We start from the raw sequence: 57,671 nt of genomic DNA, 5'->3' as shown, positions 1-57,671 counted from the left end.
TGGGTCCTTGGGACCGGCGTATCTCGACGATGTCTATGCTCAGACCAAAGCTGCAAATGTTGCGATGCAGGAGCGAACGCGGGAAAGCTTCGCTATCGTCGCACTGGTCGCCGTTCCTGCAGTCTTGGTTGTCTTCTCAACGTGTCTTTATGTCACCTTCGACGAGAGGAAGATGGCGGACGGTCTGCTAAAGAAGCTCACTCAGCGCGTAATCGATACGCAGGAGACCGAGCGATCCCGTCTCGCCCGCGAATTGCATGACGGGATCTCGCAGGAACTGCTCGGCGTACGATTTGCGATGGAACCGGCTGGACGTCGAACAACGGACGCCACAGCAGATCTCAAGTCGGCAATTGACGAAAGTGTGAAGGCCCTGAGCAACACGATCCGCGAGATCCGCAGCATATCACACGATCTGAGGCCCAGAGCTCTGGACGACATGGGGCTGACGGCCGCGATCAACAATCTGGCGGAGAAATTCGCTGCACGCACGGGCGTTGAACTGTCGCTGGACATGCAGCAATTCATCGATGATCTCGTACCTCCCGCGCGTACCGCGATCTTCCGGGTCGCCCAGGAGGCGTTAAACAATGTGGAGCGCCACGCGAAGGCCACTCGGTTGCAAATCAAGTTGTGGACCGAGAAGGGACGAGCACGCATGCAGATATCGGACAACGGTCGGGGGCTCGGCCTAAAGCCGGCGGGACAGGCCGAGGGCCTCGGTCTCCAAAACATGCGCGAACGTGTTGCCCATTTCGGCGGATTAATGATTATCGACAGCGGAGACGATGGAACGAATTTACTTGTGATGCTTCCAAAATCTGCCGGCGGCGATCCCTCATTGATTGGGAAGGCGGCATGACGAGCGCTTCGCCGATCAAAGTGATCTTGATCGACAACCATCCGGTAGTCGTGGTGGGGCTCAAAGGTGTTCTGGATACCTATCAAAACATTGAGGTGGTCGGTTTCGCACACGACGTGACGACAGCGCTTCCCCTGGTTCGCGAACGTCGGCCACAGGTGGCTCTCGTTGACATCAACATGCCGAAGATCAACGGGATCGACGCGATTGCGCTGATCCGGAATGAAAGCCCTGAGACCAAAGTCATCATGCTGTCGATGCATGACAGCCGAGAATACATCTCCTCCTCGATTATGCGTGGCGCTGCCGGCTACATCCTCAAGGAAGTTGCCACCGATGAGATCGTTACGGCGATCACGAAAGTTGCGGGTGGCGACACCTATTTCTCCAGCGGAGTCCGTGATCTGCTTCTGGATGCCGGCGGCCAATCCGTAAGAGAGCGCCTGACAGGCCGAGAGCAGGAAATTGTTGTCCTGATCGCCGCCGGGAAAAGCAATCGAGAGATCGCAACTGAACTCGCCATCAGCGAGAATACGGTGGAAACCCATCGCAAGCATATCAAGCGGAAACTGGGTTTGTCATCAACCGCCGAGCTCGTGCGTTTCGTGCTCGAACATCCAGACCTCCTGGTTGACCTACCCACTGGTGGGTAGCACGAAACAAGACAGCCTCCTGCCTCTCTTGCTGTCGCCAAGCCGCCAAGCTAGCCAGTCTTGGCGCACAGGGGAGGATCTGTGCCCAGGGGAGGAAAGCCAGCGGTCGGAGCCAACTTGTGACTGACTCTAGCGGGCTTGCACATCTCCGTTTGGTCAAGTCTCGCGACTTGGGCGTTTCAAGACGAGAGGAAACAATTGTGAATACAAACTCCACCAGGAGAGCGGCGCTCTGGCTGCTCATCATTCCCTATATCGGGCTCCTCTGGGTACCTTTCTATAACTTTCACGACCCGGTCGTTTTCGGCTTCCCCTTCTTCTACTGGTACCAGCTGGCCTGGGTGCCGATCACAGCCTTCCTGACCTGGATCGCCTACCGGAGCACGCGCCATGACGACTGAGATCAACGGCACGGCGCTTGCCGTCTTCATCTTCTTCTTCGTGCTCGTCACGGTCATGGGTTTCGTCGCCGCCCGCTGGCGTAAGCCTAAGACGCTTGCCCATATCGATGAGTGGGGTCTTGGCGGCCGCAGCTTCGGCACGTGGATCACATGGTTCTTGGTCGGCGGCGACTTCTACACCGCCTATACGGTCATCGCCGTCCCGGCGCTGGTCTATACCGTCGGCGCTTACGGCTTCTTTGCGCTGCCCTACACTATCGTCGTCTACCCCTTCGTCTTCATGGTCATGCCAGTGCTGTGGAAACGGGCGAGGGATTTCGGCTACGTGACCGCAGGTGATGTGGTGCACGGCCAATATGGTTCGCGCGGGCTGGAGCTGGCCGTCGCTGCAACCGGTGTCATCGCCACGATGCCCTATATTGCCTTGCAGCTGGTCGGCATGACCGCAGCGCTGAAGGCGCTTGGTCTCCACGGCGAGGTGCCGCTGGCGATCGCCTTCATCGTGCTGGCACTCTATACCTATTCGGCAGGCCTGCGAGCGCCGGCACTGATCGCCTTCGTCAAGGACATCATGATCTACATCGTGGTGATCGCCGCCGTGGCGCTCATTCCCTCGAAGCTCGGCGGGTATGCGAATGTCTTTGCCGCCGCCGACGCGGCGTTCCAGGCGAAGGGCTCCGGCAGCTTGCTCCTGGCACCCAACCAGTATGTCGCCTACGCGACGCTGGCGCTCGGTTCAGCGCTTGCAGCCTTCATGTATCCGCACACACTGACCGGCATCTTCGCTTCGAACAGCGGCAACACGATCCGCAAGAACGCGGTGCTGCTGCCGGCCTATACTTTGCTGCTCGGCCTTCTGGCTCTGCTCGGCTATATGGGACACGCCGCGGGCCTGAAGCTCGAAAGCGCCAACGACGTCGTTCCAGCACTCTTCCAGACGCTGTTCCCGAGCTGGTTTGCGGGCTTTGCCTTCTCGGCGATTGCCATCGGCGCGCTGGTGCCGGCGGCAGTGATGAGCATTGGTGCGGCCAACCTCTTCACCCGTAACTTCTGGAAGGCTTACGTCAATCCGCAGGTGTCCGATGCCGGTGAAGCCAAGGTCGCGAAGGTGACGTCGCTCGTGGTCAAGATCGGCGCGCTTCTCGTCATCATCTTCCTGCCGACGCAGTTTGCGCTCGACCTTCAGCTTCTCGGCGGGATCTGGATCCTCCAGACGCTTCCGGCGCTGGTCTTCGGTCTTTACACCAACTGGTTCCGAGCGCCGGGCCTGCTCGCAGGCTGGTTCGTCGGTTTCTTCGGCGGCACGTTCCTGGTCTGGGATGCCGGTTGGAAGCCGCTCCATATGGTCTCCATCGGCGACACGAGTTTCACGATGTACACCGGGCTTCTCGCTCTCGCTGCAAACATCGTGGTAGCCGTTGCTGTGAACAGCCTAGTGGCGAAACGTGCGAGCCCGCTGGCTCAACAATAAGCAAAGATCGGCGGCCGGGTTTGTTTCCGGCCGCCATCTCAGCTTGCTTTACGATCCACCGTTCCACGGGTTGCCTGACGCCCCAATAAGCTCTCGACCTTTCCGAGCAGTCCCTTGAGTTCCGGTTCCCGAACGTGCGTCGCCGCCTCATGAGGCGGGAACCAGGCGATCGACCTCTGCCCTTTCTCCTTGAACTCCGTCTGCAGTGAGACGATTTCGACCAGATGGACCTGCACGATCGAGGGGACCTTGCCACCGGTGTCCAGCGTCTTCAGGTACGTGTAATAACCAAATGGCTTCTTCTTTGCCTTGCCCTTAACACCAGCCTCTTCCCAAGCCTCCCGCTCAGCAACCTGATGCGGCAGCCGCTTGTCCATGGCCCAGCCCTTCGGAATGACCCAGCGACCGGTCTCACGCGACGTGATCAACAGAACCTCGATCGCCTGGCTATCCGGCCGCCGTCTGTAGCAAATGGCGGCGTACTGATCGATCGCCTGGCCCTGAAACAGCTTGTCGGCCGCTGCCGCCAGTTGCCCGAGATAGGTTTTATTCTTCTTCTTAGGCATTCGTTTCCACCACGGGTCTCCCATCCGGCTTAATGGACCGGCTCTGGAGAAGCTCGTCCCGTTCAATCCTCAAGATGACAATCCGACATCGTCACCGCATATCTGGCGCGAGTAACAAACCGTCAATGTTCATTAGCTGACTATGCTTCTGCAGGACGACGGTGTTTGCAAGACGCATTGTCACAAAACTGTCATAAAAACTATTTTATTCCATATAAACAATCATATATAACGCCACGATCATCTGTCGTCTGTCGGGGAATCGCTCACGATGAAAGCGATTTCTTGGTCGATTAGGGATAAAAGGCTCGTGTTCACCCTCCCCGCACTGAGTCGCGCCAGATCAAATCCGCATGTAATTTCACCGAACGCCCATTGCGTTCTGTGCCTCCCGAGCAATCGCAGTGACCGGCTGTGCGAGCGTTGTCAACTGGCAGGACGACCATGACGATTGCTCGATATCATCGAAACCGACGACGCAGAGCTGATCCGGGGGCAGGCGGTTCGAATCCCGTTGCTAACCTGTTGGAGGACGTCGTTTCGAAGGCATGTCACCTTTTCATGTCGTGCTCGGTCTTTTATGACGGATTTATGACAGCTGAAATTGGGAGCACCAATAGTGAAATGGTTTCGTAAACTGATGCCGCGAGAAGATCGGTTTTTTGATCTCTTTGAGAGGCATTCGCGCACAACGGTCGGGGCGGCAGAAGCGCTGAACGCCTTGCTTGCCGGCAAGGATACGGAACAGCATTGTCAACGCATCATCGCGCTCGAAGACGAGGCGGATGACATTACGCGCGAGGTACTGCTCGCAGTCCGGAGAAGTTTCATAACGCCATTCGACCGGGGAGATATCAAGGATCTCATCATGTCGATGGACGACGCCATCGACATGATGCACAAGACGGTCAAGACGATCCGATTGTTCGAACAGAACAGTTTCGATCCCGGCATGCAGGAGATGGGCGGCATCATCGTCCAGGCCGCCAAGCTCGTGGCCGAAGCAATTCCCCTTCTGGATCGCATGGCCGCCAACGCGCAGCGCCTCGGCGTCCTGACCGAAGAGGTGGTAAAGGTTGAAGGTCGTTCCGATGAACTGCACGACCTAGGCCTGAAGGATCTGTTTCGCCGCCACGGCGCGACAAACCCGATGGCCTACATTATCGGCAGCGAGATCTATGGCGAGCTGGAGAAGGTCGTCGACCGCTTCGAAGACGTCGCCAATGAAATCAACGGCATCGTGATCGAGAACGTCTGATGGAGGCCACCCTCGCATTCCCGCTTCTTGCGGGCCTTATCGCGGTCGCGTTGTTTTTCGATTTTTTGAACGGACTGCACGATGCCGCCAACTCGATTGCCACCATCGTCTCGACCCGGGTCTTGCGGCCGCAATATGCGGTATTGTGGGCGGCCTTCTTCAATTTCATCGCCTTCCTGTTCTTCGGGCTGCATGTGGCGGAAACACTGGGCACCGGTATCATCGATCCAGGTATCGTCACACCGCAGGTCATCTTCGCCGCGCTGATGGGCGCCATCGTCTGGAATATCGTCACCTGGATGTTCGGCATACCATCGAGTTCCTCGCATGCGCTGGTCGGCGGCCTGGTCGGTGCAGGGTTGGCCAAGACCGGTACGAGCGCCATTGTATGGTCGGGGTTGTTGAAAACGGCCGGCGCTATCGTGCTATCTCCGCTTCTGGGCTTCGTTCTGGCGCTTTTCCTTGTCCTGTGCGTGACATGGATCTTCGTCCGGCAGACGCCCTTTGTCGTCGACAGCACATTTCGCGTCCTGCAGTTTGTCTCCGCTTCCCTTTATTCACTGGGCCATGGTGGTAACGACGCCCAGAAGACAATGGGGATCATTGCCGTGCTTCTCTACTCCCAGGGCTATGGCGGAGGGGAATTCCACGTGCCTTTCTGGGTCGTCCTGTCCTGCCAGTCCGCAATGGCGCTTGGAACATTGTTCGGCGGCTGGCGGATCGTCCATACGATGGGTTCCAAGATCACACGGCTCAATCCGATGCAGGGCTTCTGCGCGGAAACGGGTGGCGCGCTGACGTTGTTTGCCGCGACATGGCTCGGTATCCCCGTCTCGACGACCCATACGATCACAGGTGCAATCATCGGCGTCGGCGCCGCACGGCGCCTTTCCGCTGTGCGGTGGGGATTGGCGGGCAACATCGTCGTCGCGTGGGTGATAACTCTCCCCGCCGCTGCAGCCATTGCGGCACTGACCTATCAGATCGTGAACAGGATTGGGTGACGAACGTCTCTGATCATGCAAAACGAGTTTCGACACTCGGGCTCCGACGGCGCCAAGGGACCATCGCAGGTCCGAGCCAGATTGAAAGGAGATTTGGCACCAAACACTCTGCTTTACACGGCTGGAATAAGCGATCGTGAAGTTTGGTCCGATGATGGATCTGAAAGACCGCAATCATAGATCTCGCGTGATGCCACGTCCGCCGATGCGACCCGGTGCCACCTCCGAAAAACTATTCTCCGCGATCCGGAACATTTGTGCCACGTGACGGTTACTTGAAGTGCAGCGCTTCAGATCCACGCTGTCGGACCAGCATCGCCCTTTGCAGGTCCGGTCAAAAGCCCGGCGTCGAACCCCTTCGCGCCGGGCTTTGCTGCTCAGATGGATCCCGGCCGGCTTGCGGAAGCATTAGGTGTGTGCTGCCAACCATTCTTCTGCCTGGGTGATTTCTGAATCCATAGTGAAGACTAGATTCCCGACGGCCACCGCTGGTGAGCGTGCATGGTGATAATCTCGATGTCCCGACTGACGCGGTACGGGATGATGTAGGGAATATCGGCGAGCACCACTTCACGGGTACCCTTGATGCGGCCCGGCCGCCCACTTGCGGGTAATTCGGCGAGCACATCGACAGCCGTCACGATCCTGGCGATCCCGCGCGCTGCCGCATCGGGATTGTCCTGCTCAATATGAGCGCCGATTTCATCAAGCCGCCGCAACGCCCGAAGCGTCCAGCAAATACGTTTCCCGCTCATGATTGACGGGCAGACTTGACGTACTTCCCAACGACCTTCGCCACATCGTCGGCACTGGCAAATTCGCCGCGATCGGCCTCAGCCAACCCGGCCTCGATCTCGGCAAGCTGCCACTCCTGCTGCTCAACAAAAGCCTCAATGGCCTCGGCGGCCATGTAGGCACGGGAGCGATCCAGCTTTTCTGCGATCTGACTAAGCTTGCTCGCGGTTTCATCCGAAACACGCACGGTAAATGCAGCAGTCATGGTACCTAACTTTCCATGGTTCACTTTGATTATTAGTGAACCAAAATGGTTCGTCAAGGTTCTGCTCACGAGAGACGACTTTCGTTTTGGTGAACAGGGCCGGGCCGCGCCGGGGTCAGAGTGGCCGGATAAAAGGGACACGCCATGGAGCAGTTAATCGGCGCTGCTCGCAGCGAGATCACTGATGCGTGGCGCAAATCACGCACCCAGTAGTCCACGTGGCGACGTGGAAAAGTGGTTCGGGATGCTCCCTCGCCTCGAATGGATATGAACCCCTAAATCCTCCTTCAGTGACGTTGCCCGCCAGCGTGCCGCCAGGACTATGGACGACATCCGCCGACGCCACCGCCTCCGATAAATCATTTACCGCGGTCTGGAACATTTGCGCCACGTGCTAGTTTTTTGGAGTGCAGCGCTTCAAATACACGCTGTGGGACCAGCATCGCTCGTTTGCAGGTCCGTTCAAAGGCCCGGCGCCGATTCCCTCCCGCCGGGCTTTTGCTGGGTGGATCGCGGGTGGTTTGTGCAAATCATTCGCCAACGTTTCAGCGCCGCCGCCGGTGCGAGCTCCCGCGACGCCGCTCCTTGAGCTTTCGGTGGGCGCTTCTCAAAGAAAAAGATCCGCCTCCGAAGAGACGGATCGAATTCACATATAGTCGATGTTGCCTGTCGCGACCGATTACATCTGCGAAATGAGTAGACTGCGCCGCTAAAGTTAAGACTCTCCTAATATAGAGTTGCCTTACGACAAAACCCGCCGGCGGATGAGGTCGACGGGCGCGCCGTCGGCTTTCGGCCATGCCGCAAGATCCGACACACCAAAGTCTAGGGTGTGGAAGACCTCAGTATGATTTCTCCCGATTTCGCGGAAACATATGTTTTCAGTGTCGCCTCCGATGAGGTTGCCGACCGGGGTAGACACCCTCGATTTGAAAACAACCGCTGCTCGATGAAGTAGCGAACAGCCCGTGAGGAAAAGATAATGAACCGCGTTACGAACCTTGCCATGGCCGCCATCATCTCTTCGTTCGCTTTCGCCAGCGCAAGCTACGCCGAAGACAGCGTCACCATGAACGATGGTCCACAAATCGAAAAGACCCTGACGACCTTTAACAACGTCTTCGACGTCAAGTATCTGAACGATTACCAGAATCAGAAGGATCAGCCGTATGCACAAGATACGGCTATTCCGCGCTCCGAAGACGGCGTGAAGAACATCCAGGCTTCCATCAGGGAAAACAAGCCGCTTGTCAAAAAGCTCGCGGCCAAAGACATCAAGGTCGATGACGTTGTGAACGCCCAGCAGGCCGCCGACGGCAGCATCACGTTCTTCATTCGCTGAAGATGTCGAATGGCCCGGAGCGCTAAGCTTTGGGCCATCCCTGCCGACTGACGGCAGCTACTCGGTCATTTTTCTTGCGCCAACTGACGTGGATATCGCCGACAATCTCTCATCGCCTCACGTTGTTTTAGGCTCAAGGGAATCTGCCACAAGAATTCGCATATAATCGAATAAATACAGAACCTTGACCAGTATCCCGGATACGCCCATATTGCCCGTACACAGGAGCAACGGTCCATGTCCGTCAAAGAGCGCATCAAAAGATACAGGGAGACCGGAGGAGCTGCCGATCTCGTGAGGGTTGAAGTCCTGGTGCCAAGAGCACGTCGAGATGAGATCGTGAGTGTTGCCGCAGAATTTCGCTCCAAGCATCGGGTCGAAAGGGATCGCCTCGCGGAATTCGTCAGGATGGCGACTGAGCGATATGGGCTGTGGGTGTTCGACAACATAGATATCGACAAGTTGGACGATCTGCCGCAGAAGGCGCGCGTTGTCGCCAACGCTCTCATGGAACGCGGTGATGCGCGAGCTTATGCGATGGGACGCAAAATGGTCTCCGAACCCAGCGATGCACGATGATGGCACTGACGCAGATCCAAAAGGATATCATAGTGTCCATCGCCGGGAACAGGTCCGACACCAGCTACATTGCTGGCGGCTTGGTCTTGAATATGGATTAGCCACCGGCTGGAGCGAACATCAGGATAGCAGCGGATTCGCATGTTGCGGAATCCGGGCTTATGGTTTCGCGACGTAGTTTAATCCAGAATTTTGCCGCGATGAATCCCGATCCCCGCGCCAGTGGCACGCACTCACCGAAATTTGCCCGCCGCCCGCGCCCTTGTTGTATGCCTCGACGTCCCTGCCATCCGGGCGGGCGACTGCGCCTACCGCATGCGGTCAAGCAGCGCCCTGGCATCGACAAGGTCTCCCGTCTCGAAGCCTTCGGTGAACCAGGCGTAGATGGGGGTGAGAAGCTGGCGACCCTCTTTGCCCCGGCCTTGGTCGACGTAGAAGCGGGCGAGGCTTGTTGCTGCTCTCAACTCCGTGGATTTCGTACCATCAGCGCGAGCCATTCCTAGCGACTTTTGAAACCATTGCTCAGCAACACCGTCGTGTGGGTCCAGGCGCGACAGGAGTTCGCCCTTGGTGCGCAGCAACTCAGACACCATGTGCTTCGTGCCGGATTCAGCCGCGAGGTCGAACGCCTTCACGAGTATGGTCAATCCCTCGTTTGGATCGCCGAGCTCGCCGTACGTCTGCGCGAGGATACAAAGGTCATAGTGCATACCCGCTTCTGCGCCGGTCGCGGCTGTGGCTTCGAGCGCATCGCGCATTTCCCGGACACTGCCCGCCAGTTCCCCTAGCTGGGCGAGCGCCCAGCCAATCTTGAACCGGGCCTTCCCCGCCATGAGCCGCAAGTCGAACTTGGTGGATGTCTCAAGCTGCTGCTGCGCCAGCTCGAGAGCTGCTTCGGGTTCGCGGCGTGCGAGATAGACATTCGCTAGGTCATTCAGCGCGGTGGCCATACTGACGGAATGGGATACCCGCTTGGACAGCGCCAGCGCCTCTCGTCCGCGCTCCAGAGCCTGGTCGGGGGAACCCCGAATCCAGAGCATCTGCGCAGAGTAGTTCCTGCAACAGACACCAGGGTCGTGACCCGTATAGATATAGGTCAGGCGATGATCCCGGTCCGGGTCGTAGGTCGCCATTCCCCAGCTTGCGTGCTTCTCGGCCGCCGGATAATCCCCGAGGAAGAATTTGCTCGCCCACAACTGATGATGCGCCTCGAGGAGGAGGTCCAAATCGTTCGCGGACTGGGCGATCTGCAAACATTGGCGACCGAGATCATCTGCCTCGCGCAGATGACCGGATATCAGTTGGTATGAGGCTTCGCCCCGAACCGCCACAAAGAGCTCATTGCTGTCGTCCAGCCTCTCGCAAAGCTTGCGTGCCGATGAGAAGGCGTGCAGAACATCCGGAGCGCCCCAGCCTTTGACAGCCATTGCGGCCACGCCCATGGCATTCTGTAAATGGACTTCACGCTTCAAGCGGGTCTCCGTGCTGGGCAATGACGCGACCACCTCCAACCCCTTGCCGAGGTGGCCCAAGGCTTCGATGTTCGCCGATCGTGTCAGCGCCTGCTGTCCTGCCTTCAGCCAGTACTCTCCAGCCTGATCGGGAAGGTCGGCGGCCGTGTAGTGGTGCGCGAGCGTCTCGGGCTCCGTCTCGGCGACTTCTGGAAACTGCCGCTGCAGCGTCGACGCGATCTTCGCGTGGATTTGATGCCGTCGGCTCTTGAGCAGGCACTGATAGGCGGCATCCTGCACCAGTGCGTGCTTGAAGGCGTAGGTGGCCTCGGGGGCGACGCCATTCCGCAGGACCAGCTCGGATTTTTCGAGATTGTGAAGATCATCCCTGAGCCTGGCGGCATCGCATCCGGCGACTGCCGCCAGCAGCCGATGGTGAAAGACGCGACCGATGCAGGCGCCAATCTGCGCCATGTTCTTAACCGAAGAAAGTCGGTCGAGACGAGCCATCAGTGAATCCTGCAGGGTCGACGGAATCGCCAGCGATGACAATGCACCTTTCAATTGATAGTGATCGCCGGCGTCCACAAGGAGGCCGGACTCAAGGACTGTTTTGGTCAGCTCCTCGACGAACAATGGCACGCCCTCCGTCCTGGCCAAAATCTGGTTCTTGACGTCCAAAGGCAGGGTCCTGCCGCCGGCAACCCGGTCTACGATTGCTGCTCCCTGATCGTGTTCGAGGGGGCTAAGCGCGAGGGCCGTCACATGAGACAATCCCAGCCAGGGCGGTCGGTATTCGGGGCGAAAGGTGGCGATCAGAAGCATCCGTAGGTCGTGCAAGCGTGCGATGAGCATGTCGAGCCATTCGGCGGTGGTCGGGTCGATCCAGTGCGCATCCTCGACGACCATCACCACGGGGCGGCGCGCCGTGATCCCTTCGAGCTGTTGGATGAGAACGTTGAGCGTACGGGTTTTCTGCGCTTGCGGTGTCAGCGTCAGCGGCGCATAGCGGCCGGTGGTGTCGATTGACAACAGTGTTGCCAAAAGCGGGCCTGCTTCGCCTATGTCCGGGGTCGACTGGAGTATCAATGTCGCGATCTTGTCGAGCTTGGCGCTCGTGCTGTCGCTCCTTCCAAGTCGAGCAGCGCGCGCAAGCTGCTTGATCACTGGGTAGAGTGCGCTGTTCACGTGGTAGGGGGAACAGAAGTAGCGCAACCGTGCATGCGGCTCGGTGCTCAGTCGCTCTTCCAACGCGGCCGTCAGGCGGGACTTGCCAATCCCAGGCTCCCCCGACAGCATCACCGCCTGGCCATTACCTGTGCAAGCCTGCTCCCAGCGTTGAAGCAGAAGTTCGAGTTCCTCGGATCGCCCCACCAGCGGCGTCGCGATGGCGTGCAGCGCATCGAAGCGTCCCTCGACATCGGCCTCGCCGGTGATGCGCCAGGCTGGAACAGGAGCGGCGAAGCCCTTGAGCTGCTGAAAACCGAGGTCGATCATCTCAAACAACCCGGCGACCAGCCGATGTGTACCGTCACCTATGACGACGGTGCTCGGCTCGGCCAGGGTTTGCAAGCGTGCAGCGAGATTGGGCGTTTCCCCAACGACAGCCTCTTCCTGAGCCGATCCTTCACCAATCAAGTCGCCGACCACGACCAGACCAGTAGCAATGCCAATGCGGGCCGCAAGGGGTTTGCCCAGTGGGGTAGTCAGGCTCGCGGTCGCCGTCGCTGCCGCCAGGCTGGCCCGCACCGCCCGTTCTGCGTCGTCCTCGTGCGCGATTGGCCAACCGAAATAGGCAAGCACGCCATCGCCCATGAGCTTGGCAACATAACCCTCGTATCGAGTAATTTCCGTCGACGCCGCACTTTGGTAGGAGCGGAAAACGTCGCGCATTTCCTCGGGGTCGAGCTGCTGTGACAGCGCGGTCGAGCCCACGAGGTCGACGAACACCACGGTCAACTGCCGACGCTCGGCCTCGCGGGCCGCAGGCGCAAGTGCTGGAGAGGGCGGGAAGCTCGTCGGCGACGTGTCGTGGACCAGTGTGGCGATCGCCGCCAGAATCTTGCGACGCGGGCCGACGGGTAAACCCAACTCCTTCAAGTCTTCGTCACTGAGATGGCGAAGCGCATCGAAATCGACTTCGTTGGCGGTGAACGCCTCTGTATACTTGGCTAGTCCGAGGCGGGAAAGCCAAGAGGCAATGTCCGACATAACCACTACCTCGCCGTAGGCAAGTATACCATGGCTATCGCGCCCCCGTTAAACGCGGCATTGGATCCGATGGGAGTGAACAGCGCCGACGCCATCCGCAGACATTGCTCTCGTCATTAAAACAGTCGTGAGCGATATCGAGTGCTAGATAGCCGTGGAATGCGATTTTCGCATGTGCGTACCGGGTGAACGGACTGCAACGCCCTATGCCTCTGTATAGTGTGCAAGACCCGCGCCGGTTGCTAGCCTCTCTAGACTGATATGCCAATCGTCTGCGGCATCCAGGTCGCCGCACAGGATCGAAGGAGTTTCGACATGACGGATCAGCGTCCAGAGGGTATCGAACAGTACGACCAGCCGGCGGGCGGCTGGGGCGCGCTCAAGGCGGTCGCCAAGACGCTGGCCCATCAGCGGGTCGTTGCGCAGGGCACCATGACGCTACTTAAAGCCAACCAGCCGGAGGGGTTCGATTGCCCCGGTTGCGCATGGCCCGACCCCAAACACACCTCCTCATTCGAGTTCTGCGAAAACGGCGCCAAGGCGATCACCTGGGAATCCACGGCCAAACGCTCAGGGCCGGAGCTCTTCGAAAGCAACACCGTGTCCGACCTTTGGAACTGGACGGACCATGAGCTGGAAGATGCGGGGCGGCTGACAATGCCGTTGCGCTACAACAGCAAAACCGATCGCTACGAGCCGATCGAGTGGGACGCTGCCTTCAAGCTGATCGGTGACGAACTGAACAAGCTCGACGATCCCAACGAGGCCGAATTCTATACATCCGGCCGCGCTTCCAACGAAGCGGCCTTCCTCTATCAGCTCTTCGTCCGCGCCTACGGCACAAACAACTTTCCCGATTGTTCCAACATGTGTCACGAGGCGACCAGTGTCGGGCTTCCGAAGTCGATCGGCGTCGGCAAGGGCACCGTTACGCTGGAGGATTTCGACTACGCCGACGCGATTTTCAGCTTCGGTCACAATCCCGGCACCAACCATCCGCGCATGATGACGACGCTGCACAATGCGTCGCGCCGCGGCGTGCCGATCGTCGTCTTCAATCCGCTGAAGGAGCGCGCGCTCGAGCGCTTTGCCGCGCCGCAGGATCCCGTCGAGATGGTAACGTTGTCGTCGACACCGATCGCCTCGGCCTATCACCAGTTGCGCACCGGCGGCGACCTCGCGGCACTCAAGGGCATGATGAAGGCGGTGTTCGAGCGGGACGCCGCCAATATCGCTGCCGGTGGTCCCGGCGTGCTCGACCGCGCCTTCATTGAAGAGCATACAGCGGGCCTCGACGCCGTGCGCGCGGACGTCGAAGCCGCGAGCTGGGACCAGATCGTCGCAGTCAGCGGCCTTACCAAAGACGCAATCGACAGTGCCGCCGATGTCTATGTGAAGGCGAAGAATGTGATCGTCTGCTACGGCATGGGAATCACCCAGCACGCCAACGGCACGGACAACGTACAGCAGATCGCCAATTTGCTGATGCTCCGTGGTAATATCGGCCGGCAAGGCGCTGGTATTGCTCCGATCCGTGGTCATTCGAACGTTCAGGGTGATCGGACGGTCGGGATCACCGAAATCCCCAACAAAGCACTCCTCGACGGAATGGAGCGAGCATTCGGTTTTCGTCCGTCCGGGGACAAGGGCCACAATGCGATCGAGGCAGTGGAGGCCATCATCGCCGGTGAATCCAAGGCGCTCATCTGCCTTGGCGGCAATCTCGCCGTCGCCATGTCCGATCCTAAGGCCACGTGGGAGGGCATGCGCAAACTCGACCTTGCCGTCCATATCGCCACCAAGTTGAACCGGTCGCATCTCCTGACGGCAAAGATATCACTGGTCCTGCCGTGCCTCGGCCGTACCGATCTGGACACGCAAGCGTCAGGCCCGCAGGCCGTAACCGTGGAAGACTCGATGTCGATGGTTCATGCCTCTCGCGGTTTCCTGAAGCCACCGAGCGAGAGTTTGAAGTCCGAACCGGCCATCATTGCCAACATTGCCAAGGCGACGCTGGGCGATCGCTACGGCATCAACTGGGACGAGCTGATTGCAGACTATGACCGGATCCGGGAGAAGATCGAAGTGGTCTTTCCCGACTTCCACGCGTTCAACAAGCGTGTGCGCGTGCGCGGCGGATTCCGGCTCGACGTCGCTGCCTCCTTCCGTCGGTGGAATACGCAAAACGGCAAGGCGAATTTCCTTGTCGCCCCTGGCCTGGACGAGGATCCATTGATCAAGAACCCGGACGCTTTGGTCCTGACCACGATCCGCAGCCACGACCAGTACAATACGACAGTCTACGGCCTCGACGATCGCTATCGCGGTGTCTTCGGACGGCGCGACGTGATCTTCATGAACAGGGACGACCTGGCAGGGCGCGGCCTCAAGGATGGCGACCGGATCGACATTCGCGGGCTCGTCGGGGCTGGCGAGGGAACGCATCTCGTGCGGGGTTTCACGGCGGTCGAATACAATATCCCGAAGGGTTCGGTTGCCGGCTACTACCCGGAGATGAATGCCGTCGTGTCTCTGCGCCACTACGACCGCATCTCGGGAACGCCGTCCTACAAGGGCGTGCCCGTGATGGTGGCTGCCAGCAACGGCTGACCGCGCGTGTTTGAGATCACTCTCCCGGTATCGCCGATGCCGGAGAGTGTTGCCGGCGCGCCGCTTTCTTGCGCCTGCAGTCGTCCCGCTTGCCAAGGCCTGCACCATTGGCTCATCCAACTACACCTAGGTATGATTCAGCGCAGCTGAGCGGGCGACTAGCCTTCTGGCATCAGCCACCGAAGCGCTCGGTTTGATCCGGGCAAGCTGCGAGGATCTCATCATGTACCAGGATTCCATCACCAACTTTGCCGAGTCCGGGGAACACAAGGCACTTGTTGTTCGCACCCAGTTCTTCGCCTTCCTCGTCGGCGCGGCGATGGCTGGTGCCTATATCGGTTTCGGCGACGTCCTCATGTTCACCGCCGGCGCGCATGCCGACCCCGCCTGGTCGCATCTCCTCATGGGCGTGGTCTTCTCGTCAGCGCTGACGATCGTCGTGTTCGCTGGCTCCGAGCTCTTCACCGGAACGGCGATGTATATGCCACTTGCCGTGTTGACGCGGCGCGCGCGCTTTTCGGACACGCTGCTCGTCTGGTGCAGTGCGTGGATTGGCAACCTGATCGGCGCAGCGATCCTCGCCGGCCTGTTCCACATGGCAGGCGGCGGCGTGCTTCTCGGCGATGGAAGCCAAACTTTCTTTTCGATCGTCTCGGCCAAGATGTCGGCGAGTTCCCGCGAGCTCTTCGCCCGCGGTGTCCTATGCAACTGGCTGGTCTGCCTGGCGATCTGGATGGCGGCTCGCACCGATAATGCGGCTGCCAAGATCATGCTGATCTTCTGGCCGATCACTATCTTTGTCGCCGCCGGTTACGAGCACTCCGTCGCCAACATGTTCACCTTCTCCATGGCGCTCATGGGCGATCATCCCGCAAACATCACCCTTGCCGGTGCGATCCACAATTTGCTTTGGGTCACCCTTGGCAATCTGATCGGCGGCTCGGTTTTCATGGCATTGGGTTATTGGGTGCAGTTCCACTCCAGCGGGCACGTTTCCTTTGTGCCCACTCCCGTGACTGTCCGGGCAACGCTCTCCGCCAACCGGAACCAGAAGTGAGGCTGCCATGGGCCGACCTGCTCAACATCGAAAGCGCTTGATCGACAGGCGCCAACGCTACGACGTCCGCAAAACGTCGGCACTCGACGTCGACGCTAAATCGCAATGCGATCCTACAAGACGAGGACTCGCCTTGAACGATATCATCGCTCCTGCCTTGCGGGACCACACCTATGTATAGGTTAGACTGGGCCAGGAAGAAGATATGGTCTCGGCAACATAGGCTGGGGCAATAATGTCTATAGCGTCAACAATTCTTCGCACTCACGATGCTCAAGGGGGCCATAACCTGGCCTTCGGCCTGATTGCCGTCGCGCTTGCGGCCGCGGTCTTTTACGTTGATACCTATACGGACATCGAGGGCGCCATCGCGGTTCTCTATGTCGTCACCATGCTGCTTGCCGCCCAAGCAACCACGCGCACCGGCCTGCTTGTCATCGCAGCCGTTTGTGCCGCCCTCGCGCTTCTTTCCTACGCCATGACGCACGGCGACGATGCAGACCTTCAGGAGACAATTCGCCTGATCGTCGCTCTTGCTGCGCTGTTCGTCACGACCATGCTGCTCCTGAAGACCGAGAGTGCCCGCCTCGCGCTGCTTTCGATCAATTCCGCGCTGAAGGAGAGCGAGGCCCGATACCGGTCGATTTTCGATCGCACCCGCGTTGCGCTGTGGGAGCGAGACTATTCGAAGCTGCGCAGCTATCTGATGGATCTCAGGGCGCAGGGCGTGACCGACATCAAGGCGTATGCGCGCGCCAATCCGGCCATCATCGATCACTGCGTCGGTCTCATCGAAGTGGTCGCGGCGAACGAAGCGGCACGCGAGCTGCTGGGACCTCAGTCCTCCGCGGGCGGCGCCCTGCGGCGCTCCATCATCCCCGGGCAAGAGAGATTCCTTGACGTGCTGCAGGCGATCATGGATGGCGAAAGGGTCTTCGAAGACAAGGTAGAGGTACGGGCGGAGAATGGTGAGGACAAGCTCGTGCTGCTCAGCATCAGCTTTCCCGAAGACCCGGCCGCCTTCCACCGGGTTGTCGTCAGCATGGTCGACATCACCCAACGCGAAATGGCTCTGAAGGCCTTGGCCGAAGCGCAGGCGGAGCTGACAATGGCATCGAAGGCCGCAACGGTCGGCGCGATGTCGGCATCGCTTGCACACGAGCTCAACCAGCCGCTCGGCGCGATCGTCGTCAATTCGCAAACGCTGCTGCGGTGGCTTGATCGCGATCCGCCGGATCTCGCCGCCGTGCGCCGTTCGGCCGAAAGAATGATCCGCGACAGCCAGCGGGCGAGCAAGATCATCCACAATACGCGCGGCCTGCTTTCGCCTTCGCGCAACAAGCTTGAGAACGTCAGCCTGGACAGGCTGATCGACGAGACGATGGCCCTGATGGAGCACGAGCTGCAGCGGAGTAGCACGACCGTGCTTGTCGACCGGATGCCTGACATTCCGCCTGTCTCGGCCGTGAAGATCGAGTTGCAGCAGGTGCTGATCAACCTCATGACCAACGCCATTCAGGCAATGGATGAGGCCGGCAGCCCGGAGCGGATCATTGGGATCGCGACGGAGCGGCCGGATATCGAGCATGTGAGTATTGCCGTGCGTGACTCCGGGCCCGGGATCACCGAAGATGCGAAGAACAAGCTGTTTGCCCCGTTCTTCACGACGAAGGCGACCGGCATGGGCATGGGCCTGTCTATTTGCCGCAGTACGCTGGAGGCCCGTGGTGGAAGGCTCGATGGAACCAATCATCCCGAAGGTGGCGCGATCTTCGAGATGCGCCTGCTGATAAAGCCGGAGGTGGAACATGCCTGACGGGCGCAAGTCACAAAAGGAAGAGCTCGGGTCCGTGGTCTTCATCGTCGATGACGACCTCTCGATGCGAGAAGCGCTCACGGACCTGTTCTGCTCGATGAAGTTCGACGTGCAGGCATTCGAGAGCGCGACGGCCTTCATGGAGACGGCAAACGTCAATCGCCCTGGCTGCATTCTCCTCGATGTGCGCTTGCCCGGTGTCAGCGGCCTGGATTTCCAGACACAACTGGAGCGCATCGGCAGCCAGATGCCGATTGTCTTCATGACCGGGTTCGGGGACATACCGATGAGCGTGCGGGCAATGAAAGCCGGCGCCGTCGACTTTCTGACCAAGCCCTTCAAGGATCAGGAGATTCTCGACGCGGTGGCGACGGCGATCGAGCGCGATGCAGTGCGCCGGCGCCAGAATGCGCAGAGCCAAGCCGTCGCCTTGCTGGCGGAAAGCCTGACACCGCGTGAGCGCGAAGTCATGGAGGCGGTGGTCAGGGGGCTGATGAACAAGCAGATCGCCTATGAGCTCGGCATCAGCGAGGTCACGGTGAAACTGCACCGCGGCAATGTGATGCGGAAAATGGAAGTTCGCTCGGTGGCCGAGCTTGTGAGAAAGGCCGAAGTGCTGGGCGATGGCGCACGACCACCTGTATCTTAGAGCCGCCTGCCGCCCTCGTCTGATTTAGCGGCCTGCAATCAGCTACCCTCGCACAGAAGAGCTTGCGCCTTCCGGGTCTATTAGGCCGGGCCGAGCGTTCAGGAGATGGCTCGATATCTCGGCGCTGGCCGGCCAGCACATACCTTTCGCGAGACCCGACTAGACCTGCGTATAGATGTGCGCACGCCCTTCCGGTCGTAGCCTCTGGTCGTCACATTCACGACAGGAGGACACGATGTCCAGGTTCCCAACGAAGCCAACCGTCCTCGTCCAAATATTGGACGGTATCAGCAATTCAGTTTCGATCCGACTTAAGCACACGATCGATGCGGCGTGCGCTGTCGGCGGTCTCTGGATGCAACCTCAGTATCTGCCCGTTCGCATTCGCAATGACGCCGGCCGGCGCGCGACCTACCGCGATCGGCCTCGCTGACGCACCCTTCACGCACGACGTTCAATCTTCCTCGTCCGGAGCCCGGAAATGACGACTATGCGCACGACTGCCGAACCTCGAAAGCATCGGCGACCCGCCTTGGCGGTCGCCACCGTCGTCCTCGTGGTTGCGGGCGTATCGGCAGCGTCGTTCTGGGTTGCCGGGAGCGGGCCGACTGCCGCGGCGCCCACTGCAGTCGTTCCGGCAGTACCAGTGCAGGTCGCCCTGCCGTCAGTGCAAGAGGTGCCAGTCTACCTTGATGGTCTCGGCACCGTACAGGCAAACTATACGGTCAACATCACGCCCCGTGTCGATGGCGAGCTTCAGAGCGTCCAGTTCACGGAAGGACAGGCGGTCAAGAAGGGTGACCTTCTCGCCATCATTGATCCTCGTCCCTATCAGGCGGCCGCCGATCAGGCTGCTGCGAAGATCAAACAGGACCAGGCTGATCTTGCCAATGCGCAGTATCTGCTTGCCAAGGACGAAAAGCTCTCCCAGCAGCAGATCGTGACGCAGGAGACCGTTGAGCAACAGCAAAGCCAGGTCGCAAGCGTCACGGCCCAGCTTGCCGAAGACCAGGCGGCCAACGAGGCTGCGGATGTCTCGCTATCCTATACCGAGATCCGGTCGCCGATTGATGGACGTACCGGTATCCGTCGGGTCGACATGGGAAATCAGGTTCACACCACAGACACCACCCCGATCGTGACGATCACGCAGACGCAACCGATCTCGGTGGTGGCGACGCTTCGGGAAGATGATCTGAGCGCCGTGCGGGATGCTATGAAGTCGGGTCCGGTGGAGGTTATCGCGCTGTCGATGGACCGATCCAGGACGCTCGCGACCGGCATGCTTTCCCTGATCGACAACGTGATCGACCAGAACAGCGGCACCATCCGCATCAAGTCCACTTTTGAGAACGGGGACGATGCGCTGTGGCCAGGACAGTTCGTGTTGCTGCAAGTCAAGCAGAAGACACTTCATCAGGCGATCACAATCCCGTCGTCGGCACTGCAGCGCGGCGCGGATGGTTTCTTCGTGTACGTTGTCGACGGCAACGGCAACGCTTCATTTCGCAAGGTTACGCCCGGCTCGACCGAAAACGGCCGCGCTGTCATCACAAGTGGGCTGACCGGCAACGAGCAGGTTGTAACTGCCGGTCAGTATCGGCTCGATGCGGGCACGCATGTCTCCGTGCAGCAGTCTTCATCCAGCGCGACGCAGAAGGAGTAGGACGATGTCCATCTCCTCTTGGTTCATTCAAAGACCAATCGCCACCTCTCTGCTGATGGCCGCGCTCTTTGCGATCGGTGTCGTCGCCTATCCTCTCCTTCCTGTTGCACCTTTGCCGCAGGTTGACTTCCCGACGATCCAGGTATCCACGCAGTTTCCGGGCGCCGATCCGGAGACGATGGCCTCGTCCGTCACGCAGCCTCTGGAGCGACAGTTCGGCCAGATTCCAGGCGTCACCCAGATGACGTCGACGAGCACGCTCGGCAACAGCTCCATTACCCTCCAGTTCGATCTGTCGCGCAATGTCGACAGCGCCGCCCAGGACGTCCAGACGGCGATCAACGCCGCCGGCGGGCAGCTGCCCACGGGACTGCCGTCGCCGCCGACCTATCGCAAGGTCAATCCCGCCGACCCGCCCGTTATGGTACTGGCACTGACATCGGATACGCTGCCGCTCACCCAGGTCGACGATTATGCCGAGAGCGTTCTGGCCCAGCACATCAGCCAGCTCAGCGGCGTTTCGCAAGTCCTGATCCTCGGCCAGCAAAAGCCCGCCGTGCGCCTTCAGATTGACCCGCAAAAGATCGCAAATATGGGGTTGTCGCTCGAAGACATCAGGACCGCCGTTACCGGCCTCACAACGAACGCACCGAAAGGCAGCGTGCAGGGAGCCCAGCGCACCTACACGATCTACGATAACGATCAGTTGCTGAACGCTTTGCCATGGAACGACGCGATCATCGCCTATCGGGACGGCGCGCCGGTGCGCATCAGCGATATCGGTCAGGCAATCGACGGACCGGAGAACACCCAGCTCGCCGCCTGGGCGAATGGCAAACCCGCGATCCTGCTGCCGATCTTCAAGCTGCCGGGCGCCAATGTCATAGATACGGTCGATCAGATCAAGGCGACGCTGCCGCAGCTTCAGGCGATCGCGCCTGCGGCCATTCACCTGTCCATCCTCTCTGACCGGACGGTGACGATCCGTGCCTCAGTATTCGACGTTGAAACCACGCTGATCATCACAATCGCGCTCGTCGTGATGGTTATCTTCATCTTCCTGCGCAACCTGTGGGCAACGGTCATTCCCAGCGTCACAGTGCCGCTGGCGCTGCTGGCAACCCTTGCTCTGATGTATGTCGCCGGCTTCAGCCTCGATAACCTGTCTCTGATGGGGCTGAGCATTGCCGTCGGCTTCGTCGTCGACGATGCGATCGTCATGGTCGAAAACATTCATCGCCATATGGAGATGGGCAAGACGCCCAGGCAGGCGGCAATCGATGGTGCGCGCGAAATCGGCTTCACCATCATTTCGATCAGTATCTCGCTGGTCGCGGTCTTCATTCCGCTGCTTCTAATGGGCGGAATCGTCGGCAAGCTGTTCCGCGAGTTCGCCATCACCGTGACGATGACAATCGGTATCTCCGCGCTCGTTTCCCTGACCATCACGCCGATGATGGCCGCCCGGTTCCTGAAGCCTGACGAGGCCTCAGACCATGGGAAACTCTATGGCGCATTCGAGAATGCGTTCGACCTCCTTCTTGCCGGTTATCGTAGCACGCTGGACGTGGCGCTGCGCCACCACCGCCTGACGATGATTGCCTTCCTAGGCTCGCTGGCGGTCACCGGATTCCTCTTCGTCAACATTCCCAAGGGCTTTTTCCCGATCCAGGATACCGGTCTGATTACAGGCCTCCTCGAGGCTTCGCAGGACATTTCGTTTGCCGAAATGGCCCGCCTCCAGGTCGAAGCCGGCAATATCGTCGCCAGCGATCCCGGCGTGGCGTCTATCGGCATGGGGGTCGGTGGTGGCTCGGGCCAGACGGTCAACACCGGTCGCATGTTTATTACGCTGAAGCCCAGAGAGGAACGCGACGCCTCGGCCAGCGAGATCATCAACAGGCTGCGGCCGAAGCTGGCGCAGATGCAGGGCGCTCGGCTCTTCCTGCAGCCGTCCCAGGACATTAATGTTGGCGGACGGAGCTCAGCCACGCAGTTCCAGTACACGCTGCAGGACGGCGACGCGCAGGAACTGGACGACTGGGCAAACAGGCTGCTTGCCAAGTTCAAGACCTTGCCTGAGCTCACCGACGTTGCGACGGACCAGCAGAATGGCGGAGCGACCGTGACGCTCACGATCGACCGCGACCAGGCATCGCGCTTCGGGATCGCGCCGCAGACGATCGACAACACGCTCTACGACGCTTTCGGCCAGCGCCAGGTCACGCAGTATTTCACGGACCTGAACAGCTACCATGTCGTGCTTGAACTTGCTCCGAAGTTCCAGAATTCGCCGCTGGCGATTAACGGCGTCTACATCAAGTCGCCCCTGACCGGGGAGCAGGTGCCGCTCAATCAGCTGGTCAAGCAGACGACCGAACCGACCGCGATTCTTGCCGTCAATCACCAGAGCCAGTTCCCGTCCGTCACGCTTTCCTTCAATCTCGCCAAGGGCGTGGCGCTCAGCCAGGCGGTGGCGGCCATCGGCCAGGCCGAAACGGATATGGGGACGCCGGCAACCCTGATCGGCAGCTTCCAGGGCAATGCCCAGGCCTATCAGAGCTCACTGGCGAGCGAACCCTTGCTGGTGCTTGCCGCGATCGCTGTGATCTATCTGATCCTCGGCGTGCTCTACGAGAGCTATGTCCATCCGCTGACCATCCTGTCCACCCTTCCCTCGGCCGGGCTCGGCGCGCTGGCGATGCTTTGGCTGTTCGGCTTTGATTTTACCGTCATCGCCCTGATCGGCGTCATTCTGCTGATCGGCATCGTGAAGAAGAACGGCATCATGATCGTCGACTTCGCCATTGCCGCCCAGCGCGAAGGGGGACTGTCGGCGGAGGACGCGATCCGGCAGGCCTGTCTCCTGCGCTTCCGCCCGATCATCATGACGACGTGTGCGGCCCTTCTTGCCGGTGTGCCGCTGATGATCGGCCACGGCACCGGCTCGGAGCTTCGCCAGCCGCTCGGCTACGCAATGGTTGGTGGCCTGCTGATCAGCCAGGTCATGACGCTCTACACCACCCCCGTCGTTTACCTCTACCTCGAGAAGCTGAGTGAGTTCGTCGGCCGAAAACAAACTGAGATTGCTGGCACACGGGCTCGGGCAGAATAGCCCATTCCCATCCAACTCAAAGGAGCTACAGCCATGGAACCGCTATCAAGACGCACAGTCCTTGCCCTTGGAGCAATGGGAGGCACGGCGCTCGCGGCAGGTGCTGCCCACGCAGCCAGCTTTGGCAATCCCGATCAGCCAGCCGAAGGCGCCATCAATGCCAATCCGGCCGGCCTCTCGGATCCCGGCCCGAAAAACCCCGCGATCAATGAGCAGTTCCCGTCGTTCCAAAGCCCGCCGGCAACCGATGTGGGCGACATGCAGCTATTCTGGGGATCGTTTAACAATGCTGCCAAGCGCATCCAGAATGGTGGGTGGGCGCGTCAGGTCACCAAGGCGGACTTTGCAATCTCGGAGGCTGTCTCCGGCGTCAACATGCGCCTCGGTCCCGGTGGCATTCGCGAGATGCACTGGCATCGCGCAGCCGAGTGGGCGATCATGACGAACGGGCGGTGCCGCGTCACGGTTCTCGATCCCCAGGGACGTGCCTATGTGCAGGATGTCGAAGCTGGCGATCTCTGGTATTTTCCAGCGGGATTTCCGCATTCGCTGCAGGGGCTCGGACCTGATGGCTGCGAATTTGTCATCGTCTTCGACGAAGGCGATCAGTCCGAATATGGCACGCTGCTTCTGACCGACTGGCTGGCCCATACCTCGCCGGAGCTGCTGGCCAAGAATTTCGGCGTCCCGCAGGATACCTTCCAGAACATCCCGTTGCAGGATCTCTGGATCTTCCAGGGCAAGGAGCCCGGTCAGCTGTCGGCCGATCAGGAGGCCGTCGCCGGGGCCGGCCTGCCTCCCTATCCCTTTACCTACAAGCTGACGGCATCGGCACCACTGAAGCAGAACGCATCCGGCACGATCCAGCTTGCCGACAGCAGTAGCTTCAAGGTCTCCAAGACCATTGCCGCCGCAATCGAGACCATCAGGCCTGGAGCTGTGCGCGAAATGCATTGGCATCCGAATGCCGACGAATGGCAGTACTGGATCAAGGGCGAAGGCCGCATGACGGTGTTCGATGCCGGCCCGCGCAGCCAGACCGCAGACTTCCGGCCAGGCGACATCGGATACGTGAAAAGAAGCCAGGGCCACATCATCGAGAACACCGGAAAGACGGATCTGCAGTTCGTCGCCGTCTTCAAGGTGGCGGAATATCAGGAAGTGGGCCTTTCGTCCTGGCTCACGCACACACCGGCAGCACTTGTCGCGCAACACCTAAATGTCAGCCCTGCCGACATTGCCAAGTTCCCTGCCGATCAGCCGGGAATCATGCCTCGCTGAATTCGACTGTTGTGGCGCCGGCAGGCGCCGCGATATCCGTATCAGGGAACTTCGGAGAAGCCAGCACCGTGAACGGCGTGCGTCTCACGGTGGAGCGGTTGGGCGGCGGGTCTTGACTTTCCCATCAATGAGAACAAAATAGGAACAAACGACGGAGGTTCTCATGACCCACACCGAGCAAGTCATTGCGAACGCTTTAGCAGTGGTCGCCGCCAGCCGAGCGGAGCGGGAACGCGACGCCGAACGCCGCAAGCGCGTTTTCGGAAAGATCGAGATCGGCCGCCCCTTGCCCGCACTGAAGGGCCAGCAACTAAGTCTGGATTTGCAATGACAAAGGAAGACGTCGATTTTGAAGTACAGGCCGCGCTGGCGTGGCACGACGATGACGTGAATGCGACGATCGCTACGCTGCTAGAGGACATCCGCCATCTGCGTCAGCAGCTTGCATTGACTGAAAGCGCCATGAGCCGTGGCATGACACGCGGCTGGAAACCTATGCTCGAACGGAGATAGACATGCGCCACCGACGGAGCATCGATCTGGCGTCAGCTGCCAACCATGCCGTCAATCTGGAGCGCGAGACACTCGCATCGCTGCCGGATATGTCTGCCCTCATGCCTGAATAGTGCGCCAATCGATCGGCGGGAACCGGGCGGGCTGTTGGGAAACGTATGCCCTTTGGACAATATCGCCCAGAGGTTGAAGTGTCCCTGCTGCGGGAACCGCGCCGGCAATAGGTTCCTTTTGGGGAGGCTGCCGCGGGGCTGACGGCGGCTCCGAATGTGCAGCCCAGTGCTTTCCGCGAGATTTTTTCGTTCGCTCAGGACCGCGAGATAGGGCATGGCAACTTAACGAGCGTTCTCGACCAACGGCAATTTCGATGTTCTCAAAAGGCCACTTGTATTGATGGCTCCGATCGCCAGAGGCGACCCAGATTGTATTTTCACGATGGGGCTGGCCTAGCGGTCTCCCGCCGGCTTCCTACCAAGTGTACGCGAGTTCCCTACTAGGCAGCGAAACTATGCACCTTGGTCGGAGTGACGATATCAACATCGTTGTGAAAGTGCGTCCTGCGGGCGAATGCCCTTGCGGGCGGCGTGCTGCGAACGTCGAGACCGTAGCGCGGCAGATGCAGGCGCACGAAGGGAATGCCGACTTCCTAGGTTTCGGCGACATGACCCAGCGCCATGCATGCGGCCAGGTGGGCCGCGTACCGTGGTTCGGCACCTTCCGCGTCGGCATGCTCACCTCCGGTGACCTGCAGCCACTGGCGCATGGCGCGATACAGATCGCCAGCAAAGCGAACCTACGACGGAACTCGACGAGTTCTATATCCTGATGACGATGGGGATATGCTGATGCAGACCGATCCTTCTGTACAGAAGAGCGCCGTCATCTCCGACTGCAGGTGCTACCGCTACGAGCTGTGCCGCATCTGGGATGCTCGAAAGCGCCTCCTGGTCGCCTGCATGCTCAATCCGTCCACCGCCGACGACGAGACGGACGATCCGACGCTGCGCGAACTGATTTATTTCGCGAAGCTCTGGGGCTATGGCGGTCTGAGCGTCGTCAACCTCAATGCCTTCCGCGCCGCCCATCCTAGCGAGATGATGGCGCAGACCGCGTGCGTCGGCCCGAAGAATAGCGAATTCATTGATGCCGCATTCGCCTTTACCTGCCATCAGGGCACGCCGTTCCTCGTCGCGTGGGGCAATGGCGGCAACCACCTCGGCCGCGACGAATGGTTCATTGCGCGCGCCCGCCTTCACGCCGTCAGCCTGATCTGCCTCGGCAAGAACAGGGACGGCTCGCCCAAGCACCCGATGTCACGTGGCCGGCATCGCATTGCGCGCGACCAGCAGCCCATAATGTTTCGCGATGCGCTACCGGTTGCGTGATGGCATCAGAAGCCGAATCCAGCGCCTCCGAAACATCCGCCAAAGGCGCGGCGAAGCAGCAGGACTGGTCCGCCTCTGCGCAGTCGACTTTTATCGGACTGCAGCTTCGAGATCTCGGCGTGGGGTACCAAGGCGATATCCGAAGGAGGCAAGCAAGCCGGCGCGGCGCTTGAGGTCTTGGAGAATGAACCAGATCTTCCGGTGGAGCTTCGGGCCGCACGAAGTTCCCTTGTCACCGCATGTCGGGCAGCGTTGCGCGCCGGAAGCGCAGCGGCTGTGCGCTGCCCTGATAATGAAGAGTCGCAGCCTTCTCCGAAGGGATTGCCCTTATCTCTCCCCTGTTCCAGGCTTAGTAGCGTCCGTCGAAACCCTGTACGCCGCCAACTCGTCTTCAGCGCGACGAGCTACTGTAGAGGGTGCAGATAGCCTACCGGTGGGACTGCTAGTGTACCGATGCCGAAGTCGGGGCGTTTATCTTCGTCGAACAGATGCCGACATATGTTCCGATGAGAACGAACGCGATGTCTTCCGCTGTCTTGTATCCGTCGTAGTACAAGTCGATCGCCGCGATGCGGAGGACGCGGGAAGCTCTATCGTCAGGTGGCGCTTCGTAGAAGCGGTACCAGGCCTGGACTGCTTCCGACATCACTCTGAATTCAGAATCCTGTTGTTTGGTCATAGATGCCTCCGTCCAGAGAAATCTAGAAACTACGACTGCGGCGTCAACGTGGCCAGTCGGACATTGGTCCCGTCTCCCCAACTACAACGGCGTAGCCCGCGCACCAAGCGGATGAATGCCTAGGAATTATAGGGCCACGACCACCGCCAAAGGAGGGATATCTTGAAGCGTCATGGCTTCCCCCCTTAACCTGCTGTATGGTGTCGGTTAATCATCGCGGTGCCGCGAGGAGCGATATGGAGCGTCGTCTTGCTGCAATTCTGATCGCTGACGTCGCTGGATACAGCCGTCTAAGCCAGGTCGACGAAGAAGCAACTCGCCATTCCTTTCAAGCGGATCTGAACGAGGTCATTCTCCCCAAGATCGCTGAGCATCACGGCCGTTTGGTCAAGACGATGGGTGACGGGCTTCTCGTTGAATTTCATAGTGTAGTCAACGCGCTGCAGTGCGCTACGGAAATACAGCGCGAGAAGGCATTGCGGAATGCCTCCGTTGATGCAGCGAGCCGGCTTGAGTTCCGTATCGGGGTCAATCTTGGTGACGTTATTGTCGAAGACGAAGACATCCACGGGGATGGGGTCAATATCGCCGATCGTATGCAGAAGCTGGCAGAGCCGGGCGGCATTGCAATCTCCGGTACGACGTATGATCAGGTAAAATCGAAAGTGAACGTCGGCTATGCCTCGCTCGGGAAGCAGAAGGTGCGGAGCATCGCGGAACCCATACGCGTATATCGGGTTGTGTGCGATCCGAGTGTTGTTCGCTCACAATCCCGTCGGTTAAGACTTTCGCCGCGCAGCCTCACCGCCATAGCTGTCGTTTTACTGATCTTCTCCGGCGCTGCGGTCTATCGGTGGCAGCTATGGGATTTCGACAAGGCGCCGAAAGTCGTCGAACGCTTCGCCTATCCCCTTCCCGAAAAACCGTCGGTGGCAGTCTTGCCGTTTATAAATGTCAGCGGCGATTCGGAACAGGATCACCTAGCAGAAGGCTTGACGGACGACCTGATTACCGAACTGTCCAAGGTATCAGGTCTCTTTGTCATTGCCAGACACTCTGTATTCGCGATCAAAAGCGGCGCAGCCAAAATACAAGACGTGGCGGCTGAATTGGGGGTGCACTATGTGCTCGAAGGCACGCTGCAGCGGGCCGGGTCTAGGTTGCGCATCAATGTGAAACTCATCGACGCGCTGACCGGGCTTTCCATGTGGGCCGAGCGCTATGACCGTCAGTTTGCCGATCTCTTCGCGGTTCAGGACGACGTGACCGGCAAGATCATATCCGCACTTGAGGTGCAACTCAGCGAGGGGGAGCGCAGTCAGATCGAGCGGATCCCTAGCGATAATCTTGAAGCCTATGACTATTATATGAGAGCAGAACACGAAGGATTAATTTACGGCGACGTGGACACCTATCGTCGGACGCTGTCGTACTACCAGAAGGCGATCGGTCTCGATCCCAATTTTGCTGATGCGCATGCGGGGATCGCGCGCGTGGCGGTCGATGTCTGGCGAAACGACTACAATTTTCTATGGTCGGCAGCGGTTGCACGCAAAATCGCTTATGACGCGGCTGGGCAAGCGCTCAAGCTGGACCCCGACAATGCGCGCGCTCACACCGTTCTTGCGCTTCTTCAACTTGTCGACGGAAGGCAAGTGGAAGCGCGCGAGTCCGCAGATCGGGCCGTCGAGGCGCAACCAAATAGCGCGGAGGCCGCAGGTAACCTGGCGTTGATTCTTGCCCATACGGGAAACCACGATGAGGCCGTCGCCGAAATTGAAAGGGCTTTGCGGCTCGATCCGTCACCATCTGCGAGCTTTCGGTTGCTGGCAGGCATTGTGTTCTACACCGCGCGCGACAATAGTCGCGCAATCCCGCTGATCGAGGCCGCGAGCAACGCACTGCCTAACGCGGAGGCGGGACAGGAATACCTTACGGCCGCCTATAGCCTTGAGGGAGATCGAGTTCGCGCTGGTCAGGCAAAAGCTAGGCTTCTGGCGCAGTTCCCCGAAAGCAATCTGACGTACTACAGCTATCTTTACGACTATTGGCGCGAGGACGACCTGACGCATCACCTCGCAGGGCTGCGATCGGCAGGACTTCCAGAGTGGCCCTTCGGATTCGTGGGCGAGCAGGCAGATCAGGTCGACGGCGAGGCGCTGCGTGCCCTCATCAGCGATAAGACCTGGCTCGGAAAGCACAAGAACGGAACGGCCTTTGTCCAGTTCTTCGACAAGGCGGGTAATACGGCGTATCGGAGCGCGAATACGAACATTACCGGAACGGTCGAGGTGCAGGGAAACAAGCTTTGCGAGAGATTTAGCGGATACTTTCTGGATCGCATGGTCTGCGGGAGCATCTACAGAAACCGGGACGCAGGACACGCTGACTCGCAGTATGTCCACGTCACCCCGCAGGCGCTGAAATTCTTCTCACCCGCACCGTGATTATCAATCGGCCGGCATGTGTTGCCAATCTTTTCTCATTTTATCGGAGATCAGCGTGCTTTGAACCTCCGACCAGTGCTTCTGTGAATCAACAACCTTGGTCGGCTTTTTCTCGAAACCATCGGCAGCGCCTGGGTCGTAACTGAGATAGAGCTTCCCGTCGATTATCCGCCACGCCTGGGGATCGATGTTGGTCGTGACCGTGCCGAACGAGACGCCGTCTGCGCAATAGCCGCCATACTGAGGGGCATACTTGCCCGGATCGGCGATAAAGAGATCGCGATTCTTGGCACTTGCGAAATGCCACTCTGCACCCAACCACCGATGCGCGTAGGCCGGCGATCCCTCGATTGCCCTGTTATCGGTGAAGTACGCCACCGGATCATAACCCTTGATTGCGACGTCTCCGAAATATCCCGTATTCACAGTATCGTCGGCCATCACTTGAGGAGCAATGGCGAATGCGATCGCGACGCCGGCGATGATGAAGGCAAACCCTGCGTTCCGTCGATAAGACATGATCTTTCCTTTCTTGTGTGGCAGCAGGCAGCCCTATTTCCGTTTGGTGCATTCGGCGTAAAGCCAGTCGCCCACCAGGTCGGCTTGCTGACACACGGCGCCCGCTTTCAACAACAACCCGGCCACATCCCAGTGGGAGCGCCAACCGGCTTGCGTCAGCGGCGTATAGCCGTTGCGTTCCTTCGCTTCGATGTCGGCCTTGCTTGCGAGTAAGAAGGCGACGACATCTGCGTGACCTTCTTCAGCCGCAGCGTGCAGCGGCGACATGTGGTAGAAGTTCTTTTCGTCATTGATGGGCGCACCCTTCGACACCAGGATCTCGACGATATCGAGATGGCCACCATAGGCTGCGGCATGCAACGCGGTTAATCCGCCTTTATTTCGAATATTTACGTCGCCGCCTTTTTCGAGCAGAAGCACGACGACATCTTTGTGGCCACTAAGAGCGGCGATGATCAACGGCGGCTCGCCGGCTTCATTTGGTTCGCCAATGTCTGCACGCTGGGCTATCGCTTGCTTTGCGCGCTCAGCATCTCCATCTTTGGCCGCGTCATGGAGCGTCCCCGCCCACGCGAACGAGATGCCGAAAAAAAATCCCAGACAGGCTGTGCTGACAAACCTCATTGCATGCCCCGGCGCGTAAGGACGGCCCTCATCGGCGCAAAAGAGTATTTAAGCTATCACGAATACACGCGCTTAATCAAGACGAGGTGGGAGCGCGGGCCAGGATGCTTAGGCTATTGCGCAACGCACCGAAGGAGGTCGAAGTATCTAGATACTCAACATGCCAAGATGACTGGCCTACCCGCAGGCAGCCTACAGCACAAAGAAGATCAGCCTACTGTCCCGGTGTGGAAGGCGGCCGTTTCAGCATCGACTGCTGCCGCACGATCGCCTCTGCCAAACCTTTCGAGGCAACCTTGAATGGTTCCCACTGACTTGGAAAGGACGCAACCATAAGATCGGTGATCGGCGACCCGTCCGGCTCCGTACCGCTACCGCGAAGAATGATGTCCTTGCCTTCATCAGAGCCATCTTCCACACGAAGTTCGTAGCCGTTGGCAAAGGCTGCGCGAAGTCCTTGCGCATTCACTTGCCCTGAGATGCCGGATCCGATGAGGTTGTTCCACACAGACCGCAACTCCCGCTCTTCGGGCAACGCCCCCGCAAAGATAATTTCCCGGAGCTCAAGTGAAAGTCCGCGAGGATCACGAGTGAGGGCGGCTCGTCCGGCCGCCGTCAAATGGACGTGCCTGTCTTCCTCGCGTTCGTCGAAGCTGATAAAGCCCTTCTCTTGCAAGATGTTGAACAGCGACCAGTTGACGGCTCCCGGACCGAAGCGCTTGCCTTGCTCGCCATAGACCTGCTCCAGCGCGAAAAGCATGGGACCGGGAAGGTGGAACGTCGTATTGATGAGCTTGATCGCTTCCTGCATCGTCTTGCGTGAAGGTAGTGCATGGCAGCCGATGTGGGCCATATAGCTCCGACGATAGAAGACAACAAACTCTGCCGGATCGACCCTGTTGACCAGCGCATGGGCATTCAGCGACCACTGATCGGCAGAGAGCCCTGTTGTCTTGAAGAATTCGTCGACAATTCTCTGTTGCATATCCGCCTTGTAATGACGGGCGGCCGCCAACGCCTTTCGAGATGTCTCAAACGTTCCTTCCATGGGCGCGTCATTCAAAAAGATGCGCCAATGCCCTTCAGTCGGGCGTACCGAACAATGCGGTCCAGTTGCATCCAGACGTTCGTCGAGCGTTCGCGCCACTATACCGAGTTGGTGCGTCTCATGGGCGGCTTTCGGTGACAATTCGGCCTCGCGTTTAAATGATTCATACTCATGCGGTGCTTACATCATAGGCCGTTCGGCGATCAAAGCTCTTCAAACTCTTTTTCAACGTGAAGCCAATTGAAGCGCTCAACCGGGCGTCCCGCCAGCGAATTCAAACCGGAATAGGCTCATCGGCGCGGGGTGGATGAAGTCGCAATATTTAGCACGTTGCAATTCACAGGCAGACTCCCCATATCTGTGGCATCGGCAGCATCTGAAACGGGCGCTGCCGGGTGCGGACGCCAACAGCGTTCCAGCCCCAACAAAGGAGGACAGGATGTCTTCCGCCTCCACCAGTATCTACTCAAAGAATAATCTGATGCGAGCCGCCGCGCGGTTTCGCTATGTGGACCTTCTGATCAAATCGACACCGGCAATCAGTGTGGCGTTCATTGTTTATGTCACGCTCAAGGGAGTCCTCTGGTAGGAGCAGCTATTTTGAAATTGGCCTACACGCATCAGCCTCGGTTGGTGCCGTGGCTGCCGGACAGCATAAAGGCCCCTTGCTGGAGTCACCCATGATGGAACGTACGACAGAAACTGAAATAACTTTCGCCCATCCCTTCGCTCTCAGTTCGTTAATGGTTCCCCTTGAAGCGGGAACGTATCGGCTGATTATCGATGAGGAAGAGATCGAAGGCCTATCGTTCTCCGCCTTCAGGAGAACCAACACCCAACTTGAGATACCCGCGATTGCAACACGCGTTGGCACCAGGCAGCGCCTGCGAGTGTCGCCACAGGAACTTGAAGCGGCCCAGGCGAAGGATGCAAGTGCCAATGATCGACCGCGCTAACCCCGGCGATCTCCGACAGCACGCGTTTCACGATAGAGGGATCTTTTCCCAACAGAGCCATAACACGGAAAAGATCGATCGTCCTGAAGTAGGCGGTTTTCAAAATAGCAGCTCTGCCGGAAGCACGCACTTCATCGCTGCGTCACGGACACAGCCTCTAACGTTGAATGTAGGTCAGCCTTGCCTGAGCGAAGTGTAGTTAAGCCAGTTGCCAGTACCAAAACAGCCATGAAAATGAGCCCCATAAAACGAGGAAGCCATCTATGAATGAACGCATGAGCAAAAGCCGCGAACGCGCGGAAGCGGCATTCGGATTGACGCAGACACAATTTCTCACCCGCACGCGGGAGAGCCCGAAAATCGACCAGGTCGTGACAGCCAGGAATGAGAAGACCGCTCGGCTGAGGGCGATGCGCCTTCAACAAGAGGCGAATACGGCGATCGAGACACCATCCCGCGCGAATCCGATCAACGACTAAAGACCTAAACATCAACGAAGCGGTTTGCTGCGATGTGACGTCTGAGCGTCGAGGCAACGACGCAAGTCGTTGGTCAGCGGTGGGATCAGGACCGATCACACCGAGCATTAATGATCTCTGCGAACGGGGTGAGGCCGTCGCCTCCCCGGCGATGATATTCTGCAAGGGTTGGCAGCGTTTCAAACGAGCGACTTGACTTTCGGTTGTATTGCGCCGAAAACTCACGCGATCAATCCGAGAAGATCGTCGAGCTCGACGCCTTTTAAAATCTCGCAAAGAGCAGGTTCCATGACGTGCGAACAAGCGGCCTCGTCCCAGCGGCTGGCCGTCACACCAGTATAATATTTTCGTGCAGACTAACCTACGTCTTGTCCGGGGGGCCAATGGCAATTCGGGTTTTGCCTTCACAGATCATCGAGATGCTTGCTTCGAGACGCCACCGCCTGCGCCATTTCCTATGGCATGCGGTGCGCGGCGTCTGGAACAATGCTCAGCTTACCGATGAGGTCAAAGCCTTCATCAGGGATAAGGGTTGGGCCCCACCCAATGACCGGGTGCCTCTGGATGCCGAGAGAAAGCTAATCCTGGACAATCATTCTGGGGAGGACTTCCTCTATATGCATCGGCAGATGATCAAGGAAGTCAGTGAACTCCTCGAGCAGTTGGGAGAGCAGCGGCTCACATTCTGGCGCTCCATCCCAAAGGCGGGTGAACACCCCGCTTTTGCGCTTCCGCCGTCCTGGACCTATGACGACCCCTCGGAGAGCGCCGCGACGAATGCGGCCATGACTGCAAGGCTTCAGCGCGTCAAATCAGACGCCTACTTCCGCGACACGATCGTGACGTGGGAGGCATTTTATACGAACCCTGCCAACCTCGCGCAGCTGTCGCTCGGAGCGTTGGGCAATCTGCTCGAGATGACCATCCATAACAATCTGCATATGCGCTGGGCCAGCGTGCCGATCGGCTACATGCCTTCGCACAACTTCGATGACATACGCGACATCGATCCCAAATGGGACGCGACCAGTTACGACTATTTGGGCGACACCTACTCAAGCCATGTCAATCCGATCTTCTGGTACCTGCATGGATGGATTGATCCCTGCATCGACCGTTGGGCCGCAGCCAACAGGCTAAGCGAAGTTGCCTGGATAGGAACCTGGACCGGCAAACTCGAAGATGGCTGGACGCACGGCGCGCCAGAAGCCCTCACTGCTTCAGTGCGTCGGGAGGCGATGGGCGGACACGGCCACGGTCATGCCGGGCACCGAGAGGACGACGAAGACATCCGCGAGATGGAGGCGATCGTGCGAAAACTCGGTTCCTGCAAGGTCATACGTAACTTCTATGACGTTCTGCGCGATCCGGAGTGATCTTGACGCAAGTAAGAAAACCACTGGGAGGCAAATCATGGCACGCAAGGCGACAGGCGGAACACGGCAATCCACCGGGGGAATTTCCGAAGAGGCATTGCGTCGGCATATTCGCGCCAAAGGCGCCGATTATCTGCAGGATCCGAACATTACATCCGTGGGCATCGGACTGAAGAACGGCGACGGTCCAATCTGCCTGCAATTCACGGTGGGCACGAAGGGTGACTCCGCAATCGAGGCACTTGGGAGCCGACGCATTCCGGAAGCAATCGAGGTCGAGGGCGAGATGGTCCCGACCGATGTCCTGCAGCGCGACTATCGCCCTTCCTTCGAAATCGTTGCGGAGGAACAGGTTGATCTGCGCCGAAAGAGGATCGACCCGATCCGGCCGGGCGTCAGCATCGCTCATCCCTCCGAGACCGCCGGCACGCTCGGCCTGATCGTCTTCGACCGCACGACAGGCGCGCCTTGTGTGCTCTCCAACTGGCACGTCCTCAATGGCAACGCCGGAAAGGTTGGCGACACGATCGTGCAGCCAGGCCCCTACGACGACAACAACGTTGCGCTCAATGTCGCAGGCACCCTTCTGCGCAGCCATCTCGGCGCGGCCGGTGACTGCGCGCTTGCAAGGATCAGCCAACGTGGCCACGACCGCTCGGTCTATGAACTCGACGTCGTACCGACCCGAATGGCGCGCGTTGCACTTGGCGACAAAGTGATCAAATCGGGACGTACAACGGCGATCACGAGAGGCATCGTGCGCCGCGTCGACGTCATGGCGAAGATCAACTATGGGATTCCGGCTGGGGAGCAGGCGATCGGCTGCTTCGAAATCGGTCCTGATCCCCAGAACCTTCCCGCAGACGGAGAAATAAGCAAGGGCGGGGATTCAGGATCCGCTTGGCTCATCTTCGACAGGGGCAAGGCGACCAACATATTCGCCGGCCTTCACTTCGCCGGTGAAACCGACAGGACGAGCGACGAGCACGCGCTCGCCTGCTATCCAGGCTCCATCCAGAAGAAGCTCGACTTCGTCCTCGAGCCGAAAGGCACGGCAACTGATGCGATCGCCGGGATGCAAGTCGTTGTCCCCCGTAGTGGCTACGATGCGAGCTTCCTTGGAACAGCCGTTCCCGAGCCCGGCCTGTCTACGGCCCAGAAGCGTGATGCCGTCAATTTCGAGCGCGCTCAGACGATCCCATACACGCATTTTTCGGTCTGCCTCAGCGCAAAACGCCGAATGGCACGCTATGTCGCCTGGAACATCGACGGATCCCGATTGGTGGCACTTCCGCGACGCGGATTTTCCGTCGACCCAAGGATCGAGGCCAAGTATCAGTTGGGCGACGATCTCTACGTCGACAACCGCGTCGACCGGGGCCATATCGCCCGGCGGGCGGACGTCTGCTGGGGACCGGTACCGGAGGCAGACCAAGCCAACCGCGATTCATTTTACTTCACCAACATCGCTCCCCAGCACGAACGCTTCAATCAGTCCTCCCGAAAAGGGCTTTGGGGTGAACTGGAGAACCTCGTTTTCGATCAGGCCGACCTCAAGGACTTCAAGCTGTCGGTATTCGGCGGTCCAGTTTTCGGAAGCGAGGACATCGAGTATCGTAATGCACTGATCCCGCGCTCATTCTGGAAGATGATCGCCTACCTCGGCAAGGACGACAGTTTGCGTTGCGCTGCATTCGTCCTTTCTCAGGAGAAACTTCTGGACGATCTTGAAAGCTTGGATCTCGATCCGTTCCGCATCTACCAGGTGTCGCTGCCGGAGCTCGCCAGGAAGACCGAGCTCAATTTTGATGCGCTTTCCACGGCTGACATCATCAGTCATCCGGAACTCGTGACACGGCCGGTCGGCCCGGAATCCCTGGTCGACACGACCAAGCCCGTGACCGAGATCCGCTCGCAGCGAGACATCCGCCTTTGATGACCGCCCCCTGGGCACAAGGGGACGAAATCCAACTTGCGGGGGAGAACTTACGATGTATTTGCAATCATAACAAAACGTAGCGGCGCTCCCAAGCCACTGTCAAATTCGGTCATTGGATCAAGAGCGCCGTATGCTCTTTCAGCGGGCTCGCCTGCGTATCCCCTCCCCCAAACTGCGCTTTGAGAACCTCCAATCAATCTCAATCGACGTCGAAACACTAATGCATTAGTGTATTGAAATCGAAAACTGCTGATGCTAATACGGACGCGACGAAACCTAATCGGAATGTGTCCATGTCCAAAAATGCAGATCAGCTCCGCAGCGCTCGATGGTTCGCACCAGATGATCTACGCTCCTCCGGCCATCGCTCCCGTCTGATGCAGATGGGGTATGACGCGAAGGATTGGGGCAGGAAACCGATCATTGCCATCCTGAATACGTGGTCGGATCTCAATGCCTGCCATGCACATTTCAAGCACCGCGTCGAGGACGTGAAACGCGGCGTGTTGCAGGCAGGCGGCTTTCCGGTGGAACTGCCGGTGCAGTCTCTATCAGAGAGTGCGCTGAAGCCCACGACGATGCTTTATCGCAACTTTCTCGCCATGGAGGCGGAAGAGCTTCTTCGCGGTCATCCCATCGATGGCGCCGTGCTGATGGGCGGCTGTGACAAGACCACGCCTGCCCTGGTCATGGGCGCGATCAGCGCCGGTTTTCCGATGATCTTCCTGCCGGCCGGACCGATGTTGCGCGGCAATTATAAGGGCGAATATCTCGGCTCCGGCTCGGACGCATGGAAATATTGGGATGAACGCCGCGCCGGCAACATCACCGACGATCAATGGACCGGCGTCGAGGAGGGAATTGCACGCTCCTACGGTCATTGCATGACCTTCGGCACCGCAAGCACCATGACGGCGATCGCCGAATCCCTCGGCTTGACGCTGCCGGGCGCAAGCTCGATCCCCGCAGCCGATGCCAACCATATCCGCATGAGTGCACGCGTCGGTCGGCGCATCGTCGAGATGGTCTTCGAGGATCTGACGCCGGACAAGATCATCACCGAGAAGTCGGTTGAGAATGCCACGACGGTCGCGATGGCGACGGGCTGTTCCACCAATGCGGTGGTGCACCTGATCGCGATGGCGCGCCGCGCCGGCGTGCCCTTGACCCTTGATGACCTGGACAAGGCGGGCCGTACGACGCCGGTCATCGCCAATATCCGACCCTCCGGCAAGCAGTATCTGATGGAGGATTTCTACTATGCCGGGGGCCTTAGGGCTCTAATGGCGGAAATGAAGGAACGCCTGCATCTCGATGCGATGACGGTAAGCGGCTTTCCGCTTAGCGAAACACTCGAGGGGGCGGTGGTTTACAACGCGGATGTCATCCGACCGCTGTCGGACCCAATCTACCACGAGGGTTCGCTTGCCGTCCTCAAGGGCAATCTCGCACCCGACGGCTGTGTGATGAAGCCATCCGCCTGCGAAGAACGGCTGCGTGTCCATGAAGGTCCTGCACTCGTTTTCGACAGTTATCCCGAGATGAAGGCGGCGATCGACGACGATGATCTCGAAGTGAGCGCCGATCACGTCTTGATCCTGCGCAATGCCGGGCCGAAGGGTGGTCCCGGTATGCCGGAATGGGGCATGCTGCCGATCCCGAAGAAGATCCTGAAGCAGGGCTATCGCGATATGCTGCGCATTTCCGACGCCCGCATGAGCGGCACGAGCTATGGTGCCTGCATCCTCCACGTGGCGCCTGAATCCCATATAGGCGGGCCGCTTGCGCTGGTGCGCACCGGCGACATCATCCGCGTCGACGTTCCGAACCGTTCCATCGACATGCTGGTGGACGAGGAGACGCTGGCAACGCGGCGCGCCGAATGGAGGGTGCCGGCCGACAAATACGAACGCGGCTATGGCTGGATGTTCTCAAAGCACATCAAACAGGCGAATGACGGCTGCGATTTCGATTTCCTCGAGAAGGATTTCGGTGCAGCCGCCGGCGAGCCCGATATTTTTTGATTACCACTATTTTCAGGATTGGAGGAACCATGACGAACTACGTTCTCTCGGACGCGACGCGCAAGAAATACGAAGGCGTCAGCTGCGCCACGCTCTGCACCGCCCTCTTCAAGAGAGGGTTGCGCAACCAGTTCATCCAGGATGTCCATCCGGTCCTGCCGAAGGCGAAGAACATGGTCGGCCAGGCGTTCACGCTCCGCTACATCCCGGCACGCGAGGACCTGAACCAGCTCACTGTGTTCCAGAATCCCGCGCATCCGCAGCGCGCCGCCGTCGAACAGTGCCCGCCCGGCTTTGTCATGGTCATGGACAGCCGCAAGGATCCCCGCGCCGCTTCGGCTGGTTCGATCCTCGTGTCGCGGCTGATGGTACGCGGTGTTGCAGGTGTCGTTACCGATGGTGGCTTCCGCGACAGTCCCGAGATCGGCGACCTCGACATCCCGGCCTATCACAACCGTCCGTCCGCGCCGACGAACCTCACGCTGCACCAGGCGCTGGACATCAACGTGCCGATCGGCTGCGGCGATGTCGCGGTCTGGCCGGGAGACGTCGTGGTCGGCGACCGCGAGGGCGTCATCATCGTTCCTGCTCATCTCGCCGAGGAAATCGCCGACGAGGCCGTCGAGATGACCGCCTTCGAGGATTTCGTCACCGAAGAGGTGCGCAAGGGCCGGTCGATTATCGGCCTCTATCCGGCGACCCACGAAGAGACGAGGGCCGATTTCGCCAGGTGGCGACAGGCCAATGGACGATAGGCGGTCTCCATGTTCAAGCACATCACCATCCTTCAGGCAGCCGAGCTTCCCGAAAAGACGGATCGCGAGTTGAAGGAAGCCTTCACCGTCATCGGCCTGCCGAAGGGCGAGGCGGAAGTCGCCGGGGTCCTGGCCGAACACGGCGCGGCCATCAGGGGCATGGCCGTCCGCCATGCCCATATCGACGCCGTCATGCTGAAGAAGCTGCCGGCCCTGGAGATCATCTCCAGCTACAGCGCCGGTCTCGACGGCATCGACGTCGAGACAGCGGCGAGCCGCGGCGTTTCCATCCACAACACTTCGAAGATTCTGGCGCAAGACGTGGCGGACCTCGCCGTCGCGCTTAGCATCTCGGCGACGCGTGGGCTGATGCGCGGCCACGATTTCGTGCGCAACGGAAACTGGGGCAAGCATAGCTTCCCGCTCGGCCGCTCCTTGCGCTCGCTCAACACCGGCATCGTCGGCCTCGGGCATATCGGCTCGGCGATCGCGGCGCGGATGGGCGTCATGGGCGCGCCCGTTGCCTATTTCGGGCCGCGCAGGAAGCCTGTCGACCATCTCTATTTCGACAGGATCGACGACCTTGCCGAATGGGCCGACCTCTTGATCGTCACCTGTCCAGCAAGCCCCGAAACCATCGGCCTGATCGGCCCGTCCGTGCTTGAAAAGCTGGGGCCGCACGGCTTCCTCGTCAACATCTCGCGCGGCACGATCGTCAATGAACCGGCCCTCATCGCTGCGTTAGCGAAAGACGGCATCGCCGGTGCGGCGCTCGACGTCTTCGAGAAGGAGCCAGTCGTGCCCGATGCGCTGCGGAACGATCCGCGGGTGGTGCTGTCGCCGCACATGGGTAGCGGCACCCAGGAGACGCGCCAGCAGATGGGCGACAGGCTGGTCGAGGCGCTGATCACGCATTTCAACGCACGTTAGACAAAGGTGTCCGACGACAGAGGCCGCGCCAGCTGCGCGGCCTTTTCATTCCTAGGGTGCGTAGACCCTTGCCTGACCGACCCGCCGAAGAGGGCGAGGCCCAGCATCCGCCCGCCCCTGCAGCGCCATGGGTAGCAAGGAGATGAGCGACCGACATGAACAGGGCACAGGTGTCCCGGCAGGGCTACGTCTCATGCCGCGTCGACGGCACTCTGCCACTTCGGTTTCGGTGTCGCGTTGATGAGCTGTCGCGTATAGTCGTGCTGCGGATTGCGGAAAATCTCCTCGGTCGTCGCATGTTCGACGATCTCGCCGTTCTTCATGACGATGATGCGATCGGCGAAATGGCGCACGATCGGCAGGTCGTGGGTGATGAAGATATAGGCAAGCCCAAGCCGATCGCGCAGGTCGGCGAGAAGATTGATGACCTGCAGCTGAACCGAGACGTCGAGCGCCGAGACGGCCTCATCGCAGACAACGAGCTCCGGTTCGCAGGCGAGCGCGCGGGCAATAGCGATGCGCTGCCGCTGGCCGCCGGAGAACTGGTGCGGATAACGCGCCGCATGCTCCGGCTTTAGCCCGACGAGCCCCAGCAGTTCGACGACGCGGTCGCGCCATCGCGGCTTGTCGAGAATATCCTTATGGATCCGCCAAGGTTCGGAAACGATCTCGAAAACGGTCATGCGGGGATTCATCGAGCTATAGGGATCCTGGAACACCATCTGCACCTTGCGGCGGAAGGCGAGCAACGCATTGCCATCCATCTTCAGAATGTCGCGGCCATGAAACAGCGCCTCCCCCTTCGAGGCATCGTTCAGTCGCAGCAGTACCCGCGCCACGGTCGATTTGCCGGAGCCGCTTTCACCGACGATGCCGATCGTCTCGCCGGCCGCGACGTCGAAGCTCAGATTCTTGACGGCGTGAAGCTGCACGGGCGCCGAGAATATCCCTGACGAGAGTGTGTAGAACTTGTCGAGGCTTTTGACTTCGAGAATGGGTTTGCCGACCGGCTTGCCGGCCTGCCGCCGCGGCTTGTCCTGATCGCCGTGCGGCAGGGCGTTGATCAGCGTCCTGGTATAGCTGTGCTTCGGGTTTTCGAAGACGGCGCGCGCCTCCCCCTCCTCGACGATGCGGCCAGACTTCATGACGATTACCCGGTCCGCCATGTTGGCGGCGACTTCGAGATCATGAGTGATCAGGATGATCGCCAGGCCATCCTCGGCCTGCAGTTTCTTCAGGAGGTCGAGGATCTGTGCCTGAACGCTGACGTCGAGCGCCGTCGTCGGCTCGTCGGCAATCAGGATCTCGGGCCTCAACGCGATCGCCATGCCGATCATGATGCGCTGGCGCTGGCCCCCGGAAAACTGGTGCGGATACTGGTCGATACGCTTTTCCGGTTCGCGAATGCCGACGCGGCGCAGGATGTCGATCGCCTTTTCGCGCGCCTGCGCGCCCGTCGCGACGCCGTGGGCGCTGAAGACCTCGGCGAGCTGCCAGCCGATCGTGTAGACGGGATTGAGGTGCGACAGCGGATCTTGGAAGATCATCGCGATCTTCCTTCCTTTGAGATCGCGGCGCGCTTCCTCGCTCATCCCTTCAAGATCGCGACCGCGATACGTGACGGAACCGGCGCAGATATCGCCGGGCGGAGTATCGATGAGCCCCATGATGGCGCTGGCGCTTACCGACTTGCCCGAGCCCGATTCGCCGAGAATGACCAGCGTCTCGCCGGCATCGACGTGGAAGCTGATGCCGTTCGTCGCGCGGAAGGCGCCGCCGAGCGACAGGAAGTCGACGGTCAGGTCCTTGACCTCAATCAGATGCGTGCCGGTCATGTGCGTTTCTCCTTAAGTCCCTTCTTCGAGCGGGCGAGCTCGATGCGCCAGCGCTGCTGCGGATCGGCATAAGTTCGCCACCAGCTCGAAAGGATATTGAGCGAAAGCGTGGTCAACAGGATCGCAAGGCCGGGCCAGAACGCGATACACCAAGCGGTCGAGAGATAGCCGCGGCCGGTTGCGACCATGGCACCCCAGGTGAACTGCGGTGCCTGGATGCCGAGGCCAAGGAAACTCAACGCGGATTCCGCCAGAACCACCGTCGCGAAGTCGATGGCGCCGATGGTGACGAGCGTCGGTACGACGATCGGCGCGATATGCCGGAAGAGAATGCGGCTGTGGCTGGCACCGAGCGCCATGGCGGCACTGACGAACATGCGCTCGCGCACCTCCAGCACCTCTGCGCGCGTCGTCCTCAGATAGATCGGTACGCGGGTGATGGCGAGAACGATAACGAGGTTGGTGATCGATGGCCCGAGGCTGAAGAGCACGATCAACGCAAGCAGCAGCGACGGGAAGCTCATGACGATATCGGCGCCGCGAAGGATGATCGCGCTGGCGATGCCGCGGGAATAGCCGGCGACCAGCCCGAGCAGGCCGCCGATGACGATCGAGCAGAGGACGGCGCAAAAGGCTATGCCAAGAGTGTTTTGCGCGCCGACGACGAGGCGCGCGAGCAGGCTGCGACCGAGCGTATCGGCGCCAAGCACATAGGCCCAGCCCTGCGAGAAGCTGAAGGGCGCCATATTGCGAGCACGGAAATTCGGCTTTTCGATCAGGTTGCCCATCAACCATGGTCCGAGCACGGCGCAGAAGATCACGACGACAAGAAAGATCACCGCGGCAAACGCCAGGCGGTCGCGCGAAATCAGTCGAAGGATGCGGAACCGTCCGGTATCGTGCTGCTTCTCGACGGTCGTTGTCATGGCCGACATACTCATCTCGTTTGAAACCTTATGCGGGGATCGAGGCGGGCGTAGATCAGGTCGATCGCGATATTGAGGACGAAGATCGCCACTGCGGTGACCAGCACCGTCGCCTGAATGAGCGCGAAATCGCGACGCACGATCGCGTCAATCATCAGCTTGCCGATACCCGGCCAGCCGAAGATGGATTCGACGACGACGGCGCCGTTGACGAGGCTTGCGGCCAGGTCACCCGCAACGGTGATGACCGGCAGCAGCGAATTGCGCAGCGCATGCTTGAAGATGATCTGCGAACGCTTGACGCCCTTGGCCCTCGCCGTTTTGACGTAGGCGGAGCTGAGCGCGCTGATCATCGTGCCGCGCACCACCTGCACCAGCAGACCGAAAGGACGGAGCGTCAGCACGAAGATTGGCATGATCCAATGAAGTGGTGTGCCCGTGCCTGACGTCGGCAGCCAGCCAAGGCCGACGGCGAAGACGAGGATCGCGACGATCGCGACCCAGAAATCGGGAGCGCTGGCGCCAGCCAGTGAGGCGGTGCTCGCCAGCGTATCGAAGAGACTGTTCGGTCGCGCCGCCGCCAGCGAGCCGACGACGATCGCAAGACAGAGGGAAAGGCCGATCGCGATAACCGCCAGCTTCAGCGTCTGGGGAAAGGCTTCGAGCGCCACTTCCATAGCCGGCCGATTGCGGCTCATCGCCTCGCCGAAATCGAGCCTTGTGAGTTCAAGCAGATAGCGGCCGAACTGGACGATCAGCGGGTCATTGAAGCCGTGCGTCTGCGAAAATGCCTGGCGCTGGGCCTCCGAGGAGTCGAGCGGCAGATAGAGATAGGCCGGATCGCCTGTTAGCCTCGAAAGGAAGAACACCAGGATCAGCAGGCCGATCACTGCAATAAGGCTCTGGGCCGAGCGTCTGAGAATGAAGCCGAGCACCGCGTTTCCTTCCTTCTGGAATGAAATGGTAAGGGCGCGGCGAAACCTGCCACGCCCTGTCGAGATCAGTTCTTGAAGTGGATTTCGCTGAGCGCGATCTCGCTGTTCGTTTTGAGATCGGGCTTCCAGTCAAGGCGCGGCCCGACACGGACATAACCGATCATATGATACATCGGTACGTCGGCGACGATCTCGTCGTGGACCTTGGCGAATACGCTCTGGAAGAGCTTTTCACGATCGTCGCCGGTCGCGGCCATCGCCTTCTTGAGTCTGGCGTCAAGATCCTTGTCAGCGATCGTCGAGTACTGGCCGTCGCTCAGATACATGACAGGTGCGGTGAATCCGGCATCGCCCGTATTGTTGTCATGCTGCTGCTGGAACAGTGTCGGACCGCGGCCTTCCGGGAACGGCTTGTCGAGGTAACGGACCCAGTCGGCGGCCTCAAGCTGGCGGATGGAGACATTGAGGCCGATCTCCTGCCACATCGAGCGCATCGCTTCGAGGCTTTCCGAGGAGTTGGGGAAGAATCCGTTTCGGCCGATGAGCACGATCTCCTTGTCGACGGGAGCGCCGGCCGCCTTCGCCTCTTCGACCAGCTTCTTCGCCTCGTCGGGATTGTAGGTCCAGGCCTTGATGGAGGGATTGTGGCCGCGCACGCCCGGTACGACCATCTGCGAGGCACGCAGTACGTCCTTGCCGAACAGCGCCTCGCCCATACCATCCCAGTCGATGGCCATGTTGAGTGCCTTGCGGATGCGCACGTCGTCCAGCGGCGGAATCTGCGCATCGATGCGCATGCGCGTCGTTTCGGAATTGAGGTATGCGAAATCGGTCTGCGGATTGGTGGCGTCCTGTACCGCGATCGACGGGGTAAGGTCCGCCTCGGCCGATTCGATCATCGCGGCGCGGATTGCCGACTCGTTGCGCCACACATAGGTGGCACGCGTCACGTCCGGCTTGGCGCCCCAATAACCGTCATCGCGCTTCAGCACGATCTCCTCGGTCGATGCGCTTTCAACCACATAGGGACCGGTCCCGACTGGCTTGTTGCTTTCCTTGTCGAAGGGCATGTTCGGCGAGACGATCTGCACCGTGCCAAGCAATGTCGGCATGATTGGAACCGGGCTGTCGGAGACGATCTCGACGGTCTGCGCATCGACGGCCTTGGGCGTCAGCTTGACGTCGCCGAACTTCGAGCGGCTGTCGCACGTGAGTTTCGGGTTCATGAGACGGTTGATGGACTTGACGACGGCGTCGGCGTTGAATTCGGCACCGTCCTGGAACTTGACGCCGCTCTTCAGGTGGACGCGCCACGTGAGATCGTTGACCTGTTCCCACTTATCGGCGAGCCAGGGCGCGACCGTTCCCTTTTCAGGCTCGATGGCGGTCAGCGTCTCCGTGATGTTGGAATTGATGATGCGACCGATGTCGGAGCGGATCGAACGGCAGGGATCGAGGTTTGCCGGCTGCTCCGGCAGCACGATCTTAACCTCGCCCTCAACTGCATACGCCGCACCGGAAAGCAGAACTGCGCAAAGCAGCGTTGCTGCGCCGGTGGAATAACGAATGGTCATTGTCTCTCCTCCTCAACAAAAAACCAAAATCCTTGTGCGGCAGACCGCCGATTTGCGGTCCACAACGATCCCCATCGCGCTCTACGCACTAGAGCACTAGAGCACTAGAGCACTAGAGCACTAGAGCACTAGAGCACTAGAGCACTAATGTATTAGTCGACGACTGCGGGACTGTCAACTTGGCGACGCCCGGCAACGACAACGTTTGGGCGCGGCAGCACGCGCACCTACTCGAACTCCAGGAACGGGCGGTTGAGTTCCACCCCTTCGGCTTGGGTCCAGGCTTGTTTAGGGCTAAACGACCCCGACATGTAGCTCGTAACTTTCCGCTTACCGATCTAATCGCGGCATTTCACCCTTGCCCCTTGCGGCGGCGGGCCGCCTCCGTCGGGCACCAGCATGTCAATCAGGCAATACCGGCCCTCGGTCTGCGCGCCGGAAATCAGGATGGTATAGACGTTTCCCGCTTGCGAGATGTGTGGCACCACCGGATCGTCCGGATGCGAATGGTCGGTCATGAGATTGAAGACCCCTTGTTTCAGCTCCAGATTTTAGGGCTGTGACCCTCGATCTCAAGACTCGAAAGGTGTTCACCTCATGTTGCGATAATGGAACGTGGGGTCTGCTAGATGAGATGGTGTTCGCACGCCGCGGGCCCGTCACTCAGCCCTTCGTCGGCGTCTTTTCCTCGTGCCAACGGTCAGGAAACCCTAGCAGCAGGGCGTCCTGCTTGAAGTGCCTTCTCAACTGTGAATCGGGATCATACCTATCGCGAAAAACCACACAACTTCTCGACGCACGATTCTCTGCAAAATATAAGCGAATGACATTGTTGCGTTTTTTGGCTGGCGAATCGTTCACAGACGCAAACCTACGCGCGCTTACCACAAGAACCGCGTTAAGATAGGCACCGGTGGCCGCGTCCGGCCGCGCATCGCGCATTTTGACGAAGTGAGCTGGCTGCTCCGCAACAAACCGTGCCAGCTCATCAGGATGTGGTTTGTCGCTTCAGGGATCTAATCGGCATGGCTCGATGGCAGTGTTGCTGCTACGGGTTCTGCGGGGAGAAACGGCTCCGGCACCAGCTTTTCCTTGTTCTGCGATGCTCTCGATATGGACATGCAGCGCATGGCGACCTAAACTAACACATTAATGCATTAACACGAGATCGATGAAAACAAAGGATCGTTCTTTGACCTTGGATTTGCCGACGGCCAAGCATCGCAGCGGGCTTGATCGCACGAGGCAGATTGCGCCGCAGATCGTTGAATACCTTCGTGAGCGCATTCTGGCCCTGGAACTCGCCCCCGGCACGGCCCTGTCGCGCGTCGAACTGCAAAAGCAGTTCGGTCTCAGCCAGACGCCCGTGCGCGATGCTCTGATGCGACTGGAGGAGGAAGGCCTCGTCACGGTCTATCCGCAATATGCGACGCTGGTTTCCAAGATCGATATCAATCTTGCCCGCCAGACGCATTTCATGCGGCGCGCCGTCGAGCAGGAGGCTGTCTTCGATCTCGCCGAGCGTGCAACCGCGCGCCATATCGCCGATCGCCTGCGTTCGGCCAATGCCAAGCTGAAGACGCTGGTCGCATCCAACGAATATGCGGACTTCCTAGTCCTCGACCGAGCTTTCCATTTCATCATTTATGAAGAGGCCGGGCTTGAGCATATCTGGCCGATCATCCGCCGCCACAGCGGCCATATCGATCGGCTTCGGCGGCTCAATCTTCTCAATGTCGGCACCCAACGGGTCGTCGATGCGCATGACGCAATCATCGAAGGCATCGCCGCCGGCGATCCCGTCGGCGCAGAGAACGCGATGAAGATCCATCTGTCAGGCACGCTTTCGATGATCAATGACATTGCCGAGCGCTATCCGGACTATATCGACATGGGCTGAGGCGGCTCCTGCTACCACTACCCGTCCGTAATCGTTAGACGAGTGAATTTCGCCGCCGACAGCCTCAGTCCAGCTCGTAGACTGCGATAAGGCATGGAATTGATTGCGTCGTCGGTCTCCGCCAACAGGGAGTATCTTCATCCCCTCCATCTCTCTGACGACATCTCACGACATTGAACTCTCAGGAATATGAAGATGATCTGCTTTATATGTACCGCTTGCGGCACCCAGTTTGGCGAGCGTCAAGAACCACCGCAATCCTGTCCGATCTGCGAAGATGAGCGACAGTTCGTGCCTGAGACCGGCCAGCAATGGACAGATATGAGGTCCATCGGTCGAACACATGAAGTTATCTGGAAGAAAGAAGCCGAGGGCATACACAGCCTCGAAATTTCACCGTCGTTCGCGATCGGCCAGCGCGCCTTTTTCATCAATGGACCAGCAGGCAACATTCTCTGGGATTGCCTGAGCCTTGTTGATGAGCAAAGCGTGGCACGGATTAAAGCAGCAGGCGGACTGGCGGCGATTGTTATCTCGCATCCTCATTTCTACGCCTCGATGGTCGAGTGGAGCACGGTCTTTAACGGTGTGCCGATCTACGTCCACGCCGATGACGGCGAGTGGGTGCAGAGATCCGATCCAGCGCTGCATTCATGGGAGGATGACACGATGCCGCTTGGTCAGGCGACCATCGTCCGATGCGGCGGTCATTTTGCTGGTAGCTCGGTGCTTCACTGTCCTTGGCTCGAGGGCGGGCGGGGCGCTCTTTTTGTGGGCGACACAATGCAGATCGCCCTCGACCGCAAATACGTAAGCTTCATGCGCAGCTATCCAAATCTTATCCCGCTCAACGCCAGAACGGTGGAGGGAATTGTGGAAGCAGTCCGGCCCTATCCGTTTGAGGCAATCTACGGCGCCTTCGCAGGCCGAACGATTAAAACGGATGGCATGCGTGCCGTTGTACAGTCGATGGAAAGGTACATGCGGGCAATTGAAAGCTGAGAAGCTCTTCAGACGTGCCTAAAAAGGGAAACGACGTGCCCACTGCCCGACGAGTCGAATGCAGACGTCGTGTCCTTGGCTTCTCAACCGCTCCGCGACACTTCCTCCTGCGTAATTGGGCCCTGCAAGTTTTCTAGAACCGTGGTCGGTTCGAAGGTTTGCTCCTCCGCGTTGCTGGACAAAATTAGCAGAGACGGCGCCCAGAGTCCAAAGACTGCATGCCTCCAACATCCCGATGACGCGCGCATCGCGCGAGCGTCATCGTTCCGAGCCTCACAATGCGCGGTAGTCGCCTCAAGGCGCATCTCGCTCTGGCCGGCAGGTTTAGGACCGCACGGAGAGATGGTCGAGAGCCCGTTGCACCCGGGACACAGCAGCCTCTGGTAATGGCATAATCGGACGTGGCGGATCATATCTGCCGAAGTCCAAGGCAGCCGCGATAGCGTACATGACCCGAAAGCTGCCGAACTCCTTGAAAAGGCTGAACAAGGGCTGGAATGCTCGGTCGAACCGTTCCACTTCGGCGATGTCACCAGCTTGAGCGGCTCGCGTTAGGCCAAGCGCCTCTACGGGAAGAAGACCTCCAACGACGCTATACCAGGCGTCAGCACCTGCAAGGATTGCCGATCCCGCGCCCCAGTCACCGCTATAGCCGATAGCGAAGTTCGCTGGCGTCTCGGCACGGACAGCTGCCAGCTCGGCTCCGAAATCGGCATCAGCCGGCAGCGGCATCTTCACGGCCTCGATGTTCGCCACCTTTGCTAGGCGCGCGATCAGTGGTCTGCTGAATGTGAACTTCGTCGTGCCGGGATTATTATAGATGCATAACGGAAGTTCTCCGGCATCCGCGACGGCCGCAAAATGCTCGTAGACCTCGTCTTCGAATAGTGGCGTGTACGACATCGGCGCGAGGAGCAGACCATCCGCGCCTGCCATCCTGGCGTCGCGCGCCAAGGCTTGAGCCTCGTCAGTCCGAAGGGCACCAACTCCCACGATGACCGGTATCTTTCCACCGACCGTGGACATTGCTGTATTCACCGCGCGTTGCCGTTCGGTCCGCGACAAAAACGCGTAGCCTCCTGTGCTACCCAACAGCCCGATGGCGTCTGCGCCGGCCATCTGGATTCGGATCAGCAGGCGCGCAAGTGCGGCCGTGTCGACCGAGCCGGAAGCGTCAGCGGGAGTAATGGGAAAAGCTGATAGACCGTGGAAGAGCGGCACGAGGAAAGTCCTATGTTCAGGTGCGGGATAACAAGAGTTTCAGGCCTGCAAAGCCAAAAAACAGGGTCAGTGTTCCTTCGATCCAGCGTCGGGCACGGCGATACATTCCAACCATCGGTGCCGTCGAGAAGACGAGTGCGTAACCGCAAAAGATGGTCACGCTAAGCACTGCGCAGCCTGCGAGAATCGTCACAACGGTATGGGGAGAACGTTCCGAGCCAAGACCGAGTGTCATCAGAGCAATCAAGGCAAGTATCGCCTTGGGAGTGGTGAGGTGCATCAGCAGTCCGCGCTGATAGAGGGTTGCGACGGACACAGGTTGGTTCCCTGTCTGCTGAGAAATTCGGTGGTCAGGAGTGAGCGCGGCTCTGCCAGCTTTAAGGGCAAGATAGAGGAGATAGAGACCCCCAAGTATCTTGAGCACAATCAGTGCCTGCGCGTATCGGCTCAGAACTGCCGAAACACCGGTTGCGGCCATGATCCCCCAGAAGATCGACCCGCTGACAACTCCCGCTGCGAGCACGAGCGCCGCACGCCTGCCCTGGTTCATGGCGACGCCCATGATCCGCATGCTCTCGGGCCTGGACTACCCGCGGCGATCACATAGGCTGTAAAAACGATGAGAAGCTGATGGAAGTCCGCTGACAATATGTCGACCTTTCGATTTTTTAGACGCCGCCCAGAAGGTTGAACGCGATCAGCCACATGACGAATGCGATAACCATTTCCAGTATGCGCCAGGACGCGGGTCGGGAAAAGATCGGCCGCAGTCGTGTCGCGCCGTAACCCAGCAAAAAGAAAAAAAGGAATGACCCTGTGGTTGCACCTGCCGCAAAGGACATCTGATAGCCGGCAAATCGCGTCGAGATCGTGCCAAGCAGGACGACGGTGTCGAGATAGACGTGCGGATTGAGCCAGGTGAGAGCCAGACATGTGGCCAAAGTCTTCTTGAAGCTTGAAGGACCTCCTGCTCCAACGGTCAACGTTCCCGCAGACAAGAATGCGGACCAGAGGCTCTTGGCTCCATACCAGAAGAGGAAGGCTGCTCCGCCGTACCGCATGATAGGATTGAGCCAGGGCAATAGCTCCACGATTTGCTTAAGGCTGGTCACGCCAAGCACGATCAGGACGGCGTCCGACAGCGCACAGGCGAGGCAAACGGCAAATACATACTCACCTCGAAGACCTTGGCGAAGGACAAACGCATTCTGTGCGCCGATGGCGGCGATCAGGCTGAGGCCCATCATCATGCCAGTGAAGTAGACCGAGATATCCAATTTCTGATGACCGCCTTGCACAAACTCCGAACTCGGTATGCCCAGAGAGCAATTTAGGCTACTTAAATCTGCTAAAGCGAATTAAGTGGTCCTAACTCATGCTCGACTATTCTGCTCTCCGCGTTGTCCTGGCCGTCGTCCAATCGGGAAGCTTCGAAAAAGCGGCTGCCCTTCTCAACGTCACGCCGTCAGCCGTTTCGCAGCGGGTTAAACAGCTGGAGGAGCGTCTGGGCGTTGCCCTGATCGTCCGCGGCAATCCGTGCACGGCAACCGAGAAGGGCGAATGGCTTTGTCGGCATATGGACAATGTCGGCATGCTCGAAAACGAACTGTTTGAGCATCTGCCGTCGCTGGTCGATCCTGCCGATCCCGAGCAAAGGGTGACGCTCCAGATTGCTACCAACGCCGATAGCCTCGGAACATGGTTCCTGGAGGCCATCTCTAACTTCTCGAAATCCTCCAGCTACTTGATCAGTATTTCAGTTGATGACCAAGACTATACTGCGGAATGGCTGCAGCGCGGCCGCGTCGTCGCCGCCGTGACGAGCGCGGAAAAGCCGATCTCGGGGTGCAGACGCTTTTTTCTTGGCTCTCTTCGATACCATGCAACGGCGAGCCCAGAATTCGTATCTCGCTATTTTCCCGAAGGGGTAACTCCCAAGGCTATCGCCAACGCCCCGGCGCTTACCTTCAACCAGAAGGACGGGCTTCAAAGCGATTGGTTACGCCGCACGGTGGGGCATTCAGTGAACTTCCCGAGCCATTGGCTTCCGTCGACCAATAGCTTCATCGAAGCCAGTCTCTCTGGCATGGGTTGGGGCATGAACCCAATCGAGCTGACGCGTGGGCATCTTCTCGCCGGACGTCTGGTAGAGCTGATACCGGAAACGCCCCTCGACATTCCGCTGTACTGGCAAATCAACCGCCTTGCCGCTGACCGCCTGGCTGGCCTCACCCTCGAAGTGAGCAAAGTCGCAAAGCGCCACCTGATTTAAGGCAAGACGCCCTTTCGCCAAGAGGATCGTCCGCGGCCCAACGTGCGACCGGTAGCTTCCGGCTCTAAGGACGGCCGTCGTCCCAAAGCTGATGGGGTGTGCCGGCCATTCAACGCTCATCCGACGGCAATTAGAGCCACTGAAGTTCGTATAAAGGGCGGCGCTCTCCGAGCGCGGCGCTATGGCCAAGAGGACTGATCTTTGGCCAATCGGCAATCCGGATCGTGAACCTCTACGCTGTCGCTGGCATACGCGTAAGCCTCACCCGCGCGCGCCGTTACCAAGATCACGGATATAGGCCAGAACCGCTTCGACATGTCCTTCGGCGACGAGCTCCGCGGCCGTCTTGTGGCCATAGTCCCCAATGGGGTTCGTTCCGATACCAGTAGATTGCCTTATCAAGCGCTCCCGTCAGTTCAGCCGCGGCCGAGATCACCTTGATCATTTCGCGCATGCGCCCCTGCACCTTTCGGAAGAAGGATTGCGCAGAGTGTTGCGATGGACGCCTGTCCGTTCCGCCAAGCCGGTAACGGGCACACCCAGAGCTTTGGACAGGCGGTTAGGGGAAATATAGGGTGTGCGCGGTTCCTGTAGGCTATCGACAAAGCCAGACACCACCGTTGTATGCGCCATAAGAGCCTGTGCCATTTCACACTCCCAACAACTTTTCTATGCACATTTTTTCGCACATCAAGGATTTCATGTTAGTTCTCACGACATCATCTGTCGAAGTAACTCCAACTAAGAAATGTCGTATTAGAGCTGATGAGGCAATCGTCCTGAATGGGACCTTGGCCACTCGAAAGCGCATACGAAGCGAGAAATTTACGGGGCTTTAATTACTTCTCTGAGGGATCGTTTGTAGTGGCGAGCGCTGGGTGAAAGTCATTCTGGAAACTCGTGGATCACGCGCGGATGGCCTTGGTGGCCCCCGGCAGCAACGACGGCGTACTTCATCGTCATCAACATTCTTCCTGCGACCTCCTCATCGGTGCATGCACCGAACGAACCCTGTGGGAAATCACCAAGCATCGAAGCCCAAGTGTTATCGCCTCTGATGCTGCCGCGCACAATTGACTGCGGCCTTGTGCCTCGCGACCATTCCTGGTCGTCCATCGTTAGTGCCGGCTGTAAAGGCTCGGGCGGACGTCCTCGTCGGCGCGATCGGGGAAAAGGGATCTCCGCGTTCGCTCTAGTGCCTCCGCCTCCTGGCGATGCCGTTGAAGAAGGGCTGCAGTCACGTCCTGATACGGTCCGCTATCGGACTGGGCGATGCGGACAATTCCACCGCGAGAAAGGAAATCGCAGAATGACTTAACCGAGCGAAGTCGTGTTGTGATCTCGATATAGCGATTGTCGTCAGCGTTCATCAGCCCCGGGCCTCCTCTCCAACGAAGATCGGTTCCGACTTCGGCAATATCATGACCACCACGGCAATCCAAATAGGATGCAAAGCAACCGCAATCGATTTGCGCTCGATGGACTTCCCGGTCAGGACGCGGCCGAATAGCGCTATGGATCGGCACTGACCTTTGGCTTGCCGACGGCCATTTTTGGTCGACGAAGTGACACTCAACTGGAGCCTGGGACGCCTTCGGGGCAACGTATCTGACATCGCGGCGCGTGGCCGACAGGCCCGGCGACGCGATCGCCAATGCATCCTTTTGAAATCTCAAGCGTTGTAGAGGTATGCAGTACCGGAAAGCCACGCCTGAGGACGACGATGTCCTTGTTCGACATTATCTCGCGATTTGGGAGAGCTATGGGACGCCTGCCGACGATTTTCGAGCGGATGCCGAAGCCGTCATAGGCCAGTTCCTCGAGGAAGGGCGTCGGGATCGTGCGCTGGCGAGCTTCATCGCGCTTGACGGCGAAATCGCTGCGGGATCGGCCTCATGTCAGCTTCACCAGATGCCCTATCCCGCGGCGTTGAAATCGGAGCACTTGCTCCAGGGATACGTCTGGAGCCTCTTCGTCGACCCAGCCTATCGGCGGCAGGGCGTTTCGAAGAAACTGATGTCCATGATATTGGACCATTTGCGGGGCGTAGGCTGCACTGGGATAGTGCTCCACTCTTCCGAGGCGGGCGAGGCGCTCTATCGTTCTCTCGGTTTCGAGATCGCTCGCGAGATGCGGCTGAAATTCTAAGTGCAGTTCCGAGTGCTTGCCGGGAACTGGTGCGAGCTTGAGTTCTGAAGCTGACAGCCCACGAGACCCATTCAGTTCGCAGACTGAAGTTTCAAATATCTCAGCCCTTGAACGTTGCGTTGCGGACTCAACCCGCTAGATCCCATGACGATCACGCAGGGTCCATCGCTTTTAAATCTGCTAGCTTGAGCCCGAACATTGGCCAAGGTAAATATTCATGGAACAGGTACGAGGTCACCCCGAAATTTTACCGGGGTTCAGATGGTATGACATTCCTCTCCAGGACTGCTCGATCCGAACAGCGATCGGAGGAATTGGGCCGCCGCTACTCCTTTTACACGGTCACCCACAGACGCATCTGACATGGCATAAGGTGGCACCCGTCCTTGCCGAAAAATTCAATGTCATCGCACCTGATCTGCGCGGCTACGGCGACAGTTCAAAACCCGAAGGCGGGCCTGATCACATCAATTATTCCAAGCGGGCGATGGCGTTAGACCAGATACAACTCATGAAGGCGCTGGGGTTTGGACAATTCTCAATTGTTGGCCACGACCGCGGCGCGCGTGTCGCCCATCGAATGGCGCTTGATCACCCCCACGCGGTCGATAGACTTGTCCTTCTTGACATCGCTCCGACGGCGACCATGTACGCGCGAACCGACATGGAATTTGCGCGCCGGTATTTCTGGTGGTTCTTTCTCATTCAGCCATACCCCCTGCCCGAGCGCCTTATCGCGGGTGATCCGGACTTCTTTTTCGATCAGCATATCGAAAGACAGATTAAGAACTCGGGCGCGGTCGATCCGCTTGTCCTTCGGGAGTATCGACGCTGTTTTGCCAATCCAGCCACACGTCATGCAATCTGCGAGGACTATCGCGCGGCGGCGAGCATCGATCTCATTCATGATGCGATTGACAAAGACAAGCGCATCCAAGTGCCACTCTTGATATTGTGGGGCGCAAAGGGAACCGTCGGTGCGCTTTACGATGTGCTGGAGACCTGGGCCGACAAAGCCATCGACCTGCGCGGCCATGCCATTGATTGCGGGCATAGTCCGCAAGAGGAAGCGCCGGACGAACTCCTGAATGCTTTGAAAAGTTTCTTGTGACATTCAATGGCCAACGCCGCAGCCGAAGAGCGCGACGTTGGCGGCTCAGCAGATGCAGGTGTTCGGCTCGAATGCTTTCAGCACTTTTGCTGCGGATGGTTCGTCTACACTGTTTGCACCGGGCCGCAGCGCTCCCGGCTCGGTACCCTTGATCTGTTCATTCGTGGCCGCTCATGTTGGTCATGCTTAAGCGGAAATTTACCAACCTCGCATGAACACCCCGTCGGATGACCCTCACTATCGCCCTGAATTCTAGGTTTCAGTGATACGCCGATCTTCATCGGTCCCGGCCGCAAGTTGTTTCCAGTCCAAATCCTCCTGCAGTTCGAGATATTGGCCAGGGCCGACCCGGTCGGAATCGCGCAGCTCTTCTAGGCGTTGGCGTTGCGCCAGCACCGCGGCCAGTGACAGGCCGCGGCGGTGATCGAGCGGCAAAGTCTCGATCTGATCACTGCCTTCACAAAGCTGCCGATAAGCCAGCCGTATGGCTTCGGCCTCCGCACCCTCCTCCTTATCCAGTCGCTTGAGCGCGGCCTCGGCCAGCGATCTTCGCGCCGCTTCAAGCTCCTGACGCGCCTCGGCCCGTCTCTCAAGTTTGAAGAAACCGATCATGGGCGCCAGTGTGGCACCCTGGATGACCAATGTCGCCAGCACGACCGCAAAAGCCGTCAAGACAACGAGATCTCGTTCGGGAAAGTTCGCAGGTAGCGCGAACGCCGTGGCAAGCGTGACGAGGCCGCGCATGCCGGCCCATCCTACAAGCAAGGTTTCGCCCGGTGCGAAGGGTGCAAGATCATGGCCGCGCCGATGGCGATAAGCCACAATAGTGTGGAACAGAAACGCCATCGCCACGCGTGTTGCGATGACGCCGGCAACGACGATCGCGGCAAATCCAATCGCCCGCTCCAACTCGGCGGCGGACATCGCTTCGACGATGCGACGAGCCTGCAATCCCATCAGCAGGAACGCCACCACGTTCAGCAAGAAGACGACCGTCGTCCAGACCGCGAACGAATGCACCCGCATGCGTGGGGAATCCTCGACCGAGGCAAGCGTGGCGATCGTCATCGCGCTCGCCACCGTCGCCAGAACGGCCGATAGATGCAGACGCTCCGCGATCAGCCATGTCGCAAACGCGTAGACGAACTGAAACAGTGTGCCGCCAACGGTGTTTTCGGTGACCGGCCGCAGCCGCGAGACGAGAAACCCGAAGGCGATGCCGAACAGAATCCCGCCGGGCGCAGCAGACACCAGTTGCAGCACGGTCCCTGCATCGACACCTCCGCGTGCCTGTACGGTCAGCGCGGCACTGAAGAGCAGCAGTGCGGTTGCGTCGTTAAACAGGCTTTCGCCCTTAAGCAGGGCATCCACGCGACGGGAGACCGGCAAATTCGACAGGACCGCCGTGGCCGCGGCAGCATCGGGCGGGGCAACGATTGCGCCCAACGTAATCGCCACAGCGATGGGTAGCCCGACGGTCATCGCGCTGATCGAGACGACCACACCGGTCGTGGCCAGTACAGCCAACACGGCGTAGAAGAACAGTGGCAGCAGCATGCGTCGCGCCGCACCTACCGGGAAATCGTAGGCCGAGTCGATCAGGACGGGCGCGATGAATAACGCAAGTGCGGTCGGCGGATCGATCGGGATGCTGGGCGCACCAGGCAACATCGCCACGGCAACGCCTGCGGCGGCAAGGATGCCGGGATAAGGCAGCCGCATGCGTCGCGTTATCTGCAAAAGCAAGATGGCGACTGCAAGCAACGCAACGAGGGTCTCAAAGAAAGTCATCATCTCATAGTAGCAGCCTTTCGCCAGCGTTGAAGCAGTAACGGTTCCCCTATAAAACCTATGCGGCGATAGCGATGGAGCTCTCACTTCGGAGCGGCGACTGTGGATTACGAGGTTGCGATTGTCGGCGCTGGCGCCGCTGGGATTGCTGCGGCACGCGCACTGGCGGCGGCCGGCCGTTCGGTGATTATGCTGGAAGCCAGCGGCCGCGTCGGAGGCCGCGCCTGGACGATCGAACTGGGTGGAATCCCGCTGGATATGGGTTGTGGCTGGCTGCATTCGGCCGAGCG

Annotated in this window: 49 protein-coding genes and 4 pseudogenes (2 of these 53 running past the window's edge); 34 read left to right on the top strand and 19 right to left on the bottom strand. The window is 59.3% G+C overall.

Translation table 11 applies throughout. The features are described from left to right. From ACSQ9D_RS31190 to mctP, 4 genes and pseudogenes are all read left to right on the top strand, one after another. Positions 1–862, top strand: a pseudogene (locus ACSQ9D_RS31190) (cache domain-containing protein) (it extends 516 nt beyond the left edge of the window). Next, positions 859–1,515, top strand: a complete 657-nt coding sequence (locus ACSQ9D_RS31185; protein WP_436285643.1) for a response regulator — start codon at positions 859–861, stop codon at positions 1,513–1,515. The pseudogene ACSQ9D_RS31190 and the gene ACSQ9D_RS31185 overlap by 4 nt, the downstream one beginning before the upstream one ends. A gap of 200 nt (positions 1,516–1,715) precedes the next feature. Then, entirely contained in the window at positions 1,716–1,916 is a 201-nt protein-coding gene (locus ACSQ9D_RS31180) for a DUF3311 domain-containing protein (protein WP_051971004.1), read from the top strand. After that, positions 1,906–3,387 carry a monocarboxylate uptake permease MctP gene (gene mctP, locus ACSQ9D_RS31175; protein WP_436285642.1) on the top strand — a complete coding sequence of 494 codons (1,482 nt, stop codon included), beginning with the start codon at positions 1,906–1,908 and terminating at the stop codon, positions 3,385–3,387. Before ACSQ9D_RS31180 ends, mctP begins: the two co-directional genes overlap by 11 nt. 38 nt (positions 3,388–3,425) lie before the next feature. On the opposite strand, the gene ACSQ9D_RS31170 is transcribed toward mctP, so the two are convergent. Next, entirely contained in the window at positions 3,426–3,953 is a 528-nt protein-coding gene (locus tag ACSQ9D_RS31170) for an NUDIX hydrolase (protein ID WP_436285641.1), read from the bottom strand. A gap of 314 nt (positions 3,954–4,267) precedes the next feature. Then, positions 4,268–4,446: pseudogene (locus tag ACSQ9D_RS31165) on the bottom strand (LacI family transcriptional regulator); the annotation flags it as partial. 123 nt (positions 4,447–4,569) lie between these two features. On the opposite strand from ACSQ9D_RS31165, the gene ACSQ9D_RS31160 reads away from it, so the two are divergent. Beyond that, positions 4,570–5,211, top strand: coding sequence for a DUF47 family protein (locus tag ACSQ9D_RS31160; protein WP_436285962.1), 642 nt, complete (start codon positions 4,570–4,572; stop codon positions 5,209–5,211). Further along, complete coding sequence (locus ACSQ9D_RS31155; RefSeq protein WP_037125499.1) at positions 5,211–6,215, top strand: inorganic phosphate transporter; 1,005 nt, start codon at positions 5,211–5,213, stop codon at positions 6,213–6,215. Before ACSQ9D_RS31160 ends, ACSQ9D_RS31155 begins: the two co-directional genes overlap by 1 nt. A 467-nt stretch (positions 6,216–6,682) precedes the next feature. Here the strand turns inward: ACSQ9D_RS31155 and ACSQ9D_RS31150 are convergent, their stop codons facing one another. Both ACSQ9D_RS31150 and ACSQ9D_RS31145 read right to left on the bottom strand, forming a co-directional pair. After that, positions 6,683–6,970, bottom strand: a complete 288-nt coding sequence (locus tag ACSQ9D_RS31150) for a type II toxin-antitoxin system RelE/ParE family toxin (protein WP_436285640.1) — start codon at positions 6,968–6,970, stop codon at positions 6,683–6,685. Further along, entirely contained in the window at positions 6,967–7,215 is a 249-nt protein-coding gene (locus ACSQ9D_RS31145) for a CopG family ribbon-helix-helix protein (RefSeq protein ID WP_436285961.1), read from the bottom strand. Before ACSQ9D_RS31145 ends, ACSQ9D_RS31150 begins: the two co-directional genes overlap by 4 nt. A 982-nt stretch (positions 7,216–8,197) precedes the next feature. Here ACSQ9D_RS31145 and ACSQ9D_RS31140 point away from each other — a divergent pair. Both ACSQ9D_RS31140 and ACSQ9D_RS31135 read left to right on the top strand, forming a co-directional pair. After that, positions 8,198–8,557 (top strand): hypothetical protein, encoded by a 360-nt coding sequence (locus ACSQ9D_RS31140; RefSeq protein ID WP_436285639.1) that lies wholly within the window; start codon positions 8,198–8,200, stop codon positions 8,555–8,557. Positions 8,558–8,794: 237 nt separating this feature from the next. Then, complete coding sequence (locus tag ACSQ9D_RS31135) at positions 8,795–9,136, top strand: hypothetical protein (RefSeq protein ID WP_436285638.1); 342 nt, start codon at positions 8,795–8,797, stop codon at positions 9,134–9,136. Positions 9,137–9,444: 308 nt separating this feature from the next. Here ACSQ9D_RS31135 and ACSQ9D_RS31130 read toward each other — a convergent pair whose 3' ends face one another. Continuing rightward, the gene (locus ACSQ9D_RS31130; RefSeq protein WP_436285637.1) at positions 9,445–12,798 is read right to left on the bottom strand and encodes an AAA family ATPase; all 3,354 of its coding nucleotides are present in this window, start codon (positions 12,796–12,798) and stop codon (positions 9,445–9,447) included. Between the two features lie 315 nt (positions 12,799–13,113). Here ACSQ9D_RS31130 and ACSQ9D_RS31125 point away from each other — a divergent pair, with 315 nt between their 5' ends. The 12 genes from ACSQ9D_RS31125 (at position 13,114) to ACSQ9D_RS31070 (ending at position 26,890) form a co-directional block, all read left to right on the top strand. Next, entirely contained in the window at positions 13,114–15,408 is a 2,295-nt protein-coding gene (locus tag ACSQ9D_RS31125) for an FdhF/YdeP family oxidoreductase (protein ID WP_436285636.1), read from the top strand. A gap of 223 nt (positions 15,409–15,631) precedes the next feature. Further along, positions 15,632–16,465, top strand: a complete 834-nt coding sequence (locus ACSQ9D_RS31120) for a formate/nitrite transporter family protein (RefSeq protein ID WP_436285635.1) — start codon at positions 15,632–15,634, stop codon at positions 16,463–16,465. 235 nt (positions 16,466–16,700) lie between these two features. Continuing rightward, positions 16,701–18,281 (top strand): sensor histidine kinase, encoded by a 1,581-nt coding sequence (locus tag ACSQ9D_RS31115; RefSeq protein ID WP_436285634.1) that lies wholly within the window; start codon positions 16,701–16,703, stop codon positions 18,279–18,281. Beyond that, the gene (locus ACSQ9D_RS31110) at positions 18,274–18,930 is read left to right on the top strand and encodes a response regulator transcription factor (protein ID WP_436285633.1); all 657 of its coding nucleotides are present in this window, start codon (positions 18,274–18,276) and stop codon (positions 18,928–18,930) included. The genes ACSQ9D_RS31115 and ACSQ9D_RS31110 overlap by 8 nt, the downstream gene beginning before the upstream one ends. A 235-nt stretch (positions 18,931–19,165) precedes the next feature. Beyond that, the gene (locus ACSQ9D_RS31105; RefSeq protein WP_436285632.1) at positions 19,166–19,363 is read left to right on the top strand and encodes a hypothetical protein; all 198 of its coding nucleotides are present in this window, start codon (positions 19,166–19,168) and stop codon (positions 19,361–19,363) included. Positions 19,364–19,411: 48 nt separating this feature from the next. Continuing rightward, on the top strand, positions 19,412–20,596 hold the full coding sequence (locus tag ACSQ9D_RS31100) for an efflux RND transporter periplasmic adaptor subunit (RefSeq protein ID WP_436285631.1): 1,185 nt from the start codon (positions 19,412–19,414) through the stop codon (positions 20,594–20,596). A 4-nt stretch (positions 20,597–20,600) separates the two neighbouring features. After that, complete coding sequence (locus ACSQ9D_RS31095) at positions 20,601–23,711, top strand: efflux RND transporter permease subunit (protein WP_436285630.1); 3,111 nt, start codon at positions 20,601–20,603, stop codon at positions 23,709–23,711. Positions 23,712–23,744: 33 nt separating this feature from the next. Continuing rightward, positions 23,745–24,992, top strand: a complete 1,248-nt coding sequence (locus ACSQ9D_RS31090; RefSeq protein WP_436285629.1) for an oxalate decarboxylase family bicupin — start codon at positions 23,745–23,747, stop codon at positions 24,990–24,992. Positions 24,993–25,155: 163 nt separating this feature from the next. Next, positions 25,156–25,323 (top strand): hypothetical protein, encoded by a 168-nt coding sequence (locus tag ACSQ9D_RS31085; protein WP_436285628.1) that lies wholly within the window; start codon positions 25,156–25,158, stop codon positions 25,321–25,323. After that, entirely contained in the window at positions 25,320–25,505 is a 186-nt protein-coding gene (locus tag ACSQ9D_RS31080; protein ID WP_436285627.1) for a hypothetical protein, read from the top strand. The genes ACSQ9D_RS31085 and ACSQ9D_RS31080 overlap by 4 nt, the downstream gene beginning before the upstream one ends. A gap of 508 nt (positions 25,506–26,013) precedes the next feature. Beyond that, positions 26,014–26,331: a hypothetical protein gene (locus ACSQ9D_RS31075; RefSeq protein ID WP_436285626.1), complete on the top strand. Its 318-nt coding sequence runs from the start codon at positions 26,014–26,016 to the stop codon at positions 26,329–26,331. A 19-nt stretch (positions 26,332–26,350) separates the two neighbouring features. After that, complete coding sequence (locus ACSQ9D_RS31070; RefSeq protein WP_436285625.1) at positions 26,351–26,890, top strand: DUF1643 domain-containing protein; 540 nt, start codon at positions 26,351–26,353, stop codon at positions 26,888–26,890. Positions 26,891–27,332: 442 nt separating this feature from the next. Here the strand turns inward: ACSQ9D_RS31070 and ACSQ9D_RS31065 are convergent, their stop codons facing one another. After that, positions 27,333–27,569, bottom strand: a complete 237-nt coding sequence (locus tag ACSQ9D_RS31065; protein ID WP_436285624.1) for a hypothetical protein — start codon at positions 27,567–27,569, stop codon at positions 27,333–27,335. Between the two features lie 236 nt (positions 27,570–27,805). Here ACSQ9D_RS31065 and ACSQ9D_RS31060 point away from each other — a divergent pair, with 236 nt between their 5' ends. Next, positions 27,806–30,016: an adenylate/guanylate cyclase domain-containing protein gene (locus ACSQ9D_RS31060; RefSeq protein WP_436285623.1), complete on the top strand. Its 2,211-nt coding sequence runs from the start codon at positions 27,806–27,808 to the stop codon at positions 30,014–30,016. 3 nt (positions 30,017–30,019) lie between these two features. On the opposite strand, the gene ACSQ9D_RS31055 is transcribed toward ACSQ9D_RS31060, so the two are convergent. From ACSQ9D_RS31055 to ACSQ9D_RS31045, 3 genes are all read right to left on the bottom strand, one after another. Then, positions 30,020–30,457, bottom strand: a complete 438-nt coding sequence (locus ACSQ9D_RS31055) for a YHS domain-containing (seleno)protein (RefSeq protein WP_436285960.1) — start codon at positions 30,455–30,457, stop codon at positions 30,020–30,022. A 111-nt stretch (positions 30,458–30,568) separates the two neighbouring features. Continuing rightward, on the bottom strand, positions 30,569–31,159 hold the full coding sequence (locus tag ACSQ9D_RS31050) for an ankyrin repeat domain-containing protein (RefSeq protein ID WP_436285622.1): 591 nt from the start codon (positions 31,157–31,159) through the stop codon (positions 30,569–30,571). Positions 31,160–31,373: 214 nt separating this feature from the next. After that, positions 31,374–32,144 carry a hypothetical protein gene (locus ACSQ9D_RS31045; RefSeq protein ID WP_436285621.1) on the bottom strand — a complete coding sequence of 257 codons (771 nt, stop codon included), beginning with the start codon at positions 32,142–32,144 and terminating at the stop codon, positions 31,374–31,376. Between the two features lie 743 nt (positions 32,145–32,887). Between ACSQ9D_RS31045 and ACSQ9D_RS31040 the strand changes: the two genes are divergently transcribed. The 7 genes from ACSQ9D_RS31040 to ACSQ9D_RS31010 all read left to right on the top strand — a co-directional run bounded on the left by ACSQ9D_RS31040 (position 32,888) and on the right by ACSQ9D_RS31010 (position 40,666). After that, positions 32,888–33,163 carry a hypothetical protein gene (locus tag ACSQ9D_RS31040; RefSeq protein ID WP_436285620.1) on the top strand — a complete coding sequence of 92 codons (276 nt, stop codon included), beginning with the start codon at positions 32,888–32,890 and terminating at the stop codon, positions 33,161–33,163. Positions 33,164–33,426: 263 nt separating this feature from the next. Next, positions 33,427–33,642: a hypothetical protein gene (locus tag ACSQ9D_RS31035; RefSeq protein WP_436285619.1), complete on the top strand. Its 216-nt coding sequence runs from the start codon at positions 33,427–33,429 to the stop codon at positions 33,640–33,642. A gap of 383 nt (positions 33,643–34,025) precedes the next feature. Continuing rightward, complete coding sequence (locus ACSQ9D_RS31030; RefSeq protein WP_436285618.1) at positions 34,026–35,018, top strand: hypothetical protein; 993 nt, start codon at positions 34,026–34,028, stop codon at positions 35,016–35,018. A 37-nt stretch (positions 35,019–35,055) separates the two neighbouring features. Continuing rightward, complete coding sequence (locus ACSQ9D_RS31025) at positions 35,056–36,954, top strand: DNA/RNA non-specific endonuclease (protein ID WP_436285617.1); 1,899 nt, start codon at positions 35,056–35,058, stop codon at positions 36,952–36,954. Between the two features lie 296 nt (positions 36,955–37,250). Then, complete coding sequence (gene araD / locus ACSQ9D_RS31020) at positions 37,251–38,981, top strand: L-arabinonate dehydratase (protein WP_436285616.1); 1,731 nt, start codon at positions 37,251–37,253, stop codon at positions 38,979–38,981. A 29-nt stretch (positions 38,982–39,010) separates the two neighbouring features. Then, positions 39,011–39,736, top strand: a complete 726-nt coding sequence (locus ACSQ9D_RS31015) for a ribonuclease activity regulator RraA (RefSeq protein WP_436285615.1) — start codon at positions 39,011–39,013, stop codon at positions 39,734–39,736. A 9-nt stretch (positions 39,737–39,745) separates the two neighbouring features. Continuing rightward, positions 39,746–40,666 carry a 2-hydroxyacid dehydrogenase gene (locus ACSQ9D_RS31010; protein WP_436285614.1) on the top strand — a complete coding sequence of 307 codons (921 nt, stop codon included), beginning with the start codon at positions 39,746–39,748 and terminating at the stop codon, positions 40,664–40,666. Between the two features lie 191 nt (positions 40,667–40,857). Here the strand turns inward: ACSQ9D_RS31010 and ACSQ9D_RS31005 are convergent, their stop codons facing one another. From ACSQ9D_RS31005 to ACSQ9D_RS30985, 5 genes are all read right to left on the bottom strand, one after another. Further along, on the bottom strand, positions 40,858–42,501 hold the full coding sequence (locus ACSQ9D_RS31005) for an ABC transporter ATP-binding protein (RefSeq protein WP_436285613.1): 1,644 nt from the start codon (positions 42,499–42,501) through the stop codon (positions 40,858–40,860). Continuing rightward, positions 42,498–43,442 carry an ABC transporter permease gene (locus ACSQ9D_RS31000; RefSeq protein WP_436285612.1) on the bottom strand — a complete coding sequence of 315 codons (945 nt, stop codon included), beginning with the start codon at positions 43,440–43,442 and terminating at the stop codon, positions 42,498–42,500. Before ACSQ9D_RS31000 ends, ACSQ9D_RS31005 begins: the two co-directional genes overlap by 4 nt. Beyond that, the gene (locus ACSQ9D_RS30995; protein WP_037124376.1) at positions 43,439–44,362 is read right to left on the bottom strand and encodes an ABC transporter permease; all 924 of its coding nucleotides are present in this window, start codon (positions 44,360–44,362) and stop codon (positions 43,439–43,441) included. The genes ACSQ9D_RS31000 and ACSQ9D_RS30995 overlap by 4 nt, the downstream gene beginning before the upstream one ends. A 65-nt stretch (positions 44,363–44,427) precedes the next feature. Continuing rightward, positions 44,428–45,936 (bottom strand): ABC transporter substrate-binding protein, encoded by a 1,509-nt coding sequence (locus tag ACSQ9D_RS30990; RefSeq protein ID WP_436285611.1) that lies wholly within the window; start codon positions 45,934–45,936, stop codon positions 44,428–44,430. 338 nt (positions 45,937–46,274) lie between these two features. Then, entirely contained in the window at positions 46,275–46,454 is a 180-nt protein-coding gene (locus ACSQ9D_RS30985; protein ID WP_436285610.1) for a hypothetical protein, read from the bottom strand. A gap of 674 nt (positions 46,455–47,128) precedes the next feature. Between ACSQ9D_RS30985 and ACSQ9D_RS30980 the strand changes: the two genes are divergently transcribed. Both ACSQ9D_RS30980 and ACSQ9D_RS30975 read left to right on the top strand, forming a co-directional pair. Further along, on the top strand, positions 47,129–47,836 hold the full coding sequence (locus ACSQ9D_RS30980; protein WP_436285609.1) for a GntR family transcriptional regulator: 708 nt from the start codon (positions 47,129–47,131) through the stop codon (positions 47,834–47,836). A gap of 195 nt (positions 47,837–48,031) precedes the next feature. Next, positions 48,032–48,838, top strand: coding sequence for an MBL fold metallo-hydrolase (locus ACSQ9D_RS30975; protein WP_436285608.1), 807 nt, complete (start codon positions 48,032–48,034; stop codon positions 48,836–48,838). A gap of 324 nt (positions 48,839–49,162) precedes the next feature. Here ACSQ9D_RS30975 and ACSQ9D_RS30970 read toward each other — a convergent pair whose 3' ends face one another. The 3 genes and pseudogenes from ACSQ9D_RS30970 to ACSQ9D_RS30960 form a co-directional block, all read right to left on the bottom strand. Continuing rightward, on the bottom strand, positions 49,163–50,059 hold the full coding sequence (locus ACSQ9D_RS30970; RefSeq protein ID WP_436285607.1) for a dihydrodipicolinate synthase family protein: 897 nt from the start codon (positions 50,057–50,059) through the stop codon (positions 49,163–49,165). Between the two features lie 16 nt (positions 50,060–50,075). Beyond that, positions 50,076–50,707, bottom strand: a pseudogene (locus ACSQ9D_RS30965) (LysE family translocator). Positions 50,708–50,727: 20 nt separating this feature from the next. Continuing rightward, positions 50,728–51,309 carry a LysE/ArgO family amino acid transporter gene (locus tag ACSQ9D_RS30960; protein ID WP_436285959.1) on the bottom strand — a complete coding sequence of 194 codons (582 nt, stop codon included), beginning with the start codon at positions 51,307–51,309 and terminating at the stop codon, positions 50,728–50,730. 125 nt (positions 51,310–51,434) lie between these two features. On the opposite strand from ACSQ9D_RS30960, the gene ACSQ9D_RS30955 reads away from it, so the two are divergent. After that, positions 51,435–52,331: a LysR family transcriptional regulator ArgP gene (locus tag ACSQ9D_RS30955; RefSeq protein WP_436285606.1), complete on the top strand. Its 897-nt coding sequence runs from the start codon at positions 51,435–51,437 to the stop codon at positions 52,329–52,331. A 261-nt stretch (positions 52,332–52,592) separates the two neighbouring features. Here the strand turns inward: ACSQ9D_RS30955 and ACSQ9D_RS30950 are convergent. After that, a pseudogene (locus ACSQ9D_RS30950) lies at positions 52,593–52,979 on the bottom strand (hypothetical protein). Positions 52,980–54,020: 1,041 nt separating this feature from the next. On the opposite strand from ACSQ9D_RS30950, the gene ACSQ9D_RS30945 reads away from it, so the two are divergent. Together ACSQ9D_RS30945 and ACSQ9D_RS30940 are read left to right on the top strand one after the other, a co-directional pair. Further along, positions 54,021–54,479: a GNAT family N-acetyltransferase gene (locus ACSQ9D_RS30945; RefSeq protein WP_436285605.1), complete on the top strand. Its 459-nt coding sequence runs from the start codon at positions 54,021–54,023 to the stop codon at positions 54,477–54,479. A 217-nt stretch (positions 54,480–54,696) separates the two neighbouring features. Next, the gene (locus ACSQ9D_RS30940) at positions 54,697–55,590 is read left to right on the top strand and encodes an alpha/beta fold hydrolase (protein ID WP_436285604.1); all 894 of its coding nucleotides are present in this window, start codon (positions 54,697–54,699) and stop codon (positions 55,588–55,590) included. Between the two features lie 252 nt (positions 55,591–55,842). Here ACSQ9D_RS30940 and ACSQ9D_RS30935 read toward each other — a convergent pair whose 3' ends face one another. Next, positions 55,843–57,381: a cation:proton antiporter gene (locus ACSQ9D_RS30935; protein ID WP_436285958.1), complete on the bottom strand. Its 1,539-nt coding sequence runs from the start codon at positions 57,379–57,381 to the stop codon at positions 55,843–55,845. A 102-nt stretch (positions 57,382–57,483) separates the two neighbouring features. On the opposite strand from ACSQ9D_RS30935, the gene ACSQ9D_RS30930 reads away from it, so the two are divergent. Continuing rightward, a protein-coding gene (locus tag ACSQ9D_RS30930; RefSeq protein WP_436285603.1) for a flavin monoamine oxidase family protein crosses the window boundary here: on the top strand, positions 57,484–57,671 show its start. Its footprint extends 1,036 nt past the window's final position; 188 of the gene's 1,224 nt are visible here — the first part of the coding sequence; it begins with the start codon at positions 57,484–57,486; the stop codon falls past the right edge of the window.

Origin of the sequence: Rhizobium sp. LjRoot258 (assembly GCF_964254185.1) — a bacterium.
In the GTDB taxonomy this organism is placed as follows: Bacteria; Pseudomonadota; Alphaproteobacteria; order Rhizobiales; family Rhizobiaceae; genus Rhizobium.
This window is presented reverse-complemented; position numbering and strand designations above follow the sequence as displayed.

Coding starts and splice junctions, on each gene's coding strand:
- ACSQ9D_RS30940 (WP_436285604.1), top strand. CDS start 54,697: ATGGAACAGGTACGAGGTCACCCCGAAATTTTACCGGGGTTCAGATGG.
- ACSQ9D_RS31090 (WP_436285629.1), top strand. CDS start 23,745: ATGGAACCGCTATCAAGACGCACAGTCCTTGCCCTTGGAGCAATGGGA.
- ACSQ9D_RS31055 (WP_436285960.1), bottom strand. CDS start 30,457: ATGGCCGACGATACTGTGAATACGGGATATTTCGGAGACGTCGCAATC.
- ACSQ9D_RS31080 (WP_436285627.1), top strand. CDS start 25,320: ATGACAAAGGAAGACGTCGATTTTGAAGTACAGGCCGCGCTGGCGTGG.
- ACSQ9D_RS31125 (WP_436285636.1), top strand. CDS start 13,114: ATGACGGATCAGCGTCCAGAGGGTATCGAACAGTACGACCAGCCGGCG.
- ACSQ9D_RS31015 (WP_436285615.1), top strand. CDS start 39,011: ATGACGAACTACGTTCTCTCGGACGCGACGCGCAAGAAATACGAAGGC.
- ACSQ9D_RS30955 (WP_436285606.1), top strand. CDS start 51,435: ATGCTCGACTATTCTGCTCTCCGCGTTGTCCTGGCCGTCGTCCAATCG.
- ACSQ9D_RS30990 (WP_436285611.1), bottom strand. CDS start 45,936: ATGACCATTCGTTATTCCACCGGCGCAGCAACGCTGCTTTGCGCAGTT.
- araD (WP_436285616.1), top strand. CDS start 37,251: ATGTCCAAAAATGCAGATCAGCTCCGCAGCGCTCGATGGTTCGCACCA.
- ACSQ9D_RS31030 (WP_436285618.1), top strand. CDS start 34,026: ATGGCAATTCGGGTTTTGCCTTCACAGATCATCGAGATGCTTGCTTCG.
- ACSQ9D_RS31005 (WP_436285613.1), bottom strand. CDS start 42,501: ATGACCGGCACGCATCTGATTGAGGTCAAGGACCTGACCGTCGACTTC.
- ACSQ9D_RS31085 (WP_436285628.1), top strand. CDS start 25,156: ATGACCCACACCGAGCAAGTCATTGCGAACGCTTTAGCAGTGGTCGCC.
- ACSQ9D_RS31110 (WP_436285633.1), top strand. CDS start 18,274: ATGCCTGACGGGCGCAAGTCACAAAAGGAAGAGCTCGGGTCCGTGGTC.
- ACSQ9D_RS31105 (WP_436285632.1), top strand. CDS start 19,166: ATGTCCAGGTTCCCAACGAAGCCAACCGTCCTCGTCCAAATATTGGAC.
- ACSQ9D_RS31060 (WP_436285623.1), top strand. CDS start 27,806: ATGGAGCGTCGTCTTGCTGCAATTCTGATCGCTGACGTCGCTGGATAC.
- ACSQ9D_RS30960 (WP_436285959.1), bottom strand. CDS start 51,309: ATGATGATGGGCCTCAGCCTGATCGCCGCCATCGGCGCACAGAATGCG.
- ACSQ9D_RS31170 (WP_436285641.1), bottom strand. CDS start 3,953: ATGCCTAAGAAGAAGAATAAAACCTATCTCGGGCAACTGGCGGCAGCG.
- ACSQ9D_RS31050 (WP_436285622.1), bottom strand. CDS start 31,159: ATGAGGTTTGTCAGCACAGCCTGTCTGGGATTTTTTTTCGGCATCTCG.
- ACSQ9D_RS30975 (WP_436285608.1), top strand. CDS start 48,032: ATGATCTGCTTTATATGTACCGCTTGCGGCACCCAGTTTGGCGAGCGT.
- ACSQ9D_RS31185 (WP_436285643.1), top strand. CDS start 859: ATGACGAGCGCTTCGCCGATCAAAGTGATCTTGATCGACAACCATCCG.
- ACSQ9D_RS31025 (WP_436285617.1), top strand. CDS start 35,056: ATGGCACGCAAGGCGACAGGCGGAACACGGCAATCCACCGGGGGAATT.
- ACSQ9D_RS31145 (WP_436285961.1), bottom strand. CDS start 7,215: ATGACTGCTGCATTTACCGTGCGTGTTTCGGATGAAACCGCGAGCAAG.
- ACSQ9D_RS31155 (WP_037125499.1), top strand. CDS start 5,211: ATGGAGGCCACCCTCGCATTCCCGCTTCTTGCGGGCCTTATCGCGGTC.
- ACSQ9D_RS31100 (WP_436285631.1), top strand. CDS start 19,412: ATGACGACTATGCGCACGACTGCCGAACCTCGAAAGCATCGGCGACCC.
- ACSQ9D_RS31065 (WP_436285624.1), bottom strand. CDS start 27,569: ATGACCAAACAACAGGATTCTGAATTCAGAGTGATGTCGGAAGCAGTC.
- ACSQ9D_RS31075 (WP_436285626.1), top strand. CDS start 26,014: ATGCACCTTGGTCGGAGTGACGATATCAACATCGTTGTGAAAGTGCGT.
- ACSQ9D_RS30945 (WP_436285605.1), top strand. CDS start 54,021: ATGCAGTACCGGAAAGCCACGCCTGAGGACGACGATGTCCTTGTTCGA.
- ACSQ9D_RS31040 (WP_436285620.1), top strand. CDS start 32,888: ATGATGGAACGTACGACAGAAACTGAAATAACTTTCGCCCATCCCTTC.
- ACSQ9D_RS31135 (WP_436285638.1), top strand. CDS start 8,795: ATGTCCGTCAAAGAGCGCATCAAAAGATACAGGGAGACCGGAGGAGCT.
- ACSQ9D_RS31000 (WP_436285612.1), bottom strand. CDS start 43,442: ATGAGTATGTCGGCCATGACAACGACCGTCGAGAAGCAGCACGATACC.
- ACSQ9D_RS31035 (WP_436285619.1), top strand. CDS start 33,427: ATGAATGAACGCATGAGCAAAAGCCGCGAACGCGCGGAAGCGGCATTC.
- ACSQ9D_RS31130 (WP_436285637.1), bottom strand. CDS start 12,798: ATGTCGGACATTGCCTCTTGGCTTTCCCGCCTCGGACTAGCCAAGTAT.
- ACSQ9D_RS30985 (WP_436285610.1), bottom strand. CDS start 46,454: ATGACCGACCATTCGCATCCGGACGATCCGGTGGTGCCACACATCTCG.
- ACSQ9D_RS30935 (WP_436285958.1), bottom strand. CDS start 57,381: ATGACTTTCTTTGAGACCCTCGTTGCGTTGCTTGCAGTCGCCATCTTG.
- ACSQ9D_RS31150 (WP_436285640.1), bottom strand. CDS start 6,970: ATGAGCGGGAAACGTATTTGCTGGACGCTTCGGGCGTTGCGGCGGCTT.
- ACSQ9D_RS31045 (WP_436285621.1), bottom strand. CDS start 32,144: ATGCAACAGAGAATTGTCGACGAATTCTTCAAGACAACAGGGCTCTCT.
- ACSQ9D_RS31115 (WP_436285634.1), top strand. CDS start 16,701: ATGTCTATAGCGTCAACAATTCTTCGCACTCACGATGCTCAAGGGGGC.
- mctP (WP_436285642.1), top strand. CDS start 1,906: ATGACGACTGAGATCAACGGCACGGCGCTTGCCGTCTTCATCTTCTTC.
- ACSQ9D_RS31140 (WP_436285639.1), top strand. CDS start 8,198: ATGAACCGCGTTACGAACCTTGCCATGGCCGCCATCATCTCTTCGTTC.
- ACSQ9D_RS31070 (WP_436285625.1), top strand. CDS start 26,351: ATGCAGACCGATCCTTCTGTACAGAAGAGCGCCGTCATCTCCGACTGC.
- ACSQ9D_RS31010 (WP_436285614.1), top strand. CDS start 39,746: ATGTTCAAGCACATCACCATCCTTCAGGCAGCCGAGCTTCCCGAAAAG.
- ACSQ9D_RS31120 (WP_436285635.1), top strand. CDS start 15,632: ATGTACCAGGATTCCATCACCAACTTTGCCGAGTCCGGGGAACACAAG.
- ACSQ9D_RS31095 (WP_436285630.1), top strand. CDS start 20,601: ATGTCCATCTCCTCTTGGTTCATTCAAAGACCAATCGCCACCTCTCTG.